General features: G+C 57.5%; 42 protein-coding genes, 1 tRNA gene and 8 pseudogenes (2 of these 51 running past the window's edge). 33 read left to right on the top strand and 18 right to left on the bottom strand.

The window, feature by feature from the left end; translation table 11 throughout:
• The 4 genes from ACYZTM_RS00600 to ACYZTM_RS00585 form a co-directional block, all read right to left on the bottom strand.
• Positions 1-324 carry the 5' portion of a hemerythrin domain-containing protein gene (locus ACYZTM_RS00600; protein WP_461986367.1) on the bottom strand. The gene continues 153 nt to the left of window position 1, outside the view, so 324 of the gene's 477 nt are visible here — the first part of the coding sequence; the start codon lies at positions 322-324; its stop codon lies off the left edge, out of view.
• Between the two features lie 510 nt (positions 325-834).
• The gene (locus ACYZTM_RS00595; RefSeq protein WP_131058548.1) at positions 835-1131 is read right to left on the bottom strand and encodes a hypothetical protein; all 297 of its coding nucleotides are present in this window, start codon (positions 1129-1131) and stop codon (positions 835-837) included.
• Between the two features lie 190 nt (positions 1132-1321).
• Positions 1322-2665, bottom strand: coding sequence for a cation:proton antiporter (locus tag ACYZTM_RS00590; protein WP_461986365.1), 1344 nt, complete (start codon positions 2663-2665; stop codon positions 1322-1324).
• A gap of 307 nt (positions 2666-2972) precedes the next feature.
• Positions 2973-4127 (bottom strand): MalY/PatB family protein, encoded by a 1155-nt coding sequence (locus ACYZTM_RS00585; RefSeq protein WP_461986363.1) that lies wholly within the window; start codon positions 4125-4127, stop codon positions 2973-2975.
• Between the two features lie 428 nt (positions 4128-4555).
• Between ACYZTM_RS00585 and fdnG the strand changes: the two genes are divergently transcribed.
• From fdnG to ACYZTM_RS00550, 7 genes are all read left to right on the top strand, one after another.
• The gene (gene fdnG, locus ACYZTM_RS00580; RefSeq protein WP_461986361.1) at positions 4556-7621 is read left to right on the top strand and encodes a formate dehydrogenase-N subunit alpha; all 3066 of its coding nucleotides are present in this window, start codon (positions 4556-4558) and stop codon (positions 7619-7621) included.
• Positions 7622-8557, top strand: a complete 936-nt coding sequence (fdxH, locus tag ACYZTM_RS00575) for a formate dehydrogenase subunit beta (protein ID WP_461986359.1) — start codon at positions 7622-7624, stop codon at positions 8555-8557.
• The gene (locus ACYZTM_RS00570) at positions 8554-9207 is read left to right on the top strand and encodes a formate dehydrogenase subunit gamma (protein ID WP_461986357.1); all 654 of its coding nucleotides are present in this window, start codon (positions 8554-8556) and stop codon (positions 9205-9207) included. The genes fdxH and ACYZTM_RS00570 overlap by 4 nt, the downstream gene beginning before the upstream one ends.
• A 4-nt stretch (positions 9208-9211) precedes the next feature.
• Complete coding sequence (fdhE, locus tag ACYZTM_RS00565; RefSeq protein WP_131058541.1) at positions 9212-10138, top strand: formate dehydrogenase accessory protein FdhE; 927 nt, start codon at positions 9212-9214, stop codon at positions 10136-10138.
• A gap of 50 nt (positions 10139-10188) precedes the next feature.
• On the top strand, positions 10189-11610 hold the full coding sequence (selA, locus tag ACYZTM_RS00560) for an L-seryl-tRNA(Sec) selenium transferase (RefSeq protein WP_461986354.1): 1422 nt from the start codon (positions 10189-10191) through the stop codon (positions 11608-11610).
• Positions 11607-13514 carry a selenocysteine-specific translation elongation factor gene (gene selB, locus ACYZTM_RS00555; RefSeq protein ID WP_461989265.1) on the top strand — a complete coding sequence of 636 codons (1908 nt, stop codon included), beginning with the start codon at positions 11607-11609 and terminating at the stop codon, positions 13512-13514. Before selA ends, selB begins: the two co-directional genes overlap by 4 nt.
• Before the next feature lie 6 nt (positions 13515-13520).
• A tRNA-Sec gene (locus ACYZTM_RS00550) sits at positions 13521-13616 on the top strand.
• Between the two features lie 8 nt (positions 13617-13624).
• On the opposite strand, the pseudogene ACYZTM_RS00545 reads toward ACYZTM_RS00550, so the two are convergent.
• The 5 genes and pseudogenes from ACYZTM_RS00545 to phbB all read right to left on the bottom strand — a co-directional run bounded on the left by ACYZTM_RS00545 (position 13625) and on the right by phbB (position 19488).
• Positions 13625-14932 (bottom strand): annotated as a pseudogene (locus ACYZTM_RS00545) (OprD family porin).
• Between the two features lie 67 nt (positions 14933-14999).
• Positions 15000-15553: pseudogene (locus tag ACYZTM_RS00540) on the bottom strand (isochorismatase family protein).
• A 155-nt stretch (positions 15554-15708) separates the two neighbouring features.
• Entirely contained in the window at positions 15709-17412 is a 1704-nt protein-coding gene (gene phaC, locus ACYZTM_RS00535; RefSeq protein ID WP_461986352.1) for a class I poly(R)-hydroxyalkanoic acid synthase, read from the bottom strand.
• Positions 17413-17505: 93 nt separating this feature from the next.
• Entirely contained in the window at positions 17506-18684 is a 1179-nt protein-coding gene (locus ACYZTM_RS00530) for an acetyl-CoA C-acetyltransferase (protein WP_461986350.1), read from the bottom strand.
• A gap of 57 nt (positions 18685-18741) precedes the next feature.
• Positions 18742-19488, bottom strand: coding sequence for an acetoacetyl-CoA reductase (gene phbB / locus ACYZTM_RS00525; protein ID WP_131058537.1), 747 nt, complete (start codon positions 19486-19488; stop codon positions 18742-18744).
• Between the two features lie 447 nt (positions 19489-19935).
• On the opposite strand from phbB, the gene ACYZTM_RS00520 reads away from it, so the two are divergent.
• Positions 19936-20973, top strand: a complete 1038-nt coding sequence (locus ACYZTM_RS00520) for an AraC family transcriptional regulator (RefSeq protein WP_131058536.1) — start codon at positions 19936-19938, stop codon at positions 20971-20973.
• Positions 20974-21161: 188 nt separating this feature from the next.
• Here ACYZTM_RS00520 and ACYZTM_RS00515 read toward each other — a convergent pair whose 3' ends face one another.
• Complete coding sequence (locus ACYZTM_RS00515) at positions 21162-23627, bottom strand: DUF3141 domain-containing protein (protein ID WP_461986348.1); 2466 nt, start codon at positions 23625-23627, stop codon at positions 21162-21164.
• Between the two features lie 242 nt (positions 23628-23869).
• Here ACYZTM_RS00515 and phaP point away from each other — a divergent pair, with 242 nt between their 5' ends.
• The gene (gene phaP / locus ACYZTM_RS00510) at positions 23870-24439 is read left to right on the top strand and encodes a TIGR01841 family phasin (RefSeq protein WP_131058534.1); all 570 of its coding nucleotides are present in this window, start codon (positions 23870-23872) and stop codon (positions 24437-24439) included.
• A gap of 38 nt (positions 24440-24477) precedes the next feature.
• Here phaP and phaR read toward each other — a convergent pair whose 3' ends face one another.
• Both phaR and ACYZTM_RS00500 read right to left on the bottom strand, forming a co-directional pair.
• On the bottom strand, positions 24478-24999 hold the full coding sequence (gene phaR / locus ACYZTM_RS00505; RefSeq protein WP_131058533.1) for a polyhydroxyalkanoate synthesis repressor PhaR: 522 nt from the start codon (positions 24997-24999) through the stop codon (positions 24478-24480).
• Between the two features lie 237 nt (positions 25000-25236).
• Positions 25237-25326: pseudogene (locus ACYZTM_RS00500) on the bottom strand (OprD family outer membrane porin); the annotation flags it as partial.
• Between ACYZTM_RS00500 and ACYZTM_RS00495 the strand changes: the two are divergent.
• The 11 genes and pseudogenes from ACYZTM_RS00495 to ACYZTM_RS00445 form a co-directional block, all read left to right on the top strand.
• A pseudogene (locus tag ACYZTM_RS00495) lies at positions 25326-25418 on the top strand (DNA-binding response regulator); the annotation flags it as partial. The pseudogenes ACYZTM_RS00500 and ACYZTM_RS00495 sit on opposite strands and share 1 nt — an antisense overlap.
• Positions 25419-25496: 78 nt before the next feature.
• The gene (locus ACYZTM_RS00490) at positions 25497-26585 is read left to right on the top strand and encodes an AI-2E family transporter (RefSeq protein WP_461986345.1); all 1089 of its coding nucleotides are present in this window, start codon (positions 25497-25499) and stop codon (positions 26583-26585) included.
• Positions 26582-27313, top strand: coding sequence for a hypothetical protein (locus ACYZTM_RS00485; RefSeq protein ID WP_131058531.1), 732 nt, complete (start codon positions 26582-26584; stop codon positions 27311-27313). Before ACYZTM_RS00490 ends, ACYZTM_RS00485 begins: the two co-directional genes overlap by 4 nt.
• A 21-nt stretch (positions 27314-27334) precedes the next feature.
• Positions 27335-27799 (top strand): MaoC family dehydratase, encoded by a 465-nt coding sequence (locus ACYZTM_RS00480; protein ID WP_461986343.1) that lies wholly within the window; start codon positions 27335-27337, stop codon positions 27797-27799.
• Positions 27800-27902: 103 nt separating this feature from the next.
• Positions 27903-29087, top strand: coding sequence for a patatin-like phospholipase family protein (locus ACYZTM_RS00475; protein WP_165557406.1), 1185 nt, complete (start codon positions 27903-27905; stop codon positions 29085-29087).
• Positions 29088-29155: 68 nt separating this feature from the next.
• The gene (locus ACYZTM_RS00470) at positions 29156-30445 is read left to right on the top strand and encodes an NAD(P)/FAD-dependent oxidoreductase (protein ID WP_461986341.1); all 1290 of its coding nucleotides are present in this window, start codon (positions 29156-29158) and stop codon (positions 30443-30445) included.
• Between the two features lie 25 nt (positions 30446-30470).
• Entirely contained in the window at positions 30471-31025 is a 555-nt protein-coding gene (locus ACYZTM_RS00465; protein ID WP_461986339.1) for a helix-turn-helix domain-containing protein, read from the top strand.
• A 20-nt stretch (positions 31026-31045) separates the two neighbouring features.
• The gene (locus ACYZTM_RS00460) at positions 31046-32386 is read left to right on the top strand and encodes a glutamine synthetase family protein (RefSeq protein WP_461986337.1); all 1341 of its coding nucleotides are present in this window, start codon (positions 31046-31048) and stop codon (positions 32384-32386) included.
• A gap of 347 nt (positions 32387-32733) precedes the next feature.
• Positions 32734-35295: a nitrite reductase large subunit NirB gene (gene nirB, locus ACYZTM_RS00455; RefSeq protein WP_461986335.1), complete on the top strand. Its 2562-nt coding sequence runs from the start codon at positions 32734-32736 to the stop codon at positions 35293-35295.
• The gene (gene nirD / locus ACYZTM_RS00450; RefSeq protein ID WP_461986333.1) at positions 35295-35672 is read left to right on the top strand and encodes a nitrite reductase small subunit NirD; all 378 of its coding nucleotides are present in this window, start codon (positions 35295-35297) and stop codon (positions 35670-35672) included. Before nirB ends, nirD begins: the two co-directional genes overlap by 1 nt.
• Before the next feature lie 40 nt (positions 35673-35712).
• On the top strand, positions 35713-36153 hold the full coding sequence (locus tag ACYZTM_RS00445; protein WP_131058524.1) for a CBS domain-containing protein: 441 nt from the start codon (positions 35713-35715) through the stop codon (positions 36151-36153).
• Positions 36154-36168: 15 nt separating this feature from the next.
• Here ACYZTM_RS00445 and ACYZTM_RS00440 read toward each other — a convergent pair whose 3' ends face one another.
• Positions 36169-36813 carry an MliC family protein gene (locus ACYZTM_RS00440; protein WP_131058523.1) on the bottom strand — a complete coding sequence of 215 codons (645 nt, stop codon included), beginning with the start codon at positions 36811-36813 and terminating at the stop codon, positions 36169-36171.
• A gap of 305 nt (positions 36814-37118) precedes the next feature.
• Between ACYZTM_RS00440 and ACYZTM_RS00435 the strand changes: the two genes are divergently transcribed.
• From ACYZTM_RS00435 to ACYZTM_RS00425, 3 genes and pseudogenes are all read left to right on the top strand, one after another.
• Positions 37119-38894 (top strand): SulP family inorganic anion transporter, encoded by a 1776-nt coding sequence (locus ACYZTM_RS00435; protein WP_131058522.1) that lies wholly within the window; start codon positions 37119-37121, stop codon positions 38892-38894.
• A 147-nt stretch (positions 38895-39041) separates the two neighbouring features.
• Positions 39042-39185: pseudogene (locus ACYZTM_RS00430) on the top strand (zinc-binding dehydrogenase); the annotation flags it as partial.
• Positions 39186-39235: 50 nt separating this feature from the next.
• Positions 39236-39310: pseudogene (locus ACYZTM_RS00425) on the top strand (hypothetical protein); the annotation flags it as partial.
• A gap of 106 nt (positions 39311-39416) precedes the next feature.
• Here ACYZTM_RS00425 and ACYZTM_RS00420 read toward each other — a convergent pair.
• Together ACYZTM_RS00420 and ACYZTM_RS00415 are read right to left on the bottom strand one after the other, a co-directional pair.
• Positions 39417-40303 (bottom strand): annotated as a pseudogene (locus ACYZTM_RS00420) (DUF2950 domain-containing protein).
• A gap of 26 nt (positions 40304-40329) precedes the next feature.
• A pseudogene (locus tag ACYZTM_RS00415) lies at positions 40330-41772 on the bottom strand (DUF3300 domain-containing protein).
• Positions 41773-42226: 454 nt separating this feature from the next.
• On the opposite strand from ACYZTM_RS00415, the gene ACYZTM_RS00410 reads away from it, so the two are divergent.
• The 5 genes from ACYZTM_RS00410 to ACYZTM_RS00390 all read left to right on the top strand — a co-directional run bounded on the left by ACYZTM_RS00410 (position 42227) and on the right by ACYZTM_RS00390 (position 50449).
• Positions 42227-42904 (top strand): dTMP kinase, encoded by a 678-nt coding sequence (locus ACYZTM_RS00410; RefSeq protein WP_461986329.1) that lies wholly within the window; start codon positions 42227-42229, stop codon positions 42902-42904.
• A gap of 2192 nt (positions 42905-45096) precedes the next feature.
• Complete coding sequence (locus ACYZTM_RS00405) at positions 45097-46893, top strand: Mu transposase C-terminal domain-containing protein (protein ID WP_461986327.1); 1797 nt, start codon at positions 45097-45099, stop codon at positions 46891-46893.
• A gap of 349 nt (positions 46894-47242) precedes the next feature.
• A complete protein-coding gene (locus tag ACYZTM_RS00400; RefSeq protein ID WP_461986325.1) occupies positions 47243-48133 on the top strand; it encodes a TniB family NTP-binding protein in 891 nt (296 codons plus the stop codon).
• Positions 48134-48163: 30 nt separating this feature from the next.
• Positions 48164-48958: a hypothetical protein gene (locus ACYZTM_RS00395; protein ID WP_461986323.1), complete on the top strand. Its 795-nt coding sequence runs from the start codon at positions 48164-48166 to the stop codon at positions 48956-48958.
• A gap of 987 nt (positions 48959-49945) precedes the next feature.
• Positions 49946-50449 carry a hypothetical protein gene (locus tag ACYZTM_RS00390; RefSeq protein WP_461986321.1) on the top strand — a complete coding sequence of 168 codons (504 nt, stop codon included), beginning with the start codon at positions 49946-49948 and terminating at the stop codon, positions 50447-50449.
• On the opposite strand, the gene ACYZTM_RS00385 is transcribed toward ACYZTM_RS00390, so the two are convergent.
• Complete coding sequence (locus tag ACYZTM_RS00385; protein WP_461986319.1) at positions 50446-50664, bottom strand: hypothetical protein; 219 nt, start codon at positions 50662-50664, stop codon at positions 50446-50448. The two genes, ACYZTM_RS00390 and ACYZTM_RS00385, sit on opposite strands and share 4 nt — an antisense overlap.
• Positions 50665-50819: 155 nt before the next feature.
• On the opposite strand from ACYZTM_RS00385, the gene istA reads away from it, so the two are divergent.
• The 3 genes from istA to ACYZTM_RS00370 all read left to right on the top strand — a co-directional run bounded on the left by istA (position 50820) and on the right by ACYZTM_RS00370 (position 53860).
• Positions 50820-52334, top strand: coding sequence for an IS21 family transposase (istA, locus tag ACYZTM_RS00380; RefSeq protein WP_461986317.1), 1515 nt, complete (start codon positions 50820-50822; stop codon positions 52332-52334).
• A gap of 20 nt (positions 52335-52354) precedes the next feature.
• Positions 52355-53110: an IS21-like element ISPsy14 family helper ATPase IstB gene (istB, locus tag ACYZTM_RS00375; protein ID WP_025163932.1), complete on the top strand. Its 756-nt coding sequence runs from the start codon at positions 52355-52357 to the stop codon at positions 53108-53110.
• An 87-nt stretch (positions 53111-53197) separates the two neighbouring features.
• On the top strand, positions 53198-53860 hold the full coding sequence (locus tag ACYZTM_RS00370) for a hypothetical protein (RefSeq protein WP_461986315.1): 663 nt from the start codon (positions 53198-53200) through the stop codon (positions 53858-53860).
• Between the two features lie 399 nt (positions 53861-54259).
• Here ACYZTM_RS00370 and ACYZTM_RS00365 read toward each other — a convergent pair whose 3' ends face one another.
• Both ACYZTM_RS00365 and ACYZTM_RS00360 read right to left on the bottom strand, forming a co-directional pair.
• Positions 54260-55531, bottom strand: a complete 1272-nt coding sequence (locus tag ACYZTM_RS00365; RefSeq protein WP_461986313.1) for an ImmA/IrrE family metallo-endopeptidase — start codon at positions 55529-55531, stop codon at positions 54260-54262.
• Positions 55532-55815: 284 nt separating this feature from the next.
• Positions 55816-56283: a resolvase gene (locus ACYZTM_RS00360; RefSeq protein ID WP_461986311.1), complete on the bottom strand. Its 468-nt coding sequence runs from the start codon at positions 56281-56283 to the stop codon at positions 55816-55818.
• A 320-nt stretch (positions 56284-56603) separates the two neighbouring features.
• Between ACYZTM_RS00360 and ACYZTM_RS00355 the strand changes: the two genes are divergently transcribed.
• Positions 56604-57095: a hypothetical protein gene (locus tag ACYZTM_RS00355; protein ID WP_461986309.1), complete on the top strand. Its 492-nt coding sequence runs from the start codon at positions 56604-56606 to the stop codon at positions 57093-57095.
• Positions 57096-57112: 17 nt separating this feature from the next.
• Positions 57113-57671, top strand: the 5' portion of a protein-coding gene (locus ACYZTM_RS00350; RefSeq protein WP_461986307.1) for a metallophosphoesterase family protein. The gene runs 170 nt beyond the window's last position; the window shows 559 of its 729 coding nt (coding positions 1-559); the start codon lies at positions 57113-57115; the stop codon falls past the right edge of the window.

Raw genomic sequence — 57671 nt, 5'->3', positions numbered from 1 at the left:
CAGTTCCTTGACCACTTTCACTCGGCCGGCGAACTCCGGGGTGGAAGGGTCGGTGACTTTCAGGTCCGGCAGCACCAGCGAATCCACGGTGCGGTGCTCTTCCTTGGCTTCGTAATACATGACGTCCTGTTCCTTGCCTCCCGCCTTTTTGTACGCCGGGTACAAGACTTCCTCTTCGAGGCGAGTATGAATGGAGATTTCCATTTCAAGCTTGGCCAGCAGCTCAGTGCGCTTTTTAACACCACGCTCGGTGGACTCGCTCAACTGATTCAGGATGCCCTTTACGCGTTCATGGTCGGCTTTCAACAGGTCGATGGCGTTCATGGTTCGAATCTCTCAAATAGTCACGGGGATGGGCGCAAACGGTCTCATGGCCGTAGGTCGCTCATTAGACCTGGAGCATTTGTCGTGCCGACTACGGGGCTTTAGTCAGCACCTAAAAAAACAATGAGTTGAGATGGCTGATGGCGAATTGAGGTCGTGCAGGCTGCATGAGTCCGGAAGTTGATTCATGCAGTTCGCGGCGTGGTGTTTTTCCTTACTGAGGCGGGACACTCTATGAACTGTGAACTGTGAACTGTGAACTGTGAACTGTGAACTGTGAACTGTGAACTGTGAACTGTGAACTGCGACCTGTGGCGATGGGGTTTAGCGAAACGTTGCACCGCCCCGTTCGGCTGCGTAGCAGTCGTAAAATCACCGCGTGCCGTGTGCCGACTCATCGCGGTCGCAGGTTTTGGGGCCGCTTCGCGACCCAACGGGGGCAAGCCCCCTCGCCACAGGTTATGTGCCGCTTCTGAACCACTGGCATCAGGAGCAGCCATGTTTTCAGGCTCAAACCCGGTCTTCGAGCGGCTGGCGCAACCGGTGAGAGTTGTTCACGGACATCGGGATCGGCGGAAAGTCTTCGTTGAGCAATCGCACGTGCTCAATCGCTTCCTGGAATTTCAGATCAGCCTTCCTGCGCATCGCCTGATAGCGATCAAACAGTTCCAGGTCCATTTCGCCGGCCTCAAGCATTTCAAAGGCGCAGCGGCTCAGTGACTGGGCTTCTTCGAACATCTGGCGATTGGACTCCAGGGCGAACGCCCGGCAGGCTTTGATTTGATCGGGGGTTGAACAGTGAATCATGACCGGCACCTTAATTTTTCCGAGGTCCCTTTTAAACGGCGTCGTTGCCACAGTGGAACCGAACCTGTCGGGTCCCGCCGTGCAAGAAAACCAGGCGGAATTAAAGTTGTGACTACTTGGTTGCGCAGAGATTTCAAATTTTTAAAGGCAAAAATTCGTTTGATACGCCGATAAATGCTTAGGAAGAAAATCAAATAACCTGTTTCTTGCGCCGTTCATAGTAGGCGAGGGTGGGTTGCGTGCTGATTCCGTGGATCAGAATGCTTAACGCGACCACGGACAAGGTCAGGTCGGTACACAGCGTCGCCACCGACTGACCCAACCCGTGATTCAAGGCATAGAACAGGTAATAAAGGCTGCCGATGCCGCGTATGCCGAACCAGCCAATCAACATTCGCTGACGCCAATCGAGCAATCGACCCCACGGCAACACAGCGACACTCAAGGGGCGAATCAGGCAAAACAAAACCCCACCAACCAGAAGGGCGCGCCAGTCCCAGTGAGCGATCAGCACGACGCCGAGCAGGGTGACCAGAAACACTTCCATGGCCCGCTCCACGAGACTGCCGAAGGCGAGCATGTCACCCATCATGATGCCCGCAGCGACCTGGGTGTCTTCAAGGTTGTCGGTATCGCCATGCACTGCGTGCTGCGGTTCGACGTTCTGGTGTCCGACGACAGGTTGGACCAAATGCTCGGCCGGTAGTGCGTCATTGCCCGTGGAGCTGACCTCTTCCTGACGCAATCCGAGGCCGGCGGCGAACACCGACAGAAACCCGTAAGCGTGGATTGACTCGGCCCCGACGTACGCCAAGGCAATCAAGGCGAGGGCGAGGTAATCGTTCGGCGACAGCGTGCTGTCATCGTTCTTGATACGCAAAACCAACGTAAGACGCCCAATGCCGCGTCCCATCCAGTAACCCGTCAGTAAACCGGCCGGAACGGCCCAGAGCAGACTGCGCAGTACCCAGTCGCCAAACCAGCCGGGGTTGCCATCGTGTTGCAGCAGGAGCAGGCCAAGAATCACGAACGGAAACGCAATCCCGTCATTGAGCCCGGCTTCACCGGAAAGGCCAAACCGCACGCTGTCGTCATCCCGCGCGTCGTTGACCTGGACCAGGGCGGCGAGCACCGGGTCGGTAGGCGCCAGGATCGAGCCGATCAGCATTGACGCGCCCCACGACAATTGCAGCCCGTAATGCAGCAACAGGCAGATGCCGCCAATGGTCAGCAGCATGACCGGTCCGGCCAGGCCGAACGCGACCCGCCAGTTTTTATGCTTGAGCGGGGAGCGCAATTTCAGGCCACAGACAAATAAAGAAAAGAGCACCGCGACTTCCGTCAGGTGCTCCATCCAGATCGAAGCGTCAGCGATGTCCAGCTTCAACAGCCCGAGCCCGGCCGGTCCGATGCCGACACCCAGCACCAGGCACACCGCAGACGTGGTCACCGGCATCCAGCGCAGGTATGACGAGGTCAGCGCCAGCGTCAGCAGTACAGCACCCAACACGGCCACCCATAAAATGAAACTCATGCTCGGTTCTCGCTGGGGGTGGGCCGCGTTTGTGGGCCAGACATGACGACCTCCTCGAGCGGCCCGCGGTGGGGCGCTAAAGGTATTGAGCGGGGAAAATTGTCAGGGGTTCATTATTTCGTGGGTTCACCAGCTGCTACAAGGGCGATCACATCATCGGTTTGACGCCGTTTACAATACCCGAAACCACCCAAAACCCTTGTAGGAGCGAAGCTTGCTCGCGAAGGCAGTGTGTCAGTCATACATGTGTCAACTGGTACGCCGTCTTCGCGAGCAAGCTTCGCTCCTACAGGAATTTGTTGTGTTATCAGGCCTTGAGGGTGCGCAAGCTTCGTTCCATACGCGCCAGACCTTCTTCGAGCAACGCACGTGGGCAGCCGAAGTTCAGGCGCACGAATTGCCGGGCGTTGTCGCCGAAATCCAGGCCGGGGCTCAGTCCGACCTTGGCCTGTTCCAGGAAGAACTGCTGCGGATTGTCCAGCCCCAGGGCGGTGCAATCGAGCCACGCCAGATACGTGCCTTGCGGGATGTTGATCGTCACACCCGGCAAACGGCGGCGAACCGCTTCCACCAGGTAATCCCGATTACCTTGCAGATACGCCTTCAACCCGGCCAGCCACGGGCCGCCTTCGCTGTAGGCAACGCGAGTCGCTTCCATGCCCAGCGGATTGACGCTGTCGACCATGCCGCAACGGGCGTGGTTGACCTTCGCTCGCAAAGCCGAGTCCTGAATGATCATGAAGGAGGTTTTCAGGCCGGCAATGTTGTAAGCCTTGCTCGCCGACATCAGGGTGATGGTGCGCTTGGCGATCTGCGGGCTGAGGGATGCCGTGGGGATGTGCACGCGCCCGTCGAAGCACAGCTCGGCATGAATCTCGTCAGAGATGATCCAGGCGTTTTGTTCCAGGCAGATATCGGCCACTGCTTGCAGTTCTTCCCGTGGAAAGACTTTGCCCAACGGGTTATGCGGATTGCTCAGCAGCAGCGCACCGCCGCCGGTCAGTGCCTGGCTCAAGGTCGCGAGCGGCGTGTCGTACGTGCCGTCAGCCGACGCGTCAAATTCGAGTTCAACCTTGTTCAAACCCCAATGACCCGGCGCATGACGCAGCGGCGGGTAGTTCGGCACCTGAACCACAACGTTTTGTTGCGGCTCGACCAGCGCCTTCAGGGCCATGTTGAAACCTGACTCCACGCCCGGCAGGAAGATCAGTTCTTCAGGTAATACGCGCCAGGCGTATTTGTTCCAGAGGTCGGCCACGATGGCGGCGCGCAGATTTTCCTGAGGCACGCTGTAGCCGACCATCGGGTGTTCCAGGCGTTTGCGCAGGGCTTCAAGGATGACCGGCGGCGCGGCGAAGTCCATGTCGGCGACCCACATCGGCAACACGTCGGCCGGGTAGCGGCTCCACTTGGTACTGCCGGTGTCGTGGCGGTCGAACACCTGATCAAAATCGAAGGTCATGCTCAGTCTCATAAAGGCCGGTTGGATATGGCGCTCATGATAATCGCCCAGCCTTGTGGGAGCGAGACGGTAATGGTCCGAACAGCACAAATCCCTGTGGGAGTGAGCCTTTGTGGCGAGGGGATTTATCCCCGTTGGGCTGCAAAGCGGCCCCAAAATCGAAAACCGCGGTGTATCAGGTCTACCGCAAACAATGGTTTTGCGACTGCTTCGCAGCCGAACGGGGATAAATCCCCTCGCCACAAAGGCTCGCTCCCACAGGTTTTGTGTGGTGGCTGATATCCGGGTGTTGCCCGATGGTCGGTTTTCACGCAGTCACTTCTCCCATTGGCTAAAGTTTCAAAGGTCGGCAGCCACGCTGCCGCCACCGTGATCGTCCAGAAAAACCCGGCAAAAGTACCGGGTCTCCACCTGATCAGGAGTGCACGATGGACCTCAACCGTCGTCAGTTCTTCAAGGTCGCTGGTATCGGCCTTGCTGGCTCGAGCCTCGGCGCGCTGGGCATGCTCCCGGCGCCAGCCTTCGCCGAGCAGGTACGCCATTTCAAACTCGCCCACACCCATGAAACCCGCAACACCTGCCCGTACTGCTCGGTCGGCTGCGGATTGATCATGTACAGCCAGGGCGATACCGCCAAGAACGTCGCGCAAAGCATCATTCACATCGAAGGCGATGCCGACCACCCGGTCAACCGCGGCACCCTGTGCCCCAAAGGCGCCGGCCTGCTGGACTTCATTCACAGCCCCGGCCGCCTGCAATACCCGCAAGTGCGCAAGCCGGGCAGTACGGAGTGGACGCGTATCTCCTGGGATGAAGCGCTGGATCGCGTCGCCGACCTGATGAAGGCCGACCGCGACGCCAACTTCATCGAGAAGAATGACAAGGGCCAAACGGTGAACCGCTGGTTGACCACCGGTTTCCTCGCGGCTTCAGCGGCGTCCAACGAAGCGGGTTACATCACCCACAAGGTCATTCGCAGTCTCGGCATGCTGGGGTTTGATAACCAGGCGCGTGTCTGACACGGCCCGACGGTGGCAAGTCTTGCCCCGACGTACGGCCGTGGTGCCATGACCAATCACTGGACCGATATCGCCAACGCGAATCTGATCCTGGTGATGGGCGGCAACGCAGCAGAAGCGCACCCGTGCGGTTTCAAATGGGTGACCGAAGCCAAGGCGCACAACAAGGCGCGGCTGATCGTGGTCGATCCGCGTTTTACCCGGACCGCCTCGGTGGCCGATTATTACGCGCCGATTCGCACCGGCACCGATATCGCCTTCATGGGCGGGCTGATCAATTACCTGCTGACCGAAGACAAGATCCAGCACGAGTACGTACGCAACTACACCGACGTGTCGTTTATCGTCAAAGCCGGGTATGGCTTCGAGGATGGCATCTTCAGCGGTTACGACGCCGCCAAACGCACCTATACCGACAAATCCGGCTGGGGTTATGAGCTCGGCGAGGACGGCTTTGTCAAAACCGACTCGACCCTGCAGGACCCGCACTGCGTTTACCAACTGATGAAGCAGCATTACAGCCGCTACAACATCCAGTTGGCCAGCCAGATTTGCGGCATGCCGGTCGATGCCATGCAGAAGATCTGGGAAGAAATCGCCACGTGCTCGCAACCGGGCAAGACCATGACGATTCTTTATGCTCTGGGCTGGACACAGCACTCGATCGGCTCGCAGATCATCCGCAGCGCCGCGATGGTGCAATTGTTGTTGGGCAACGTCGGCATGCCGGGCGGGGGCGTCAATGCCTTGCGTGGGCACTCCAACATTCAGGGCCTGACCGATCTCGGCCTGCTGTCCAACTCGCTGCCGGGCTACCTGACCCTGCCGGGCGACGCCGAGCAGGATTACACCGCGTACATCACCAAGCGCACGCAAATGCCGTTGCGTCCGGGGCAGTTGTCTTATTGGCAGAACTACAGCAAATTCCACGTCAGCCTGATGAAAGCCTGGTACCGCGACAACGCCACGGTTGAGAACAATTGGGCTTACGACTATTTGCCGAAACTGGACATTCCCAACTACGACATCCTCAAAGTGTTCGACCTGATGGGTCAGGGCAAGGTCAACGGCTACCTGTGCCAGGGCTTCAACCCCATCGCGGCGCTGCCCGACAAAAACCGGGTGATGGCGGCGTTGGCCAAGTTGAAATGGCTGGTGGTGATGGACCCGCTGTCCACCGAAACCTCGGAGTTCTGGCGCAATGTCGGGCCGTACAACGATGTGGAAACCGCGGGTATCCAGACTGAAGTGATCCGCCTGCCTACCACCTGTTTCGCCGAGGAGGACGGCTCGCTGGTCAACAGCAGCCGCTGGCTGCAATGGCATTGGAAAGGCGCCGACGGACCGGGCGAAGCACGCACCGACGTGCAGATCATGAGCGAGCTGTTCCTGCGCCTGCGCCAGCGTTATCAAGCCAAGGGCGGCGCTTATCCCGACCCAATCCTCAAACTGTCGTGGCCGTACAAGATCGCCGACGAACCCACGCCGGAAGAACTGGCGCGGGAAATCAACGGTTATGCCACCGCTGACTTCACCGATGCCACCGGCGCGACGATCAAGAGCAACGCGCAACTGGCCGGTTTCGGTCAGCTCAAGGACGACGGCAGCACGGCTTCCGGTTGCTGGATTTTCTGCGGCAGCTGGACCGAGACCGGCAACCAGATGGCCCGGCGCGACAACAACGACCCTTATGGAATGCATCAACATCAAGGGTGGGCCTGGGCCTGGCCGGCCAACCGACGGATTCTCTACAACCGCGCTTCGGCCGACCCGCAAGGCAAACCGTGGGACGAGAAAAAGCGCCTGGTGTGGTGGAACGGCAAAGCCTGGGGCGGCACCGACGTGCCGGACTTCAAGGCCGACACGCCACCGGAAGCCGGGATGAATCCGTTCATCATGAACCCTGAAGGCGTGGCGCGGTTTTTCGCCGTCGACAAGATGAACGAGGGACCATTCCCCGAGCACTACGAGCCGTTCGAGACGCCGATCGGCATCAACCCGCTGCACCCGGAAAACAAGAAAGCTACCAGCAACCCGGCGGCGCGGATCTTCGATTCGGTGTGGGATTCCCTCGGCGTGGCCAAGGATTACCCTTACGCCGCTACGAGTTATCGGCTGACCGAGCATTTCCACTTCTGGAGCAAGCATTGCAAGCTCAACGCGATTACCCAACCCGAGCAATTCGTCGAGATCGGTGAAGTGCTGGCCAAGGAGAAAGGGATTGTGGCCGGCGACCGGGTCCGCGTCAGTTCCAAGCGCGGGCATATCGAAGCGGTGGCGGTGGTGACCAAGCGGATCCGTCCTTTGCAGGTCAACAATCAGGTGGTGCACCAGATCGGCATCCCGCTGCACTGGGGCTTTACCGGCCTCACGCGCCACGGTTACCTGACCAACACCCTGGTGCCGTTCCTCGGCGATGGCAACACACAGACCCCGGAATCCAAGTCATTCCTGGTCAACGTGGAGAAAGTCTAAATGGCCAGCCAAGACATCATCGCCCGTTCGGCCACCACGACAGTGCCGTCCTCGGTGCGCAATCAAGAGGAAGTGGCCAAGCTGATCGACACCACCAAGTGCATCGGCTGCAAGGCCTGCCAGGTCGCCTGCTCGGAATGGAACGAGTTGCGCGACGATGTCGGCCACAACCTCGGCACCTACGACAACCCTCAAGACCTCAGCGCAGAAACCTGGACCTTGATGCGCTTCACCGAGCATGAAACCGACGCCGGAAACCTTGAGTGGCTGATCCGCAAGGACGGCTGCATGCACTGCGCCGAGCCCGGTTGCCTGGCGGCGTGCCCGAGCCCAGGGGCGATCATCAAGCACGCCAACGGTATCGTCGATTTCGATCAGGACCATTGCATCGGCTGCGGTTATTGCATCACCGGGTGCCCGTTCAATATTCCGCGGATCTCGCAAAAGGATCACAAGGCCTACAAATGCACCTTGTGTTCGGACCGGGTGGCAGTGGGGCTGGAACCGGCCTGCGTGAAAACCTGCCCGACCGGCGCCATCGTGTTCGGCACCAAGGAAGACATGAAAGAACACGCCGCCGAACGCATCGTCGACCTGAAAAGCCGCGGCTTCGATCACGCCGGCCTGTACGACCCCGAAGGCGTGGGCGGCACCCACGTCATGTACGTGCTGCATCACGCGGACACGCCGACGCTCTACGCCGGTTTGCCGAGCAGCCCGACGATCAGCCCCTTGGTGGAATTGTGGAAGGGCGTGAGCAAACCCTTGGGATTGTGGGCCATGGGCCTGGCGGTGCTGGCCGGGTTCTTCCACTACGTGCGCGTCGGGCCGCAGTTGGTTGAAGAGGATGAACTGCCGCCGCTCAAGGACCCGGCGGTGCATGAAGTCGACCCGTCGGTGCACACCTTTGATCCGCGTGGGGAGGACAGACCATGATCCGCAGACAGATCCTGCGCTACACCTCGAACCAGCGCACCAACCATTGGCTGGTGGCGATCCTGTTTTTCATGGCGGCCCTGTCGGGCCTGGCCTTGTTCCATCCGGCGCTGTTCTGGCTCAGCAACCTGTTCGGCGGCGGACCGTGGACACGCATCCTGCACCCCTTTATGGGCGTGGTGATGTTTGTGCTGTTCCTCGGCCTGGTGATTCAGTTCTTTCGGGCAAACTTCTTTATCAGCAATGACCGGTTGTGGCTCCGGCGCATCGGGCGGGTCATGCGCAACAAGGAGGAGGGCGTGCCGCCGATTGGCAAGTACAACCCAGGACAGAAGTTACTGTTCTGGATCTTGCTGCTTTGCATGCTGGTGTTGCTGTTCAGTGGTTTGGTGATCTGGCGTGCGTACTTCAGCGAATACTTCGGCATTACCTCGATTCGCTGGGCGATGCTGCTGCATGCCTTGGCCGGTTTTGTGCTGGTGTTGAGCATCATCATCCACATCTACGCTGGCATCTGGATCAAAGGTTCGGTCAGCGCGATGGTGCATGGCGGGGTCAGCCGCGCCTGGGCGAGGAAGCACCATGAGCTCTGGTATCGGGAAGTGACCCGGGACGAAAACCCTGATCACCCAATCCGCAAAAAAGGATGACCCCTTGGCAACCATTCTTGAGCCTGGAGAGATCGAAGCGGCGGCCGGTTCACCGCCGTTCCTGCACCTGCCACCGAACAACCTGTTCGCGTTGCGGGCGCTGCGTCTGGAAAAACTGGCGGACGGGCACCCACTGGCCGATTACCTGCGACTGGTGGTCGACCTGTGCCGCGTGCAACAGAATCTGTTGGACGATCCGCCGGAGGCTAAGCCGCTCGATCCCGAACGCCTGCGAGTGTGCCAGCAACACGGCTTGCCACCGTTCGCCGCCGATAGTCTGGTGCGCGAGGACACCTGGTTGGTGTACCTCGACGCCTTTTTGCAGCGATATTCGCCCCCGACAAACGCTGCCGTAGAGAAAGCCGTCGCATCCTTGCGCAACGCCAATTACGGCCAACGCAAAGCCTGGGCGATCGCCTTGGTCAGCGGCCAGTATTCATTGCTGCCGGCGGCGCTGGTGCCGTTTCTCGGCGCGGCGTTGCAGGCCGCCTTCAGTCATTGGTTGCTGAGCACGCCAGGCCTTTCACTGAAACCCGGTGACAGTCTCAGCCAATGCCCGGCCTGTGGTTCACCTGCGATGGCCGGGGTGATCCGCCATCGCGGCAAACACAACGGTTTGCGTTATCTGGTGTGCTCGTTGTGCGCCTGCGAATGGCACGTGGTGCGGGTCAAATGCGTGTATTGCGAACAAAGCAAAGGCCTGGAATACGTCAGCCTCGATGACGACCGCCACGCCGCCAATCAGGCGCCGTTGCGCGCCGAAATCTGCCCCGGCTGCCACAGCTACCTGAAACTGCTGTACCTGGAAAACGACGCCGAGGCCGAAGCGCTCTCGACCGACCTGACCAGCCTGATGCTGGACATGCGGCTGGAGCAGGAAGGTTACGTGCGCCCGGCGCCGAATCTTCTGCTGGCACCCGGAGGCGAGTAAGGACATCGGCTACACTCAGGCGCGACGGTCAACGTTTGCGGGAGTGCCTGATGTCTGCCAGATCCGCCAGCCCAGCCTTGCGGCTGCCTTCCATCGACAGTTTGCTGCGCCATCCGGCGTGTCAGCCGTTGGCCGAGCGCTATGGGCGTGACGCGCTGCTGGCCAGTCTGCGACAACTGCTGGATGACCTGCGCGAACCGGTGCTTTTGAGCCAACTCGACGCCGTTGAAATTACCCATGACGTATTGGCCGGCAGGGCGGGCGAGCGCTTGGCCCTGCAGCATCGCAGCCACGTGCGCCGGGTGTTCAACCTGACCGGCACGGTGCTGCACACCAACCTCGGTCGCGCGTTGTTGCCGCAGGAGGCCATCGAAGCAGTGCAAATGGCCGCCCGCTACCCGCTCAATCTGGAATTCGACCTGCAAAGCGGCAAGCGAGGCGACCGCGACGACTTGATCGAAGGCCTGATCCGTGAGCTGACCGGCGCCGAAGCGGTGACCGTGGTCAATAACAACGCCGCTGCCGTGCTGCTGACGCTCAACAGTTTGGGCGCGCGCAAGGAAGGGATCATTTCCCGCGGCGAGCTGATCGAGATAGGTGGCGCGTTCCGCATTCCCGACATCATGGCCCGGGCCGGCGTCCGGCTGCACGAAGTCGGCACCACCAACCGCACCCATGCCCGGGATTACGAGGCGGCCATCGGCCCGCGCAGTGGGTTGGTGATGCGCGTCCACGCCAGTAATTACGCCATTGAAGGCTTCACCGCTCGCGTGCCGACGGCCGAGTTGGCGGAGCTGGCACATAAACACGGGTTGCCGCTGCTTGAGGACCTCGGCAGCGGCAGTCTGCTGGACCTGACGCGCTGGGGCTTGCCCGCCGAACCCACGGTGCGTCAGGCACTGGTCGATGGCGCAGACATCGTCACCTTCAGCGGCGACAAGTTACTCGGCGGTCCTCAGGCCGGGTTGATCGTCGGCCGCAAAGACCTGATCGCGAAGATCAAAAAGAATCCGCTTAAGCGTGCGTTGCGGGTCGACAAGCTGACCCTGGCGGCGCTCGAAGCGGTGTTGGGTTTGTACCGCGATCCGGATCGGCTGGCCGAACGGCTGCCGAGTCTGCGCCTGCTGACCCGACCGCAAGCCGACATCCTCGCCCAGGCGGAGCGCCTGCAACCGTCATTGGCGCAGGCCTTGGGCGAAGGCTGGAACGTCAGCGCGTTGCCTGCGTTGGGCATGATCGGCAGCGGCAGCCAACCGGTGGCTCGGCTGCCGAGCGCGGCGTTATGCCTGCGGCCAGACGTGTCTAAACGTCTGCGGGGACGGCAATTGCTGGGGCTGGAGGCCGCGTTTCGTCAGTTGGCCATTCCAGTACTGGGCCGAATTGACGACGACGCGCTGTGGCTGGACTTGCGTCAACTGGATGACGAAACCGCGTGGCTGGCGCAACTCGGTCAATTGCAGGTGCCAGGGTGATTGTCGGCACCGCCGGGCACATCGACCACGGCAAGACTGCGTTGCTCCAGGCATTGACCGGCCAGGCCGGCGACCGTCGGCGCGAAGAACGCGAGCGCGGCATGACCATCGACCTCGGTTATCTCTACGCGTCGCTGGAACCGGGCGCGGCACTGACCGGTTTTATCGACGTGCCCGGTCATGAACGCTTTACCCACAATATGCTGGCCGGGGCCCAGGGCATCGATCTGGTGTTGCTGGTGGTCGCCGCGGATGACGGCGTCATGCCTCAGACCCGCGAGCACCTGGCAATCGTCGAACTGCTGGGCATCCCTCGGGCATTGGTGGCGATCAGCAAATGCGACCGGGTCGATCCCGCCCGAGTACAAGCCGTTCGCGAGCAGATCGAAACTTTGCTGACGCCCGGACCGTTTGCCGGCGCGCCGCAGATCGCGCTGTCGAGCGTGACCGGGGAGGGCGTCGAGACATTGCGACAGGCGTTGCTGGACGCGCAGCGTAATGTCCTTTCGCGCAGCACGAGCGGCGGTTTCCGTCTGGCGATTGATCGTGCGTTCAGCGTGGCTGGCGCCGGCATTGTGGTGACCGGCACGGCGCTGTCCGGGCAGGTTGCCGTGGGCGACACACTGATGCTCGGTCCGCTGGGCAAAACCGTGCGGGTGCGAGGCTTGCATGCGCAGAATCAAGCCGCAGACACCGGGTTTGCAGGTCAGCGAGTCGCGTTGAATCTGAGCGCCGAGCGCTTGGCACTGGAGCAGATTCACCGTGGCCACTGGCTGGTGGCCGAGTGGCTGTATGCACCGACCCAGCGCCTGGATATCGAGATGCAGTTGCTGGCCAGCGAACCCAGGCCCTTCGAGCATTTTCAGCCAGTGCATGTTCACCTCGGCACCCAGGATGTCACGGGGCGAGTGGCGCTGCTGGAGGGTTCCAGCCTGGCGCCGGGTGAGCGGATGCTGGCGCAGATCCTGTTGAATGCGCCGGTGCAGGCGGTGAAGGGCGATCCTTTGATTGTGCGTGACCAGAGCGCCCAACGAACCCTCGGCGGTGGTCGGGTACTCGACCCGTTCGCGCCGACCCGACACCGCCGCAGTCCCGAGCGATTGGCGCAACTCCAGGCACTCGCCACATGCAGTGATCTGGAAGCCGTGTTGCCCGCGTTATTGGTGAACAGCGAAACCGGGCTTGATCCGCAGCACCTGGAGCGACAGTTCAACCGGCCGCGTGACACCTGGGGCCTGCCCGCCGATGTGCGCTTGATCAGCACACGCCAAGGCCCATTGCTATTTAGCGCCGAGCGTTGGGAATCCCTGAAAGCGCCGTTGCTGGAGCATCTGGCACGTTTCCACCAACTCGAACCGGATCAGATGGGACCCGACCGGGATCGCCTGCGCCGCTTCGCCGGGACCGCGCTGGACCGGCCGACGTTCATCAGCCTGCTCGACGAACTGCTCGCCAGCGGCACTCTAATTGCCAGCGGCCCGTGGCTGCACTTGCCCGAGCACCAAGTGCGCTTGAGTGAAGACGATGAAGCCTTGTGGCAACAGCTGCAGCCGTTGTTCGAACAAGCCGGTTTCAATGCGCCGTGGGTCCGCGACCTTGGGCATGAAGAAGCGGCGGTGCGCCTGCTGCTGCGCAAAATGGCGAGGCTGGGGCTGGTGCATCAAGTCGTCCGAGACCTGTTCTACACCGACGCAATCATCCGCCGATTGGCGGCTATGCTTGTGCAACTGGCCGCGCAGGACCCGGTGATTCAGGTTGCGGCGTTTCGCGATGCGGTGGGTCTGGGGCGCAAGCGCAGCATCCAAACTCTCGAATACTTCGACCGGCTGGGCCTGACCCGACGCTTTGGCGACAAACGACATATCCGCCTCGACAATGCCTTGGCCCAAGGATCAGAACACTGACTTCAAGGAAGGCAATCGCGCCCGGTGGCGCGGCCGGGCTTCAAACCCGGTTGGGGACGGCATCCGTTCCCGGGCAGGTTCGACTCCGGCTGCCTTCCGCCATTTTTTCGTTAGAGATGCCCGAAGTTCAGCGGGTACTGGACGACCACATACACCCGATCGATATCATCGCCCGCCTGCGCCGTGTTGGCCCGATGCGACACATGGGACAGTTGCAAGGACAAACCCTTGGCCGCTCCGGACTACACGATGTAGTGCAGGTCGATGTCGCGCTCCCAATGCCGGCCGCCATCGCCTTGTTCAGGCACGTATTCACCGGCTGACTCATCGAAAGGGTTGTAGGCGCCGCCCTTGGGCGCATGGGTGCCGTCGATCTGGCTGCCCATGACGTAGCGCGTCATGAATGTCAGGCCGGGGATCCCGAAGGTGCTCAAATCGAGGTCGTAGCGTGCCTGCCATGAGCGTTCGTGGGCGCCGTTGAAGTCGGCGTACTTGATTGAGTTGGCGAGGTAGATCGAGTCTCCGCCGACAAAATCGAACGGCGTGTCGCCATTGATTTTTTGATAAGCCAGGGTGAAGGCATGCGCATCGACGGTGTACTTGTCCGACAGGCTGAACGCGGTGGTGTCGATGGCGCCGGCCAGCGCTTTGCCGGTGTCCTGCATGGTAGAGATTGGCGTCGAGTAATACCCCGGACTGCTTCAGGTGCAGGTTGGCGTAGTACTGATGCCAGCTGTCGCCGAGTTCTGAAGCATAGAGCGCACCGCCGACAGGGCTTTGGGTGAACAGGTCGGTGCCGAGAAACGTAATGCCGCCGGCCTCCGTGTTGGCGCCGTAGCCGTAGAAGTTGCCCTTGCCCGAAGAACTGTCCTGGTTCTTGAACGCTGTGAAATGACCGGCAACCAGATTCATGCCATCGATTTCATGGCTATTCAGCAAAAAGCCTGTGGCGTACTCCGGTTGCAGGCGTTTGTCCGCGGTGTCGACACCGGGGTTTCCACCATCATTTCCCCGAAGGCCAAAGTGGTTTGCGAGGCTCTGATTTTCAGCGCGCCACCGCCACTGGAATAGTTGTCTTCGCTACGACCGTCATCGTCCACGGGCAGCAATCCCGTTCCGGAATGTCCCTTGCCGCCGTCCAGTTTCAATCCCAGAAAGGCGTGGGCATCCAGGCCAAAGCCAAGTGTGCCGGGCGTGAAACCGGATTCAAAAGTGCTGATAAAGCCTTGAGCCCATTCGGCTTTATAGCTTTTTCCTGTGGGCGAAGGAGACCGGTAGTCGCTATTCAGGTAGAAGTTTCTGCTGAGCACTTCAAGGTCCGCGCCGTCCACAAACCCTTGGGCGGGTTCATTAGCCGAGGCTGTCCCGGCCAAGAGCATCGACAACCAAAAGGGAAGGGCTTGCTTGCGAAACTTCATCGGTCAATCACCACGCAACAGCGACTGCGGAATGACCGCAGTCGCCGGCTATTTACAGGAAAACCGCTTAGTGGCCTTCCGAGGCACCGAACATGGTTATGGCGTAGATCAGGCCAAGACCGTAGGAACCACCGTTGGCAATCGAGTTTTTCACGGTTTCTTCGTAGGTTTCGGTACGCGCCCAGTCGCGCTGCAGTTCGAGCAGGTATTGCAACGAGGTCATCGGGCGAGCACCGATCTGGATCATGCGCTGCATGGCCATTTCATGGGCTTCGGTGCTGACGTCGCCACAGGCATCGGCAATCACGTAGACCTCAAAACCCTGGTCGATGGCCGACAGCGCCGGGCCAACAATGCACACCGAGGTCCAGAGGCCGGCGAGGACGATTTTCTGTTTGCCGAAGGCGTTGACTTCGACGGCAATGCGCTCGTCTTCCCAAGTGTTCATGCTGGCTTCTCGGCGACGGTGGTCAGGATGGTCGACACCTTGAAGCCCCGTGCAGCCTTGGCCACGAGCGCAGCGTTGTTGCGCAGGGTGACGGCGTCGATCGACTTAGTTGCAAAGGACATCTGCGACTGGTGATCGATCATGATCAGGGTGTGGTCGGTCGGGGTCAGCAGGGTTTGATGGCCATGGCGGGGTCCTTACGGGTGAGTGAGGAGGCCATGGTTGCGTAGATTCGCTCGGGGATATTGAGTCGGTGTGCTGTGTTTAAGGATTTTTGCGAGGACGCTTGAAGGGCGAAGCCCCGCGCAACATTGCGCGGGGCAGACGGTCATTGCATCACATAACGTCCGGGTGCCGATTCCAGCGCCGGGTAGTGCGTGTTACCGGTGTGCAGCACCGAAGGTTGGCGCTCGCCGGCCTGGTCTGCCAGCCAGACGAACCAGTCATTCCACCAGCTACCGGCATGCTCCTGGGCATTCATGAACCAGGTTTCAGGATTCTTCGAAACCCGATTGTTGGTCCAGTAATGGCGTTTTTCCCTGGCCGGCGGGTTGATCACCCCGGCGATATGCCCTGAGGCACCCAGCACAAAGCGCTTGGTCCCCGAGAGCAATTGGGTGCTGGCATAAGCGCTGCGCCACGGCACGATGTGATCGTCATGGGTGGCCAGGATGTACGCCGGTGCATCGATGGCGCGCAGGTCCAGCTTGACCCCGCAGCAGTCCAGCTCGCCGGATTTCAGGTCGTTTTGCAGATAGGTGTGGCGCAGGTACCAGCAATACATCGGCCCCGGAAGGTTGGTGCTGTCGTTGTTCCAGAACAGCAGGTCGAGGGGGATCGGCTTCTGACCCTTGAGGTATTTGTCGACGTTGTAGTTCCACCACAAATCGTTGGGGCGCAGCAGCGAGAAGGTATTGCCCATGTCCTCGCCCTTGAACAGGCCGATGGGGCCGTCCAGGCCGCCGATAGTGCGCTCGCGGTAGGCCACCAGTTGCTCGTCGACGAAGATGTCGATGGGACCGGTGTCGAGGTAGTCAAGGAAGGTGGTCAACAGGCTCACGCTGCCGATGTCCTTGTCGCCGCGCGCCGCCAGTACGGCCAGCGCCGAACTCAACAGCGTGCCGCCGATGCAGAAACCCACGCAGTTGGGGCGTTGCTCGTCGCTGATCTTGCGGGTCACTTGCAGGCCTTTGATGATGCCGGTTTCGATCAGGTCATCCCAGGTGGTGCCGGCGTGGGCCTGATCGAAGTTGCGCCACGACATCAGGAACACCGGGTGGCCCTGTTGCAACAGATGGCGAACCATCGAGTTGTCCGGGCGAAGGTCGAGGATGTAGTACTTGTTGATCGACGGCGGGACGATGAACACCGGGCGTCGGTACTGGGTTTCGCTTTGCGGGTAGTACTGAATCAGCTGGAACAGTTCGTTCTCGAATACCACTTCGCCGGGGGTGTTGGCCAGATCGACGCCGACCTTAAAGGCGCCGCTGTCGCACTGACGCATCTTGCCTTCCTGCAGGTCGCTGGCCAGGTGCAACAGACCCGTGAACAGGCTGCCACCCTGAGTGTCGACGACGCGCTGCAGGGCATCGGGATTACTGGCCAAAAAGTTACTGGGGGCACCGGCGGCAATCGCTTGTTCCACCAGGTACAGCAGGCGCTGGCGGGTTTTCTTGTCTTTGATCGGCAGTTTATCGAGCAGCTTCAGCAGGAAACCGGCGTTGAGCAGGTAGAACGCCGCGAGGGAACCGAACAGCGGCGTGCTCCAGTTGCCGCTGGAAAAACGCCGATCTTCAAAGGAGAACGGCTGACCGGTCAGCAGGCGCTGGCCCAGGTCACCCCATTGGGTTTGATACTCGGCTTGCAGGCTTTCCAGGGTGGTGCGCGGCAGGTCGAACCACTCGTCGTATGCCTGGCCGGTGAACCACGGATTGGTGCTGACCCACAGGCGTAATTGTTGCACTGCAAAGGAGGCAATGAACGGTACCTGGCCTGACCAGAAGGTGTTGAAGGTGTGCGCGTTATTGTCCATGGAACTCCTTGCCCACATCGGAAAACCGGGCAGAAAAAATCGCGGTGCCGGAATTCGGCACCGCGTCAGCAGCCAAGCAAGCAGTTCTTTTTTCTAGCGTTCGATGACCAGACTGACGCCTTGGCCACCCCCGATGCACAACGTGGCCAGACCCTTTTTGCCGTCACGACGAATCAGCTCGTGCACCAGCGACACCAGAATCCGCGCGCCCGAGGCGCCGATCGGGTGCCCCAGGGCAATGGCGCCACCGTTGACGTTGACCTTGCGGGTGTCCCAGCCCAGTTCTTTGCCGACCGCCAGTGATTGCGCGGCGAACGCTTCGTTGGCTTCGATCAGGTCGAGGTCGTCCAGGCTCCAGCCGGCTTTCTCCAGCACCAGGCGGGTGGCCGGGACCGGACCGATGCCCATGATCGACGGGTCCACGCCCGCGCTGGCGTAAGCCTTGATGCGCGCCAGCACTGGCAAACCGAGGGCCTGGGCCTTGGCGGCACTGGCCAGCAGCAATACGGCGGCGCCATCGTTGAGGGTTGACGAGTTGCCGGCGGTCACGCTGCCGTTTTTCTGGAACGCCGGTTTGAGGTTGCCCAAGGCTTGCAGCATGCTGTCCGGGCGCGGTTGTTCATCCGTGTCGAACACCAGCGGGTCGCCCTTGCGCTGGGGAATCAGGATCGGAGTGATTTCACGCTTGAAGTAACCCGCTTCGATGGCGGCGGCCGCTTTCTGTTGCGAGGCGGCAGCGAAGGCGTCCTGAGCTTCGCGGCTGATGCTGTACTGATGAGCCAGATTCTCCGCGGTGATGCCCATGTGGTAATCGTTGAAGGCGTCCCACAAACCGTCCTGAATCACGCTGTCTTGCAATTGCGCATGACCCAGACGCAGCCCGGTGCGTGCCTTGGGCAACACATAGGGCGCCAGGCTCATGTTTTCCTGACCGCCAGCAATCACCAGTTCGGCGTCGCCGCAACGGATCGCCTGAACGGCCAGCTGCACAGCCTTGAGGCCTGAACCACAGACCTTGTTCAGGGTCAGGGCAGGGGTGGTAAACGGCAGGCCGGCCTTGATTGCCGTCTGGCGAGCCGGGTTTTGCCCGGAGCCTGCGGTGAGCACCTGGCCAAGAATCACTTCATCGATCTGCGCGCCGTCCAGACCGGTCTCTTCCAGCAGACGGCGAATCACCGCGACGCCCAGTTCAGTGGCCGGGATTGCGGACAGGGCACCTTGAAAACTGCCGATGGCGGTACGAGTAGCGGCAACGATTACGACTTCGTTCATGCGTGACCTCATTAAAATGTTGTCGAGCGGGAGCAGGGCGTCCTTGCCCTGATCGATCTACTGCATGTTCATGCCGCCGTTCACCGAGAAGTCGGCGCCGGTGCTGTAACCCGATTCATCGGACGCCAGCCAGGCGACGATCGAGGCGATTTCCTCGGGTTGGCCGAGGCGTCCGACGGGGGTGGCCGCGATCATGGTGTCGAGGATGTCCGGGCGGATGGCCGCGGTCATGCTGGTCTGGATGTAACCGGGGGAGACGGTGTTGACGGTCACGCCCTTGCCGGATACTTCCCGCGCCAGTGCCATGGTGAAGCCATGGATGCCGGCCTTGGCCGCGCTGTAGTTGGTCTGGCCGAACTGGCCGCGTTGACCGTTGATCGAGGAGATGTTGATCACCCGGCCCCAACCCTTGGCCAACATCCCCTCAATCACCTGTTTGGTGGTGTTGAACAGGCCCGTCAGGTTGGTGCCGATGACCGCGTTCCAGTCTTCGGGCGTCAGCTTGCGAAAGGAGGCATCGCGAGTGATGCCGGCGTTGTTGACCAGCACATCGATGGGGCCGAATTGTTCACGCGCCATCTCGAATGCCTTGCGCGTCGACTCCCAATCGGTGATGTCGCCGTAGATGCACTCGAACTGATAACCCGCCGCCAGTTGAGTGGCAATCCAGTCGTTCTTGCGGGCGGAATCAGAGCTGCAACCGACGATGACCTTGAATCCTTCCTTGTACAGGCGCTGGCTTATCGCCGTGCCAATTCCACCCATACCACCCGTGACCAACGCAATACGACCAAGCGACTTCATAAGCTCCGTTCCTTTTATATTTTTGCGTTGCAAGATGGAAGGATTGTTCGGTATTGGCGGGGGATGCGGAAGTGTTGGGAGGTGACGGCGTGGTGTCCATCGGTGCCATGTGCAAATCGCCCCTTCACCGCTGGCCTGTAGCAGCTGCCCTGTGGCGAGGGGATTTATCCCCGTCCGGCTGCGAAGCAGTCGTAAACCCTGAATGCACGGTCCTACTGACACACCGCAGCGCATGACTTCACAACTGCTGCGCAGCCGGACGGGGATAAATCCCCTCGCCACAGGGCAGCTACAGGGCGACGAATGACCGGAAACAGTGGCTAAAAATGAGAGTTACCTATACTGGGATCAATCTTGGCAACTGAACCCCCCGTTAGTATTTGATTCACCGCAGATCAGTCATGGCTCCGGACAGGATGTTCGGTTCCACAGGTCATTGAGGACGCCATGTATAGAATGAGTTCAGGCTATGCCAGCGTGCTGGTAAATACGCTCTCGGCCCAAGGACTGGATGTTGCCAGTCTGTGTCGGGAGGCTGGACTAGACATTAAACTCGCGGACAAACCAGGAGCGTTTTGCGAGCGAAAGGCCATCTATCGATTATGGGAACTGGCCGCACAGGCCTCGGGCGATCCAGACATTGGCTTGAGGGCCTACGGCAGCTTCCACCCCGGCAGCTTTCAAATCGTCGGATACACCATGATGTCCAGCCTGAATCTGAAAAAAGCCCTTGAACGACTGGTCCGTTTCAGTCCGTTGATTGGCACCGGGTTCAGCCTTTTCTTTACCTCGGAACAGCAGCATTACCGCCTGTCCGGGCTCGACCATCAGCAACAGGGTTCGGTCAAACCGCGCCAGTACACCGATGCCGGTTTGGCGTCATTGCTGGGTTTCTGCCGCAAGCTGTTGGGCGGCGACGCACCGCATCCCTTGAGTGTTGAGTTCACTTATCCCGAGCCCGAAGACATCTCCGAGCATCGTCGGCTGTTTGGCTGCAATCTGCAGTTCGACGCGCCATACGACAGCATTCTGTTTGACGGGCAGGAGTTGATGCGGCCGTTGAGCATGGCCAATGAAGCGTTGGCGGTGCTGCATGACAGTTTTGCCGAGGCGCAACTTGACCTGCTGTTTGGTTTTTGCATTGTCGGCAGGATTCGCGCGCTGATTACCGAGCGCTTGAGTCAAGGCCAGGGACAGTGCGACATGGAGTCGATCGCCGCGGCGTTGAACATCAGCAAGCGCACGCTGCAACGCGCCCTGGAAAAAGAAGGGACGCAATTCAAGGACGTGCTGAACGCGGTGCGCCGGCAATTGGCCGATTTCTACCTGCGCCATTCTCACTTCAACATGAAGCATGTCGCGTATCTCCTTGGTTTTCATGACCACAGCAGCTTCAACAAAGCCTGTAGCCGCTGGTTTGGCATGACACCGGGTCAGTATCGCTCCGATGAATCGTTTGAAATCGAGGAAGCCGCGCCGGTTTGACGCGGTTCTTGTCAGAGTTTGAGCCTGCTCCACTATTTTGTGAGCAGCGAATCCCCTGTAGGAGCGGGCTATGTGGCGAGGGGATTTATCCCCGTTGGACTGCGTAGCAGTCCCATTATTGGGGCCGCTTCGCAGCCCAGCGGGGATAAATCCCCTCGCCACAAAGGCTCACTCCTACAGGTTGTTCATCATGGTGCAGGAGGTTTCTTCGCACCTTTTTTGCCCTTGGCGGTTTTGCGCGGTTTTGTCGGCGTTACCGGGGCAATCGGCTCAGCGACGAGCACCGGAGTCTTTTGTTGCACAGGCGCTGGTACGACGACCGCAGTTTTCGGCTTCGGCTCCGGGGTTATCGCCGGGGCTTTCTCCTCGATAACATCGGCTTCACCAGGGAATTGAGTCAGGTTAAAACCCGGCAGCGGAACATCGAGCAGCGTGTGCAGCTCACACCAGAACGGATTGTCTGCGCCGCTGGTCAGCAATTCCGGCAGCAAATTGGCGACGGCCGCCAGCACTTGTTGGCGTTCTTCGACCTCGGCCAGCATCAGGGGCAGGCTGTGCAGGCTTTCCTGCGGGTGGGTGGCGACCAGCAGTTTTTGCAGGCGCAGGGTTTCGCGCAGGTCCAGCGGCTCGGCGCTGTAGTCCTGGAGCAGCACCTGCAATTGCAGGATCAGTTTCTCGACGCTTTGCTTGCCCGGTTCATCGCTGTCACGGCCCAGCAGGAACAGGATCCGGATCAAGGCTTCCATCAGACCGCCAAGGGGCAGGGCGTCCTGAAGACGTTCGATCAGGACTTTGTCGTGCTGTTCGGCATGCGCCTGAAGATTTCGCCCAGGAGCATCGCCGGCAAGGCTATTGAGCACGCCATACACGCCGTAAAAACACATTTCCTGCGCGGCATCACGCAGATCCCGATAGCCGTTCAATGCGTCCTGTATCTGGTTGGCAAACAATGCCTGCCAGGCCAGCAAGGGATTGGCCGGGCTTGCGGGATGTCTATCTTTGCTCACGTGGGCGGCACTGCCTGCCAGCCACCACAGCGCCGGGTTCAAACTGTTCCACATCACCTGCTGCTGGTGAAACGGATGGGCCTTGCGCATCAGTTCGGCGGCCGGTTCGTTGATCAACTGACGCAACCACGGCCGTACAAATCCGTCGTAGAGACTGTTGTTGATGTCAGAGGCACGCTCGACCAGCGCGAATTCGCGATCGTCATCACGGGGCGACTGCACTTCACCATGGATGTCGGCGATACGCCGACGCTCGAAGCGCACGGCGTACGGCGTTTGCGAGTTTTCCGGCAGGTCTTCGATGAGCATTTCATACAGCCCGCCCGGCAGTTCATTGATCGCTTCGACCGCGCCCAACAGCTCTCGGTGTTCACGCCGAGCGACTTCGCCGGACACGAAGATGCCCAGATGACCGATACTCGCGTGCCGCAAGTAAACGATGGTGCGACCGGCATTTTGCAGGGCCAGATCGCTGGGGTAGACGTCGGTGATCCAGTCCAGCGCTTGCTGCGGCGAGGTGATGTTGTCGCCATAGGAGCAGAACACCACCACCGGCACTTCGATGCGCTTGAGGTCAAGCCCGCTGCTCTTGCGCCCGAGGCCGCCGGACAGCTGATTACCGATGAACAGGTCATCGACAATCATCTCGATTTCTTCGCCATTGAGCAGGGTCGGGCTGCCCCACCAGCGTTCGAAGTCCAGAAAGCGCGGGGCCTCGCTGTCGACTTCGCTGAACAGGTGGTAGTACTTGCCCCACCAAGTGTTGGCCGGGTCGAGGCTTTCGAAATTGCAAACCAGCCAGGTGCCGTCGAAACGGTCATTACCCAAGTCGCTGCCCAGCCGCGCCATCCAGCCGCCACCCAGCAAACCGCCGGTGTAGCGCATCGGATTGCGGCCATTGACGCCGGCCCAGTACGACAACGGCGCGCCATTGACGATGATCAGCCCCGGCAATTCCGGGCGGGTGGCGGCCAGGCCCATCAATGCCCAGCCGGCCTGGCAGTTGCCGATCACCACGGGTTTGGCGCTGGCGGGATGTCGCTCGCTGACCACTTCGATGAACCGCGCCTGGGCTTCAACGATGTCTGCCAGGGTTTGACCCGGGCGCGGCGAATGGCTGAACGAGATGAAGTAGGTGGGATGGCCGGCTCGCAGGCTTTCGCCGATGACCGAATCCTGTTTGAAACCGCCGATCCCCGAGCCGTGGCCGCCCCGTGGATCAATGATGATCACCGGCTGTTTTTTGCTGTCGAGCCGTTGCCCGGGACTCGCGAGGATCTGCAGCAGCGAGTAGTTGACCGGGCGCGGCAGGTCTTCGCCGGCAATCAGGGTTTCATGATTGAACTTGAGCAGCAGCGGATAGCCGGCGCGTTCGTGGGCCAGGGTATTGTCGCCGCGCTGACGCAAGGTGTCCCAGAACAGCACGCTGCGTTGACCCACATCCGTGAGGTATTCCTGCCAGTCAGCGGGCGTCGGCTGCCTGAGTTGCCCAAGGCTTGAAGGTGCGTAGGTTTTGGCCTGGCGCTGCTGCACGGCGTCGAGCACATTGCGGGTATTGAGGCGCTGCAGATGGGTCAAGTGTTCGAACAAACCGGACGGAGACGAAAGCCCTTCATCTTGCAGCGCAATATTTTCTTCCTGACCCATCGTGAACTCCTGACGCCATGCGTGGGAACGTCGCCCTGACTAATAGAAGCTAGGCCGGCCATCCGATTGTCACGAGTGTATAGGGATTATCAGCCGAGGAAGGAGTTTTGTTGTGCGCTGCACAAAATAGACGTTGCCAAATGATTTTGTGCACTGCAATATCAAGGCTAACGCGATGTCTGGCAGGATCGCTATCGCGTCCTCAGGTCCATCCGGGCCTTTCAGTACCAGGAGATTCAAGCATGTCTTTTTTCAACTCGGAAAAACTGCAAACCGCGCAGAAAGCCAACCTCGATCTTTTGCAGCAAATCAGCGGCAAAGTCTTCGCCAGCGTTGAACAGCTGAGCCAGTTGCAGTTCAAGGCACTGCGCGACTCCACCGAAGAGCATTTCGAAGGCGTGCGCAAGCTGCTGGCCGTGCGTGACCCACAAGGCTTTGCTGATTTGCAGGCGTCGTTCACCCAGCCGAGCGCGCAGACCGAACGTCTGGCCGAGTTCAATCGTCAGGTTCAAGCGCTGATCGTGGGCACGCAGTCGGACATCGCCCAACTGACGTCGAGTCAGGTCGAGGCGGGCACCCAGCAGGTGAATGAGTTTGTTGAAGCGATCAGCAAGAATGCACCGGCCGGCTCCGAGCCTGTAGTGGCTGCGTTCAAGTCGGGCCTGGCGAATGCCGGCACGGTGTTTGAAAGCGCACAGAAAGCGGTGAAACAGGCGTCTGATGTGGCTCAGAGCAACTTTGACACCGCCACTGCCGCAGCCGCCAAAGCAGCGCCGGAAGCGGGCGCCAAGGCAACCAGCGGTAACAAGTAAGTCATATCAGGCCGGCGGCACAAGAAATGGCGATGGGCTTATTCCCCGTCGCCATTTTTTTTCGGCCCGTTATCGGTGCCGGGTTTGGCGCCAAACATGCCAAACAGGTTCTGGGTATTGAGGTACAACGCCTTGGACTGGTCGACATACTGGCGCATCAGGTCCTGCATGACCGGGGCCTGTTGATGCATGAAGTCGCTCCAGGCTTCGGAGGACTGCGCGCCGGTCTGCGACTGAATGTCGATGACGGTCTGGATGCTTTTGTCCAGGTAGCTGCCGAGCACGCCCTGGTACGGACCATAGAACTGGATAATCCCCATCAGCATCTCGCTGGTGAAGATCGGCTCACCGCCGCTTTCGGCGTCCAGAATCACTTGCAGCAAAATGCTGCGCGTCAGGTCTTCACCGCTCTTGGCATCGACCACCTGAAACGCAACTTTATCGACGACCAATTGGCGGACGTCCGCCAGCGTCAAATGACTGCTGGTGTGCGTGTCATACAGTCGGCGATTGGGGTATTTCTTGATCAGGCGGGGCGTGTTCCGACTGTTATCTGGCATGCGGGGCGTCTCGTGGCGAGCCTGGTTTGCAGGCATCTTAACCTACTCTCATCTTTGGCGCCTTTGAGGCCTACAGGGGACTTGTGAGCACTGAAGATCCAGTGTAGGAGCGAGCCTGCTCGCGATGAGGCCCACCAACACACCGCAAAACCTGAAGAAAAAAAGGGGACTGCGCCGTCAAACGAGTCCCCTTGTGAAGCCTGAATCGGCTTACTAGATCGGCAACGTATAACTGACGATCGCCGCGAAGTTGTAGTCGTAACGCGCCTGCCAGGATTTTTCATCCTTGCTGGCGAAGTCGCCGATCTGCACGAAGTTCACCAGGGCGCGTGATGAAGCGCATGCAGGCCAATACCCTGCCGGACCTGGTCGGCATGGCCATTGCCGCCGAACTGGTCGACCCGCTGAAACTGCGATGACGCCTCGCGCCGGGTATTGAGCGTCTATGCTGGGCTAACCGATCCGCTACCGTTGCAGTGATCTGCAAGGAGGCATCCGTGGAGCCCACGTCCTCTTCCGAGAAAACGCTCACTCGCACACTGCTCGATGTGCTGATTCGTGCCGGGTTGATCGCCGTTCTGGTGCTGTTCTGTTTCGAGATATTCAGCCCGTTCCGCGACTTGATGCTGTGGTCGCTGATCCTGGCGATCACCCTCTATCCGCTGCAAGAGCGGCTTCGGGGGACGCACAAACCGGGGCACGTCGCGACGCTGATCATCCTGGTCGCCATCGTCATCCTGATGGTGCCGATCTACCTGCTGGGCACCTCGATTGCCGACTCCGTCGAGCATGCGATGGAAATCGTCAAGGGCGGCGGTTTTCACATTCCGCCGCCGGCCGACTCAGTCGCCAGTTGGCCACTGGTGGGCCAGCCACTCTCTGATTTATGGCTGCAGGCCTCAACCAATCTTCCCGACCTGACCGCGAAGTACGTACCGCAGATCAAACACGCCAGCCTGGGCCTGTTGGGTAAACTGGCCGGCGTCGGCATGGGTTTCCTCACGTTCATCTTCGCCTTGATCATTGCCGGGATTTTCATGGCCCATGGTAAAGGTGGCAGCCGCGCCGCGGTCCAAATTGCCTCGCGCGTCAGCGGTCCGGCCCGTGGACCTAAAATCGCCGAACTCTGCACCGCCACGATTCGTGCGGTTGCGCTGGGTGTGGTTGGCATCGCCTTCATCCAGATGCTGCTGGTGGGCCTCGGTTTTGTCTTCAAGGGCATCCCCGGTGCCGGTTTGCTGGCCTTGGCGGTGCTGCTGCTTGGCATCATGCAGTTACCGGTGACGTTGATTACGCTCCCGGTGATTGCCTTTGTCTTCGCCACGGAAGGCGCCAGCACCACGACCATCATCTTCGCTATCTATGTGTTCATTGCCGGCCTGGTGGATAACGTCCTCAAACCTTTGCTGTTAGGACGCGGTGTCGACGTGCCGATGCCGGTGGTGCTGATCGGCGCCTTGGGTGGCATGGTCACCAGCGGCATCATCGGGCTGTTCATCGGCCCGGTAGTGCTTGCCGTCGGCTATCAATTATTCTGGCAATGGGTGCAGGATCGACCGCCGGAGGGAGGAGGACCGCCACTATGAGTGCGCAGTATCATCAACTGCTGGATCAGGTGCTGACCGCCCATGGTGGTCTGGACCGCTGGAACAGCTTCGACACCGTCCGCGCCACGCTGGTGACCGGTGGTTCTCTCTGGGGCGCGAAAGGGCTGACGCAGGACAGCGCCCCCCGACAGATGACTGTGTGGCTGCACGAACAGAAAGCCTCGGTAACCCCCTTCGGTGGTCCGGACAAACGTACGGCCTACACACCCGACAGAATCGCCATCGAAACCACCGACGGAAAGGTGATTGCCGAGCGCCAGACGCCGCGGGAATCCTTCCGCGACCACGACCAAAACACCCCTTGGGATCCACTGCATCGCGCGTACTTCAACGGCTATGCGCTCTGGTCCTACCTGACCATGCCGTTCCTGTTCACGTTGCCGGGTGTGGTGACCGAGGAAATCGAACCCTGGCGAGAGTCCGCGCAGCGCTGGCGCCGCTTGCGGGTGCACTTTCCCGAAAGCATCGCCACCCACTGCGCCGTGCAGGATTTCTACTTCGGCGAAGACTTCCTGTTGCGTCGACACGACTACAACGTCGACGTCAGTGGTGGCATGCCTGCCGCCCAATATGTGTCTGACTACATCGAAGCTGACGGGTTGCGCATGCCTGGCAAGCGGCGTGCCTACCGACGCGCAGAGGATGGCCAGGCTAACAAGGATGCGTTGCTGGTGGCTATCGATCTCAGCGAACTCGGCTATTCGTAATACTCTTCGGAAGGATGAATCATGACCGTACATTCCTGGGAAAAACTCTACCTCGATGACCTGAGCCTGGGTCAGCAGTTCGAAAGCGACAGCCTGCGTGTTCATCGAGCATCGATGCTGGCCTTCGCTCAGGAGTACGACCCGCAACCGTTTCACCTCGATCCCGAACTCGCCGAGCTGAGCCTGTTCCGCGGCCTGGCCGCCAGCGGCTGGAACACCGCCGCCCTGACCATGAAGCTGCTGGTGGAAAGCGTGCCGTTGGCGGACGGCATCATCGGGCTGGGCATCGAGCTGAGCTGGCCGACGCCGACTTACCCGGACGACCTGTTGCGCCTGCAATGCACCGTGCAGGCCATCGACCCGTCCAGCACCAAGCCAGATCGGGGCGTGGTGACGATGTTCATGGAAACCCTCAATCAGAATGACAAGGTGGTACAACGAGCCACTGGCAAACTGCTGGTGTTCAGAAGACCACCGCCTGACTGAAAAGTAGTCAGGGGTGCGTGGGGCGCGCGCATGATGGCTGAGGCCCAATTCATGAGTCAGTCGAGCGCGTGCTCTCTCGATGGCAGGGACCGGAGGAGGCGTTTTGAAACCATTTCTGCCCAGGCCCAGCGCCTCAACCATGAACATGCTGCGTGAGGGCTGCCTGCAACGCCGTGACGCGGTGCCGCAAGCGCTGACGGAACAAGCGGTCATCCCGGGTATCCCGAATGCGCGCTACTGGCTGGATCAGGACCTGACGCTGTTCATTCGGGACGCGACTTTAGCCAACGATCGAGAGGTCGAGGCGCTCGCCGACTCAGCGTTGCCGCCCGATATGCTGCCACGGGGCTATTACCTGGCCATTTCGGGGGGCGGCGACGCCGGCACCTTCGCGGCGGGCATCATTGCGGGCTGGACCTTGCATGGGAGCCGGCCTGCGTTCAAGGTCGTCACCGGCATCAGCGCGGGCGCTCTGGTCGCCCCGTTCGCTTACCTGGGACCTGAGTACGACAGCGTCATACTGGGGATCTGCAGCGCAATCGGTCCAAAAGACGTGTTCCATTCGCGAAGTGTGCTGACCCGCCTGGCCAGCGACGGCATCGCGGACAGCAAGCCACTGGCGCGGCTCATTGCCAAATACATTACCGCCGACGTGCTCGCGGCCATCGCCGCGCAATACGCCAAGGGACGACTGCTGATGATCGGCACCACCGATCTGGATGCCGGGCGTCCCGTCACCTGGAACATGGGCGCGATTGCGTCCAGCGGAGCACCGGGAGCGCTGCACCTGTTTCGCAATATCATGATTGCGTCGATGAGCATTCCCGGCGCCGTCTCACCGGTGATGATCGATGTAGAGGTCGACGGCAAACAGTTTCAGGAAATGCACGTGGACGGAGGCGTCCTCACTCAGGTTTTCCTTTACCCCCCGGGCACCGTGGTGGCGCTGAACAGCGTGACCGGCGCGCGTATACGCCGGGAACGGCATTTCTATGTCATTCGTAACGGCAAACTGGTGCCGCAGTGGTCCGGCACCAAGCGCCGTACCTTGAGCATCGGCGGGCGCGCCATCAGCACATTGATCCAGACCCAGGGGATCAGCGACCTCGATCGCATTTACCGCATCGCCCAGCAGGACGGGGCGGACTTCAATCTGGCGTACATCGGCGCCGACTTTCATTTTCCGCGCAATCAGAAATTCGATGGCGAGTACATGAAACGTCTGTTCGATTACGCCTTTCAACTCAGCGCGAAAGGCTATCCCTGGCATAAATCGCCCAACGCATGAGTTGTCCGAATGAAATTTATGCTGTAGTTTTTCATGAAATTATAAAAAGATAATTTCATGAGGCTTGTATGTTTCAGCAGTCCACGCAGCATGTCGCCAGCTATTACGCCCACAGTTGCGCTGATCGCCTGACCACCCGGCCGGCGCTTGCCGGTGAACAAACTACCGAGGTTGTGATCATCGGTGCCGGCTTCAGCGGCCTGCATACCGCGTTGCGCCTGGCGTTGGCCGGTAAACGCGTGACGCTGCTGGAAGCCAGCCGAGTGGCATGGGCCGCCTCGGGGCGCAATGGCGGTCAGGCCATCCTTGGCTGGTCATGCGACATGCCACCGCTGGAAGCAGCGCTGGGCTACGAACGTGCGCGACGGTTGTGGGACGGCATGCGCTGGGCCGCGCAAGAGCTGCGTGAGTTGCCGGCTCGCCATGGTTTCGACTGTGACTATCGCGCCGGTCATTTGTGGACCTCGGTCATGCCCCGTCGGGTCAGTCTGCTGACCGAGTGGCAGCGCGAAGCCAGTCACAAGTGGGGCCACGATGGCTTGCAGTTCATCAGCCGTGAGCAGTTGCCGGAATGGGTAGCCAGCGACCGCTACCAGGCAGGCCTTTATGACCCCGAGGGCGCTCACCTCAACCCGCTGAAACTGGCCCTCGGCCTGGCCGCCGCCATCGAACGGGCGGGCGGCCGTATCCATGAGCAAAGCAAAGCCTTGAGTTATCGAGAGGAGGGCGATCAGTTCCTGGTGAACACCGAACGCGGATCGATTCGGGCGGATGTGCTGGTGCTGGCCTGCAATGCCTATCTCGACCGGCTCGACCCGCAACTGGCCAGTTGCGTGTTGCCGGTGGGGACTTATCAGGTTGCCACCGCACCGCTGACGGCCGAACAGGCCACTGCGCTGTTGCCGAGCAACGTCTGCGTCACTGACAACCAGTTCGTCCTTGACTATTTCCGTCGCTCGCCGGACAACCGCCTGCTGTTCGGCGGCGGCTGCACGTATCTGGGCGGTATGCCCAAAGACATTGCCGGCGCGACCCGGCCGTTTCTGGAGCGGGTTTTTCCGCAGCTCAAAGGCGTAGAGCTGGAATTCGCTTGGGGCGGGCATATTGACCTGACGCTCAAACGCACGCCGGACATTGGCAGATGGGGTGATCGCTACTGGCTCCAGGGCTACTCCGGGCATGGCGTGCTGCCAACGCTGGCCGCCGCCCGCGCCGTGTCCGACGCGATTCTCGGTCAAGCGGATGAATTGGCGTTGTATCAGGGCTTGAGTAACGGCAGCTTCCCCGGCGGTAAATACCTGGCGGCGCCGCTGGAAGCCATCGGCAAGGCGTGGTATCGACTGCGCGACAGCATCTGATGAATCACTTGGCGGAATTCCAGGCATGAACAAGCAAGAAGAAATCGCTGCGCTGGCGATCCTTATTCACGATCTGCGCAAGCACAAGAAATACACCTTGAAGGACCTGGCCGACCAGATCGGTCGTTCCGTCGGCTTTCTCTCGCAGGTCGAACGCGGCCTGTCACGGCCCACCGTGGCCGACCTGACGGCGATCAGCGAAACCCTGGGCGTGCCGACGACCTACTTCTACAGCCTGCCAAAACCCAAGGAACTGCCGTGGGTCACCCGGCCGGATGAACGCCGCACGTTGTACTACGCCAATGGCATCACCGACATTCTGGTGTCGCCGAAAATGCGCGCTTCGTTTTCCATGCTCGAAAGTCACCTCGAAGCCGGCGCCAGCAGTGGCGAACGGCATCTGACTGATAGCTCGGAGCAGGGCGGCTACGTGCTCGAAGGCGAATTGACGCTGTGGTTGGGCGATGACGAAGCCGTCACTTTGCAGTCCGGCGACAGCTTTCAGTTCGACAGCCATACCCGTTGCCGTTACGGCAACCTTTCCGAGCACCTCACGCGAGTGCTCTGGGTCTACACCTGATAATCACAATAGGACCAACGATGATGGACGCTGATCTGCTGGCCGAAGTGCAAGCCTTCCGCCAACGCTACCCCGATGTACGTTATGTCGACCTGATTTCCCTGGACATTCCGGGGCACTTCTACGGCAAGCGCTATCCCGTGGACATGCTGGAAAAGGTCGCGGCCGGCAGCGCGCTGAAACTGCCGCAAAACTGTGTGCTGCTGGGTGTGCAGGGCGGGTTGTTCAAGATTGGCGATTACTGCTTTAACGACGGTGATCCGGATGCGTTGCGCCGGCTGGTGCCGGGCACACTCAAACCGGTGAGCTGGGAAGCACAACCCTTGGGGCAAATGCTGATCACCTCGGACGGCACCGAAAACCCTATCGTATTCGAACCGCGCCAGGTCTTGGCGCAGGTGTTGGACAGGCTCGCGGGCAAAGGCATCCATCCGGTGGTGGCGTTCGAGCTGGAGTTCTATCTGTTCGATAAAAAGCTGCGCGACGGGTTGCCTCAATTTCCCCGGGATGGCCTGACCGACGATGCCGATGATCAACCGAACATGCACATCGAGCGCCTGTCACGCTTTGCCCCGGTGCTCGATGACATGGTCGAGGCGTCACGGGCTCAAGGCATCGATTCCACGGTGATCACCGCCGAGCTCGGTCCGGGCCAGTTCGAGATCAATTTCGGTCATCTCGATGATGGTTTGCGTGCGGCGGACTGGGCGGCCCTGTTTTGTCGCAGCAGCCGTGGCGTCGCGCTGAAACACGGTTACCGCGCCAGTTTCATGGCCAAACCTTACTTGCAGCACCCGGGCAGCGGCATGCATGTGCATGTCAGCCTTTACGACGCTGCCGGCAACAACATCCTGGCGGCGAACCAGCAGCAATCGTTGCGTCATGCCGTTGCAGGTTGTCTGGAATTGCTGCCGCATTGCATGCCGATTTTCGCGCCCAACCAGAATGCATTTCGCCGTTTGGGCGGCACGACGAACATCGCCACGCGGGCGAGCTGGGGGTTTGAGGATCGCGATGCGTGCCTGCGCATTCCGGAATCGGATGCGAAAAACCTGCGCATTGAACATCGCCTGTCCGGCGCCGATGCCAACCCATACCTGGTGTTGGCGGCGATTCTGGTTGGACTGGAACATGGTCTGGAAGCAGGCAACGAGCCGATCCAGCCGCTTAACGACGACCGCAACAGCGGGGTCGACTTCCCGCTGGAAATGCTCGAAGCGGTGCGCGCCATGCAGTATCAGCCACAGCTGCGCGAAGGGCTGGGCGCGGAGTTCGTGGACGTGTATTGCGAGAACAAGCGCCAGGATCATCTGGCGTTCATGCAGGAGATCAGTGCGCGGGAGTATCGCTGGTATCTGTAATCCAGGCATGCCGATGCACTTTAATAAAGCTTTCGTGCGGCGGCATGCACTAAGCCAAGGCAGAAACTGCAGAGTTCATACCCTTTAAGCCCCGGCGGGAGCCGTAAAACCGCGACAATCAGCGCTTGGCACAATCGCTGCATTACATCGACCAGGCCCACCGTGAACGCATTCGAGTGGGCAGCCCCCTCGGTCAACGACGATCGATTCGTGGGCAACATCGGTGGATCAGGCAGAGACGTCTGGTTTCAACACCGCAAAAGAACAGGCAAAGACGCCTGGAACCGCAAGGTTTCAGGCGTTTTTTTTGCATTTTGAACCGTGATGGGCTTAGCCGGGTGCTTCTTATGAATTCCAATGTGGCCGCGTTGAACAAGCTGCAAACGCTGATCGTGATCGGTAATGGCATGGTCGGGCATCATTGTGTCGAACAGCTGATCGAGCGCGGCGCCCTTGATTACTATCAGCTGCACGTGTTCAGCGAGGAGCCGATGCGTGCCTACGACCGCGTGCACCTTTCCGAATACTTCACCGGCCGTGATGCCGAGTCGCTCGCCTTGGGTGAAGCCTCGCTGTACCAGACCCCGGGTGTCACCTTGCACCTGGGGGTGCCGGTGCTGGAAATCGACCGCGTCCGGCGCGAGGTGATCACCGCGCAAGGGTGTGTCGCCTACGACAAATTGGTCTTGGCCACCGGGTCCTATCCATTTGTGCCGCCAATCGAAGGTGCTGAGGGCGATTCGCGTCTGGTGTACCGCACCCTTGAAGACCTCGATGCGATCCGTGCCGCGGCGGCCAACGCCCGACGTGGCGTGGTGGTCGGCGGTGGCCTGCTCGGGCTGGAAGCCGCCAACGCCCTGAAAAGCCTGGGCCTGGAAGCCCATGTGGTGGAATTCGCCCCGCGCCTGATGCCCGTGCAGCTGGACGAACAGGGCGGTCGTGCGCTCAAGGCACAAATCGAACGCCTCGGCGTCGGTGTGCACCTGTCACGCGGCACTCAATCGATCAGTGCCGGCGAGGAATATCGCTACCGGATGAATTTCGCCAATGACGAATTTCTTGAAGCCGACCTGATTGTGTTTTCCGCCGGTATCCGCGCGCAAGACACATTGGCCCGCCAGTGCTCGCTGGAAGTCGGCCCGCGTGGCGGCGTGGTGATTGACGACCAATGCCTGACCAGCGATCCGCACATCTATGCCATCGGCGAGTGTGCCGCGTGGAATGGCAGCATTTTTGGCCTGGTCGCCCCGGGATACCAGATGGCGCGCGGTGTTGCTGCCCTGCTGTGCAACGAGGCTGCCGAGCCGTTCATGGGCGCGGACATGTCGACCAAGCTCAAGCTGTTGGGCGTTGATGTCGGCTCCATCGGTGATGCCCATGGCAGCACGCCGGGCTCGCGCAGTTATCAATTCATCGACGAAACCACCGCCAGCTACCGTCGATTGGTGGTGGATGCGACCGGCAAGCACGTACTCGGCGCGGTGCTGGTCGGTGACAACAGCTATTACGACACGCTACTGCAATACATGCAGAACGCGATTGCGCTGCCAGCGGAACCCGCCAGCCTGATTCTGCCGTCGTCCGAAGGCGCACCGACCCTGGGCCCGGGCGCGTTGCCCGAGTCGGCCACGGTGTGCTCGTGCCACAACGTCACCAAGGGCTCCATTTGCTCGGCCATCGACGGAGGCTGCACCGACCTCGGCCTGCTCAAGTCGCAGACCAAGGCCTGCACTGGCTGCGGTGGTTGTGCAGGGCTGCTCAAGCAGGTGTTCGAGCATGAACTGATTGCCCGTGGCGTCAGCGTCGACAAAAGCCTGTGCGAACACTTCGCGTACACCCGTCAGGAACTCTATGCGCTGGTGCGGGTAGAAGGGGTGATCACCTTCGAAGAATTGCTGACCAAGCATGGCCGTGGCCACACCGGTTGCGACGTGTGCAAACCGGCGGTGGGCTCGATCCTCGCGTCGTGCTGGAACCAGCCGATCATGGACGCCTCGCTGGTGCCGCTGCAGGACACCAACGACACCTTCATGGCCAACATGCAGAAAAACGGCACCTATTCGGTAGTACCGCGCATTCCCGGTGGCGAGATCACCGCCGACAAACTGATCGCCATCGGCGTGGTAGCGAAGAAATACGATCTCTATACCAAAATCACTGGCGGCCAGCGGATCGACCTGTTCGGCGCGCAGTTGCATGAGTTGCCTGACATCTGGGCCGAGCTGATTGAAGCGGGCTTCGAAACCGGGCATGCCTACGGTAAATCCACCCGCACGGTGAAGTCCTGTGTCGGCAGCACCTGGTGCCGTTACGGCGTGCAGGACAGCGTGAAAATGGCGCTGGCCATCGAGGATCGCTACAAAGGCCTGCGTTCGCCGCACAAGCTCAAATTCGCCGTGTCCGGTTGCACCCGCGAGTGCGCCGAAGCCCAGAGCAAAGACGTCGGCGTGATCGCCACCGAGAAAGGCTGGAACCTTTACATCGCCGGCAACGGTGGCATGCGCCCGCGTCATGCCGAGCTGTTCGCCACCGACCTGGACGATGAAACCCTGATCCGCTACATCGACCGTTTCCTGATGTTCTACATCCGCACCGCCGACAAATTGCAGCGCACTTCGGTCTGGCGCGAAAGCCTGGAGGGTGGCCTCGATTTCCTCAAGGACGTGATCATCCACGACAGCCTCGGCCTCGGTGAAGAACTCGAATCACAGATGCAGTTGGTGGTCGATCGCTACGAATGCGAGTGGGCCAACGCCCTCAAAGACCCGGAAAAACTCAAGCGCTTCCGCACCTTCGTCAACGACAAACGCCCGGACCCGGACATCCACTTTGTCCAGGAACGCGGTCAACGACGCCCGATCATGGCCGCCGAACTCAACCTTATCCCTGTTACCGAGGAGATTGTCTGATGAGCCAGTCCACTACCCACCGCATCGCTTCCCTGGAAAACACCGATGCCTGGCAAACCGTGTGCGAGCAACAGGACCTGGTCAGCAACTCCGGCGTCGTCGTGTGGCTCGACGGCGCACAAGTGGCGCTGTTCTACCTGCCCGGAGCCGAGGGCAAGACCCTGTACGCCATCGACAACCACGATCCGAAATCCGGGGCGAATGTCATCGGTCGTGGCTTGATCGGCAGCATCAAGGGCGACCTGGTGGTTGCCTCGCCGATCTACAAACAGCATTTCCGGCTTGCGGACGGCAGTTGCCTGGAGTACCCGCAACAGCGTTTGCGGGTCTGGCCGGTGCGGTTGAACGGTGGGGTGGTGGAAGTCGGGGTTGTTTGAAGGTCATTAACAGCATCGCGCAACAGCATCGGAGCCACATATGAAAACAGCCGCACAGCTGCTCAAACTAAAGGTCGTGCAAAACCGTCAGGTGCATAGCATCGCGCCGGATGAAATGGTTCTGGAGGCCCTGAAGATCATGGCCGAAAAGAACGTCGGCGCACTTCCCGTCATCGAAAAAGGGCAGGTGGTCGGGGTGATCAGCGAGCGCGACTATGCCCGCAAGGTCGTGTTGCAGGGGCGTTCTTCGGTGGGTACGCCGGTGCGCGACATCATGAGCGCGCCGGTGGTGACTGCGCCGAGTCAGCAGAGCATCGAACGCTGCATGGCGGTCATGACCGACAGTCATTTGCGTCATCTGCCGGTGGTGGACGATGGCGAGCTGATCGGCCTGTTGTCGATTGGTGATCTGGTCAAGGAAGCCATCGTCGAGCAGGCCGATCTGATTCGGCAACTGGAACACTACATTCGCGGGCACTGAGTTGCGCCAAAGCCATCAACCAACCGGCTCGACCGTACAACTCATTTCCCTTGAGCCAGGCTTCTGGAAAAGCACTGCGCCACCGTCTTGCCAGAAGCTGTAGTTGCCCTGGTTATCCTTGCCGGTGTATCGGGCACCATAGTCACTCTGTACTTGGCTCAAGGTGATCGCGGTGTTCGCCCATTTCATGTACACGACACCCGGCTGCGTGCGGAAGAAGGTGGCAGAAATCAGCGCGTTAAACCCTTCGCAACGGAACGCCAGGGGGCCTTCGGTGAGTCGGTCCGGATCCTTGGTTCTGACAATGGCCGAGCCTTGGCGTAGCTGGTGTGCGCGCTCGACGTAACCTCGGATGATGCACGTCTTCAGCTCCGGCCCGGCGGCGCAATCATTGCGGGCATTGATCCAGAACTGCTGGTCGATGATAACTTTGTCCGGGGGCGGAACTGAATGCGCATCCGTGAGCGCCAGGCGATAAAGACGCGTCAGTTCAATATCCATCTGCGTCAGTTGCGGATCGCGACAGATCAGCTTCTCGACGGATGCCTTGGCCTGAGCGCAGTCGATGCTGGGAGGGGACGTTGCATTCGCACAGAGACTCGCCGCCGCGCAAAGGCTGGCAGCGAGCAGACGGGTGAAAGGGGTCGTGACCGTTTTCATGCTGGCTTCACCCAGATCATTACGTGATGCCCGGATTGCCGTGGACCTGGCGATCCGTTGAACAGTCATTCGTGTGCATTGGGTGTACGCAGTGTAAGTCAGTGCTCAGAACTTGCCATGTCCGCTTGGCGGCGGATGTCGCTCAAAGTCCTATGTCACGCCGCTGACCACTCCGCCCGGAGATGGCTGGATGGCTGGAGGAGGGCACGCAACGTTCTCCCAGCAGCTATGCTTTTTTTACCGATTTCAAGCGTCATTACCTTTCTTCAACCGTCTCAGGCTTATCCGACACGGAGGCCAACCCTATGAACGGTTCCAATAGTTCACCTCCGGAGCCGGGTCGGATTGCTGTGCGAGTGAAGGCGGGTGACCAGACGAGGTGGGGGCGCTGGATGCCGGGTCTCCATGCGCTGCGCGAATACCCATTAGCCTGGTTGCGGCACGACATCGTGGCCGGCCTGGTGCTGACCACCATGTTGGTGCCCGTCGGCATCGCTTACGCGCAAGCTTCGGGCATTCCCGGTATCTATGGGCTCTACGCAACCATCGTCCCGCTAATCGCTTACGCATTGTTCGGGCCGAGCCGGATTCTGGTGCTGGGGCCGGACTCTTCATTGGTTGCAGTTATTCTCGCCGTCGTCCTGCCTCTGTCCGGTGGCGATCCACAGCGTGCCGTAGCGCTGGCGGGCATGATGGCGATTGTCTCAGGGACGGTATGCATCCTGGCCGGAGTGGCACGTCTCGGCTTCATCACCGAGCTGCTTTCCAAACCGATCCGCTACGGTTACATGAACGGGATAGCGCTGACCGTGTTGATCAGCCAACTGCCCAAGCTCTTCGGTTTTTCGATCGAAACCGACGGACCACTGAGAAACCTGTGGGCGATTGCCACCGCGATCATGGAGGGAAAGACCAACGGGGTAACGTTCATGGTCGGTGCTGCCACTCTGGCGGTCATCCTGCTGCTCAAGGGCTACAAGCGCCTGCCGACCATCCTGATCGCCGTGGCAGGGGCGACCATCGCGGTGGGTGTGCTGGACCTCGCTGCGCGCGCAAACGTTTCGGTCCTCGGCACGCTCCCGCAAGGCTTGCCGGCGTTTGCCATCCCCTGGATCACCACCGCCGATGTTGTCCCTGTGCTGGTCGGCGGTTGCGCCGTCGCCCTTATTTCGTTCGCGGACACCAGCGTGCTTTCCCGTGTCTATGCGGCACGGACTCGTACTTATGTCGACCCGAATCAGGAAATGGTAGGGCTTGGCATTGCCAACCTGGCCGCTGGATTTTTCCAGGGCTTCGCCGTTTCCAGCAGCTCTTCACGTACCCCGGTGGCAGAGGCCGCCGGTGCCAGAACCCAGGTAACTGGAGTCGTCGGCGCGCTTTGTGTCGCCTTGCTGTTGTTAGTGGCGCCGAACCTGCTGCAGCATCTACCGACAAGCGCATTGGCTGCGGTGGTGATTGCATCGGCGATTGGCTTGATCGAGATCAGCGACCTGCGACGAATCTATCGCATGCAACGCTGGGAGTTCTGGCTATCGATCGCCTGCACCATTGGCGTGGCCGTTTTCGGTGCGATTCAGGGCATCGGGCTCGCGATCGTGATTGCCGTCATCGAATTTCTATGGGATGGCTGGCGACCGTATTCGGCGGTGCTGGGTCGCGTCGAGGGCATCAAGGGTTACCACGACATCCAGCGTTATCCCAACGTGCACCTCATTCCCGGGCTGGTGCTGTTTCGCTGGGATGCACCCTTGTTTTTCGCCAATGCCGAATTGTTCCAGGACCGCGTGCTGAATGCCCTGGCAGCATCTCCAACGCCTGTGAACTGGCTGGTCGTCACGGCGGAACCAGTGACCAGCGTGGACGTGACGTCTGCGGACATGCTGGCCGACTTGGCGGATACCCTGCAGGCAGCGCAGATCAAATTGTGCATCGCCGAAATGAAGGACCCGGTCAAGGACAAGCTCAAGCGATTCGGCTTGTACGCGCGACTTGGCGAAGAGGCATTTTTCCCCACTATAAATGCCGCGGTCAGCAGCTATCTGATGACGTATTCGATGGGTGGGGAGGAGGAAGATCGCTGAGCGGTTTAGCCAATCTCGATCGCGTTGAACCAGCGTGACAAGCGTGAAAGCACCACCGAGTGCGTCATCCGCCGCCGGCGCGTAGAGGACACGCCGCCTGTCATGAAACGAAAAGCCATTGTCGTCTGATGAGAAGCGGCTGGTCAGATCGGTCTGAACGTCATCGGCACCGTATCCATCGAGATCAAGGGCGAAATTGCCAAGGCCCATGGCTGCGACCATGTCATCAACTACAGCCACGAAGATGTCGCCCAGCGCGTGCGCGAGTTGACGGACGGTGTGGGCGTCAACAACGGCTCGGTCACCGCCCCCGACGGTTTTGCCGAGGCCTATCAAGCCTTGCCCGTCTGCTGCCGCGCATTCACTCGTTGAGCGCCTCGGCCAAGGCAGGCAGCGAGTGCCTTTATGCGTTGTAAGCCGAGCAGTTCTGACAGGACGAGGACCCCCACCATGACGGCGACAACAATAATTCCGCCCGCCGACGGCGCCTATGCCTATCCGTTGCTGATCAAACGCCTGCTGCTATTCGGGATCTATTTTCACCGCCTTCCAACTGTCGTCTGGATCGAAGCGTTTCATCGACTGGGCCAGTTTGCCGCCATTGGGTCCCAGGGCTTTCTCAAATACTTGTCCTTCATGGCTGATCATGAAGATCATCACCCCGGTGTCGTCGTACTTTGCCGGCCAGGCGATCAGCGCAAAACCACGGCTCATCTTGTCACCGATGAGGTAGCTGAAGGCACCGCCAGGTGCTGAAGGTCCTTGGCCCTCAAGGATACGGAAGCGGTAACCATGCCAATCTTCACCGGCAATGGTTTTGCCGAACGAAGGCCCCAACGGGCTGATCTGGCCGCTATCGTCCTCTGCCCAATAGAGCCCGTCATGCTTGCCGGGCGTGCTAAAAATTTTCTGCGCATATTCGAGTGCGCCGTCACCGTCGCGATCCACTGATGCGTAGTCCATCTGGGCATCGTGATAAGTCAGCACCGCTTGCACCGCGTCGAGTTCGTTGCGACCGATTCGCCGAGCCCGGATTTCTGCGTTACCGGCCTTGATGTCGAAGCGCCAACCGTTGTCGACTTTTATCAGGGGAATGGGCAATGTCCAGTGGCTATTGCCAACCGACAGTAGCGCTTTTTTGTCGCTGGTTTTCTCAATCCGATGCTGTTCGCGATATTCCTTCAAAAACGCGTCGACATCGCTGCGCTGCACACCTTCGCGCGGGATGTAACTGTGCCATTCATCTCCCAGCAACTCGGTGAGGCGAGCCTGATCAGCGTGCTCCGTGCCCAGTGCCTCGACGAACGCTTCAGCGGCCTTTCCGGCGTTGGAAAGGATTGCTGCGCCGTAGCCATGCACGACCATGCCACACCGGCCGCTATCGCCAATAGGGGATAAAGCTTGCCCATGAGTGACTTGACTCGATACTGGTTTTTCAACGACGGCCCCCCCTTGAACGTGGTGCACTGGACGGCCTGCGGATCTGATGACCGGCAGATCGTGCTGCACTGGGGCGCTGGGCGGAAACCTGGCTGGCCCGGCCACGGCTGGCTTGTGCGTTGGACTGGGACGGCGAGCGCGCGTCGGCGAATGCATTGTTGCGGGCGCTGCCGGCGGAAGAGCGATTTTGCGCAGCCTGGCGCGGCTGTGCGGAGTCCTGTCTGAGTTGATTGACCTGCGCGTTTTGTCTGCCTGACGGCTGATTATCCCGAGTGTTTCTCGCAGTGCCTTGGCCCCTGTCAGGCGATCTCGATCTGTCCGTATCCGCCTGCATTCGATTGCTTGCCGAGGTTCCAGACTGGGCTGCGCGAGCTCGATCACGGGCTTCGCGATTAGTGGTGGCAGGTCTTTCGATACCGGCCCTGTCCATGGAACTACGGGCTTTTTCACGAGCCTGGGCTCGCTGTGCATTGTCACCCCGAAAGGCTTCGCGTTGATTGGCACCGTCCAGTTGCCGGCCGAATTGTTCGCGGCTGCGAGTGTCCCGATAGGGGACACCATCACGATGAGCGGCGTTGTGCTGCCACTTGTTATTGGTGATTTGATTGTTTCGATTGATGTTGTTGTAGCGGTTGACGTCGATGTCTATGTCGTTATTGCCCCAGTCACAATTACCCCACAACGAGCCGACGATCGCCACACCGGTACCAAACGCCAGCCCGGCCATCAAAGCCTGACCGGGGTAATACGCGGGTGGCGGTGGGTAGTACGCGGGACGGCGAAGCAGGGTAGGGCCAGGTGCCGTAGGTTGTTGTCGGGTTATAGGTGGGAACGTACACCACCTGCGGATCAGAGGGCTGAATGATGATGGTGGAGGTGCTATTGGCCGGGGCAGGGGCCGAAGTAGTGGGCGCGGGTGCCGCCAGAACGGTCACGTTCTGGTACTGGTTGCTCTGAAGGTTGCCTGCTGTTTGGGCCTGACGACGCAAGCGTTGCACGCCGTTCATGAGATCGCCGGTTGCGCCAGAAAAGCATCACCCAGGCGCTGCACCCAAACGGGATCCTGCCCCAGCGTTGCCAGGACCTGAGGGAAAGCGTCCAGCGCCTGAACGCTTGGATACCAAGGCTGGCTCGCCACTTGTTTGACCGCATCATCGCCCTTGGCGTCCGGGTGAGCTTTAGACCAGGTTACCGCTTCGGCGATTTCCCCAGGATACGTGGTCGCCATGAGGACCTGTGCAAGCAATGGATCGGGGTAGAGCGCAATGGGAGCCAGCATTTGATCAAGCTGTTCCTGGGTAAACACGGCGTCTTTGCCCGCTGTCGTGACGGGCGCTGTTTCAGCAACGTTTGCGGACGCCTCCAGTGCCTGCGCCAGACACAAAGGCCCAGTTAAAACCAGTACGACTGACACCGCGTAAAATAACGAAATACGCATTGCCTTACCTCTTTGTGGCCGGGCAGGTTTGGAATGACTGGGTCAATGTCGGGAAGGTGAAAGCAGGTTGCTTCAATGCCTCTCACTAAGGGTAGCAAACATATTTTTTCATGAGTTCAGCGCAGCCGCTTTATCGAGCGAAGTTTAGTTTTGGATCTGTTAGCCCATAGGCAAAGACCCGAGGAAGGAAACTGATGCGACCAGCGGTCCGTCTCTGGCGGCGGGTCGGGTTGTGGCAGAAGTTCCGCCCTGACACAGCATTATTCTGATGGCCGATGACCGATGTCCATAAGTGGCTGTAACCCTGGATTTTGAGACCCGTTCGCCAGAAACCGGGTTAGAGTGTCATCAATGTCTGTTCATCAGGTCCCTCCACTCGATTCGCATAGTCGCGCCAAGCGGTTCCAGCGAACGAACCGGGCAAAAAAACCATATATCAATCGTTGTTTGAAGAATGAATCGTCCGCTGTTTGTTTCTCTAGATGGGCCCAAGGGAACCGGCAAAACCACACTGTTGGAAGCCGTTACGAAAGTACTGAGGGCAGACAACAAAAAGGTGATCCGACTGTGCGAGAAAAAAAGCGATCCCTATAGGGGGGAAACAATGGCCCTCGTTAACAAGCTCGTCAGAAATCCCACCCGGGATTTGGAGTTGGGGGTTTGTGAGCGCTTTGCTGATAGCCGCACCTGGATTTCCCAGCACGTGCTGGCTAAACAGCCACCAGGCAGCATCATCCTGATCGATCGCTGGTACCCGTCTGATGCCGCGTTTCGCAGGATAGTCCCGTTTGCAGAGATTCTACAGTTGAACATCGATCGAAACGTGCGAGTGCCAGACCTGCATGTCGGGGTTGTCACTGCCCCTGAAATTTCATGGGCGAGGGCAGCGGGACGACGGCGTGGGCTGAGCAGTACTGTGATCCATAAGCTGGAAGAACATGTCGCTTGTACCAATGCGTTCGAGCGTGCGATTGCAGATCACGGCTGGGTTTTATGCCGTAATGAAGGAACGATCGAAGACGCAACGATGCAGGTGATTTCTGAAATCTATAGAGTCCTTCGATGCCCCGTAGGCGAAGTTCGCTGCGCCGGCCTTGATGCAGTTGAGATAGCCGTAGATATAGATTGTTAGCAGGATCGAAGGGGGTGATTTTTCGCCGCATTGGAGCCGGGGTATTGAGTTGGCTCGAACAGGGATTGGGGATTGGTAGCTTGAAAGAACCTTCGATGTCAGATGTTCATAGTTCCAATAAACCCTTTGAAAATAAGGATTTTAATCAGAAAAACCAAGCGCAGGCTCTCCAAAACTTGTTCATGACTGCGTGATCAACTAATCCCGGACACGACGTTAAGTTTTTCTTCGGCCCGAGCTGGCGCCAGCCCACCTGAGGCAGTCGCGAAATCATGAGACATTGCAAAAGCCCCGAATTCCGGTGGGGGGCAGCCCCCATTACGCTAATTGTGCGACTTTTTCTGGTTTTGTCTCACGAAGAAAGCCATTTCTTCGGATAATTCTCGCCATTATTTTACCGTACTACAAAAAAGTCTCACGATTGTTTGACATGATTTTTAACGCCCCTGAGTCGCCTTAGTTTCTTACACGCTTCCAAGCTCTAAAGTAAGGCTCATTCGGAGGTACCATGAGCAACCGTTGTTATCCCGAAGAATTCAAAATCCAAGTGGTCAATCAATTGATCGCAAAGTAACTTCCTGTTTCGAAGGTGGCGGATCAATTGGGTGCGTCCGTGCACAATCTCTATACTTGAGTTAAAAACTACACCGCGCCCTAGGAACAGCACCTTCGGAAGGACGATCAGAGCGCTGAACTTCGCTGCCTACGTGTTGTGCTAAAACGGGTGATGGAGGAACGAGACATCATAAAAATGCCGTTCCGTACTTTGCAAATGAGTGCAGTAGTAATACGCCTTTAACAAGGCTTTCGGGTGCCTACTCCGTCTTACGGCTTCTTCTGACGTCGCCGGTTCATCCCAGCGGCTACTATGCGTGGCTATCCGAATCAAGTGCTCTAACCAGGGACGATCATCCACTGCTGAGTTTGAGCAAGCGTTCTTGGATGGAAAGGAGTTTATGGCTATCACAAGCTCATGATGACGTGCGCTAGGTTGGCGAGAGCGTTGGCCTCCATCGTTCTAGGTTAATGCGCTTTGAAGTCAGCAATCGTTTTAATATCGGCGGCTAGGTGGAAAATCCGGCCTCAGTGATGCTTGACCTGTTCCCATCAAGGAATAGTCAGTGAAATCACAAGCGACTAGCGATTTTGGACATTCATGCGCTTTTCAGGGCAGCATGGAGGCGTAAGCCCAACCGATAGGGAAGGTTTACTTTGATCAGGATAGCCAGTCCAGCAGCTCCTATTCGCGCCGCTTTCCGTGTACCAACAATCTGGTCGCGTGCCTGAGCCGTCGAGGTAACCGCGTCATTTTATCAGAATTGTTCTCTCTCCTTCGATGTCATTTTATCAAATTTGTTCTCCCTCCTTCGATGTCATTAAACAATAAATGATTGACGCGCTTCAGGCGAGTTACAGTCTTAAAGTTGTCAATTTGTATGTAAATATTCCTGTCGATTCCGAAAGATATCGCGAAAATAAAATCACATAGAACTTTTCGATTTGTTTGCCAGGTTACGATCCCTCATTCCGCAATTTTTTAAAACGGAAGTCATAATCGGATCGTCGTCATAGATAAGTTTATTCGAGTTAAAAACAGAACAAAAAATCCTAGAAGCCCCGGGTTACGGGGCTTGGCGCCTTAAAACAATTTGAATAAATTGCCTTTTAAGTCAATACATACATAAATAAAAAAATCTATAACGGTTGAATTTTGATCGGCAAGTCAAGGTTGACAAGTCTGGCTGTCGAAAGTTTTACTAGATTGGCTTTCACGACATGAGAACAGATCGATGTACAAGACCCAAAATTTCAGAGGAACTCTGTATGAATTAATTTTTTAAATACGGAAATGCATTCGCCTTCGAATCGCTGGCAGGGAAATTGATACCCTTTGCCAGAAAAGAGAGATTATTCAAATGAGGAGGAAACAACCTTGAGTAGAAACTTCAAAGTCCACAAATCACAAGCCGGACGACGCTCAAGTTTGAGACGGGTACCGCTCAGGTCGAATATATAGGTCTTCGGTTAGATACCATAGGCTCTTAGATACCAGGATTAGTAGGCGGTGACGTGCTGCTTTTGTCTACAATCCTTGCTCTTTAAAAACTAAGTACAGACTCATATGTGCGCTTGCTTACTGCTCTTCGAAGCAGTAAGACGTGCCATGTAGAGCAAGTAGTGGAAAAAAGTTAATGGACGAATTTCAAAGCGTAAAGCTACGTGAAACACCCCCCTTGGACTCACAAAGCCTCGACTCAGATATAGCACGGCATGAGCTAGCGAACAATCGTTACACAGTCATTCGAGATTTCAAAGCGGGCTCGCTTGAACTACAGCAGGCTCTAGAGATCCTTTCGCTTAGCCGGTCACAGTTTTACAAACTGCTCCAACGGACGAGGGGGGCGCTCAGTTACCGCGCGATTGTATCTGACCGAAGCGGGAGAAAATTCGGCGCAAATACGATCCGTAGTGACGTGGAGAAGCTCATCGAGGACATGTTCCTTGAGCACTACCCGAAGGCGAGAACCTATTCCGCGGTCTGGAAAGCTTGTCAGACCGAGGGTGACAACCGACAAATTTTGCGACCGAGTTACCATACGGTTAAACGATGGATTCAAAAGCAACCGTATAAGCTTCTATACAAGATGAAGCACGGGAAGGAAGCGGCTGTTCAGCGTTTTGAGCTTCGTCCCGGCTACAAGGTAACGAAACGCCCTTTAGAATGGGTTCAGATTGACCATACAGTCATGGATATGCTGTTGGTCGATGAAGAAGATCGGACAAAAATCATTGGCCGGCCCTACATCAGCTTGGCAATCTGTATCCATACCCGCGTAATTCTCGGTTTCTATGTGTCCTTCCTGCCTCCCAGTGCTGTGACAGTCGCCATGTTAGTGGAGAATTGCGTCCTGCCGAAAAATGAAGTGCTAGAAAGGTGGGGATTACAGGCGTATTTGTGGCCCATGCATGGGTTGCCGGAGACAATCCATACCGACAATGCGAAGGAGTTCACCTCGGACGTTTTTGTTCTTAATGCGAAAGGCTTCGGCATCACGGTTGAGCACAGGATGATTGGAAAGAAGCATCAGGGTGGGCACATTGAAAGTCTGATTGGCAAGCAGATGATCCACTTGATCCACCAACTACCTGGTGGTACTGGTTCGAACACGGTTCAACGCAAGTCACTTTGCAGTGAGAAAACTGCCAGTATAACGCTAACAAGGCTTCGTCAGATGATGGTATATGCCATACATGCTTATCATGAGACGAAGCACTCAGCATTAGATCAGAGTCCTAGCCAAGCTTGGAACAAACATTACGAAAAGCATCCAGCCTATAGACTCCTGTCAGAAGCTCAGCATGAGCATTTTAAGTATACTTTTTATCCTGAAGTCTCAGATAAGGAAATCACCCCCGACGGGATCGGTATGTTTCGTAGGCAATATTCCTCATCAGCCTTGAAGGGTAAAGTTCGCCAGAAGGTTTTAGTCAAATATGACCCTTACGATATGAGCTATGTAATGGTTAAGCTTGACGATAAATGGGAAAAAATTCCATGCGTAAGGAACAAATTTAACAGGAGCGCCGATTTAGAAATTTATCGTTGGCAGCGTCAACAGAGAGGAGAGCGAGATGGAACCATGAGCACAGCAGGAGCACAATCGGCTGGGAAATTTCACCAAGCTGCCAAAGATGAATCCAAGCTTACGCGCCAAGAGAAATCGAGGAAAAAGCGTGAGAAAGGACTGGAGGACTACAGAAAGCAAAACGCTAAATCTGGGTCTGTTGCAACCAATGCCAACAAAGCAACTGAATCGGAGAAATCTCAAACTTCCAGCAACCCCAGTCCACAGCCGAAGTCTGGGAAAGTTAGTGCGACGAAAAAATCGAATATTTATGACGTCACATCGTTCTTGCAGCGTAAGCAGCAATCCGCTTGCGATGATGAGTCCCCAGTTATCTACGACAGCACCCCGATTCGGTGGTGAGACCAAAAAGTCTAGCTTGAGTATCCCAGGCCGGACAATTGCTTTGAATTTTAATATAAGCTAATTAATATTAGCGTCATCAATGGAATAAATAATTACGTCAACAACTTGCATGATTCAGTTGTGCGAGCACGGCTAATATTGTATATGCCTTGAAATAGGAGCGTTCAAATAACAGAAAAATATTGGGTTGGCCTTGTTCGCTGTCCGAGCGATCCGCATCGAAAGAAGAGGATCTTGCTTGTTTGAGCTCTCTTTTTTTGTGCGCTGCCATGTCAGATACTATGTAAGAAAGATCGGCTTGTTATTCAATTAAAATTAAAACCTATATTTAAATGGAAGATCTATTGTGAGCGAAGTTATTTATCCGCACGTACATGCGGCTGGTCAGCAGTATTTTGAACTTTCCGACGAGGATCGAATGATCGCATGCTCTAACGATTTTTGGGTGCAGTACCCTGCAGCGGAGCGAGTTATCAGCCAGATCCAATTCTCTATGAAAATGAAAAACAGGATTGTAGCACCCTGCATGATTATCGCAGCAGCAGGCGGTACTGGCAAGTCCGCTATTGTGAATCAACTTAAAGAGCGCAACCTATATGCTAATGACAAGTTGATATTTGTGACCATGCATCAAAACCCAAATAATTATAGTTTGCGCGATCTGATTCTTGTTGCGATGGGACTTGGGGTCGGCAAGAATGCACGCCAAGGTGGTAATCTAACGCCACAACTACAAAACAGGATCCAATCGCAGAACATCAGAGGTATTGTTATCGATGAGGTGCATGACGCCTTGACTTTGACGCCCGCACAGCAGAGCGCGAACTTATCGCTTTTGAAGAATCTCTCTAGTGATATTTATGGGTTGTCGGTTTTCGCATTTGGTGTAGAAGATGCTGCGGAAGTTCTTCGTCGCGACCCGCAATTGGAACGTCGCTATGCGGTCAAACAATTTGCCAGATGGGAAAACGGCGCCGAGTTCCGAAATTTCGTTGCAAGCTACATTCACCGACTGCCTTTGAAGAAGTCAACAAATCTGAAAGACCAGATCCTGTATTTGAAAATTATGGATAAAGGATTGGGTTTGACTGACAACATTGTGAAGATTCTCCAGAGCGCAGCGATGGCAGCGATCATCGACGGGAGCGAGCACATTACTCATTCCCATATCGATAATATCGAATCGATCATGGACGACTTCAGCTTCGCCCTGCGAGCCCAAGATTCTGAAGCATAGAGAGAGCAAATTTTGAAACTAGAGCACTCCATGGAAGTTGCTCGCACTATACTGGAAGGCCGTCATGGCTTCCAGTATGTTAGCGAGACTTGGCGCATTGCGTATTCTCAAATGCTAAAGTTTGTTGAGTATGAAGAGGGTGGCCAAGTGATACTAATTGATGGACTTGCAGGAAGCGGAATTTCGACTTTTTTAAGAGTTATGGTGTCCGATCCAGTTTTTTCTGGGGTTACTGTAACGCACAATTTATATGAATATGATGTGACTTTGATAGATAGAGTCTGTGCTGCCCTTTTATATTTAGAGCCTTTCGTTTCCCAGAAAGACGTTCCAGCATATTTGGCGGAGTTTTCATTTCTTACTGCCAGGAGAATGATTGTCATCGACGATCTGGATGTATTTGTGAGAAATGATAGGGACTCATTGCATGTCGTAAATCATATTAAAAAAATGACTGAGTGTCGTGGACGGTTCTGCTTTATCCTCTCAACACGCTCAATAGAGTTGCAATCTCAGATAATGATAAGTAGTTCAAGATTTCTCCAAGTAAGATTAAATCGTCAACTTAATTTTTCAAGCTGCTCCAAAATCATAGAGTCTTTTTGGCGTTGGAATAACAGTAAATTTCGGTTAAAAGCCCCCATGAGCAAATCAATTTTAGCCCTCTGCAGAGAGGTGGAATTTGAGATTGATCACGTAATCGATATTCTTCAGGATCTTTATGTGCTCGGCGTTTTATTTGGGAAGAACACGCAGCAGATCATTGATAGATGTGTATCAAGGGAAGAAATCAAGTTTGAGATTCAATCAAATGTCTATTCCTGAAATTTCGGAGGGGGAAAGTCTGTCGTCGTGGATGCATAGAATTGATTTGCTGGGAGAGCGTAATGGGCTTGACAAAGTGAATTGCATTAGTGAGTTTGAGTGCGGCCAGGCGGGGGCTGACATAATGCTTTCAATGGCGGACGATCCAGATTTTTTGGAAACTAACATAGAGTTGCCATTTTTCATCAATCGCCACGGTATATCGAAAGATCGCTTGGCCGAAAAATTTGGGCCTTGCGAGCGACCGTTAGTCCCAATTCAGTATCGGCGCTCATATTGTTATACATGCATGGAGGAAGGGTTGAGGGCTACGCGCAGCTTTGTCTGCAAGTTGGAATGGCGGTATCTCCTTCAACCTTTTTGTTCTGCGCATCGAGCTCTATTACGAGACGCACCTGAGGAATATTGTAATAACAAAGATTTCGGAGTCCGGCTTTTCGTGTCGCACCATAATAGAAAAACTTTCGACCAATATGATTTGGCATGTGAAGCTGATTCAGAGTTGCTGACACTATCTTGGAAGGTGCAGCTGCGGTACATGGGTCTCCGGCAACGGGCATCCCATCGCGAAGTGGCCCAACAACTGGACAACTTTATGCTAACTCTCGTAAGGGTGATGCTTTTACCTTGCTTCCACGCTTCGTACCGCAATGTTGATTTGTCAGGATGGGGTGGCCCTGATTGTTTTCCAAAGCATGGCCAAAGCTTGTATGTGAACTTTTATTTCGAGATTTACAGGGTGTCGTGCAGTGCGAGAGCAAGGGCACTGTATCTGAGTGGGTTATTGCTCGGTTGGATCGATCCCGGAGATGCTAAAACTGCGAGGGGGAGGGACTATTATATGGTCACTGATCGCGTGCAGATATGGCACACCATCGAAAAAAATTTGCGGCTGGGTAGGTGGTTCCATCAGCAGTTGAGGTTGTATGAGACTAGTCTCCTCGGAACATCCGATATGGGCGTTCAAGCGCGATGCGGAAGCGAATAATGCTGACGTATCTGTTTCCTGTTTATTTGACGACATCGATCCGCGTCAGATTACCAAGGAGTTTTGATACACGCCAAGTGACCCTGTGTTTTGTAGGGAACGCGAGAACCGGACACATCCTTACTTACTCGGCATCATTCGGCTATCCGGGTGTGGATCTCTACCAACGAGCGTTGCTCAACCTTCGAGGAAAGGAGTTAGGAAGATCTTCATGGCCTTCAACAATAACCTGGATTGGCAGGATTTTTTCCGGCGTTATGCCGGTAGATCCAAATTTCTCGAATCGGTATCCAGATGCAGATCGGGTATGTGCCTCCCTCAACTGGAGGTACATACGAAGGTTGAATTTGATCGATGAACAGGTGTTTCAGAACCGCCTGCTGCGTTGTTTGTTTGATTGGGGGCGTGATGAGATAGCTTTGATCAACGATCCCTATAGCATCAGTTTGGAAGCGCTTTTAAGAATCCTGTCGGCCACGGCTACGCGAATGAACCAGCTTTAACGCTCAATGAAAAGAAGCATGGTCGCTTGCTGGAGGGGGGCGCTGAAGAAGTAGCCGATGCTCGAGTTGAGCTCGATAAACACCGAGCGTGAGTCAATGAACTGCTTGCGCAGACTCAAGCCACCTTGGCGGATTTGCAGCGTCAGCACGACGGCCTTCAGGCCGCGCTCGACGTCCAGGTATCTGAACTGCGGATTCCACGGCCATCCGGCCACCTATTCCATGAACATACGGCCACTGATTCCACGGTGATCCGGCCACCCGTTCCACGCTCATCCGGCCACCCTTAAAGCAGGCAGCAACGCAGGATTAATTCACTACCATCGACCTCTTTTATCGAAGCGGAGAGGTCGTCGTGGAGCGGTTATCCATGCGTAAGATTCGAGAAGTACTACGTCTCAAATTCGAGGTCGGCCTATCTGCCCGCCAGGTCGCTGTCAGCTTGCAAGTGGGTCGAGCCAGCGTCGGTGAGTACCTCAATCGCTTTGCTGCCAGCGGCCTGACTTGGCCGTCTGCGCTAACGGACGCCGAGTTGCAACGGCGGCTTTTTCCACCGCCGCCCGCCGTTCCCAGCGATCAGCGTCCGATGCCCGACTGGGCATGGGCTCATGCCGAGTTACGTCGCCCCGGCGTCACCCTGGCCCTGCTTTGGCAAGAGTATCGGCTCAGCCACCCGCAAGGTTTCCAGTACAGCTGGTTCTGCGAGCACTACCGCCTCTGGGCCGCCAAGGTCGACGTGGTCATGCGCCAGGAACACCGTGCCGGCGAGAAGCTGTTCGTTGATTACGCCGGCCAGACCGTGCCAGTCATTGATCAGCGAACCGGCGAGATCCGCCAAACGCAGATCTTCGTCGCCGTCCTCGGCGCATCCAGCTACACCTTCGCCGAGGCCACCTGGTCGCAGAAACTGCCCGACTGGCTGGGCTCGCACGCCCGCTGCTTCGCTTTTCTTGGCGGCACATCGCAGATCTTGGTGCCCGACAATCTGCGCAGCGGCGTCACCAAGGCGCATCGCTACGAGCCGGACATCAACCCCAGTTACCGCGATCTCGCCGAGCATTACGGCGTAGCCGTACTGCCCGCGCGTTCGCGTAAACCCAAGGACAAAGCCAAGGTTGAAGTCGGCGTACAGGTCGTCGAGCGGTGGATCCTGGCGGTGCTGCGCAACCGCCAGTTCTTCTCCTTGGGCGAACTCAACACAGCCATCGCGCTGCTGCTGGATCGCCTCAATCAGAAGCCCTTCAAGAAGCTGCCCGGCTCACGCCGGTCAGCCTTCGAGACCATCGACCAACCTGCGTTGCAACCGCTGCCGGAACACCCTTACGTCTACGCCGAATGGAAAAAGGTACGCGTACACATCGACTACCACGTCGAGGTCGACGGCCATTACTACTCGGTGCCGTACCAGCTGGTGAAGCACCAACTCGAAGTGCGGCTAACCGCTAAGACCGTCGAGTGCTTCCACGCCAACCAGCGGGTGGCCAGCCATCTGCGCTCGCCGCACAAAGGCCGCCACACCACCCAAACCGAGCACATGCCCAAAAATCACCGCGAACATGCCGAATGGACGCCGCAGCGACTGATCCACTGGGCAGAGCAGACAGGCCCGAATACGGCCGGCGTCATCGCCTACATCCTCGAACGCCGGATCCATCCGCAGCACGGCTTCCGCGCCTGCCTGGGGATCCTGCGCCTGAGCAAACAGCACGGCGAAGAGCGGCTGGAAGCCGCTTGCCAGCGAGCGCTGGCACTGGGCGCGTGCAGCTACAAAAGCCTTGAATCGATCCTGCGCCAAAGGCTGGAACGGCTGCCGCTTGCCCAGCAAAACCTGCCGTTACTGCCCGAAGAACACATCAACCTGCGCGGCCCTGGTTACTACCACTGACCTGAAAAAGGAGCACCAAAATGCTGCCCAACCCGACACTCGACAAGCTACAAACCCTGCGCCTGCACGGCATGATCAAGGCGCTTGGCGAACAACACGCAACGCCTGATATCAACGATCTCAGCTTCGACGAACGCCTCGGTCTGATGGTCGACCGCGAGCTGACCGAGCGCGAAGACGCCCGCCTGACTACTCGCCTCAAGGCCGCACGACTGCGCCATAACGCCTGCCTGGAAGACATCGACTACCGCAGCCCGCGCGGCCTGGACAAATCTCTGATCCTGCAACTGGGTAGCGGCCAGTGGCTGCGCGACGGCCTGAACCTGATCATCGGCGGCCCAACTGGCGTAGGCAAAACCTGGCTCGCCTGCGCGCTGGCTCATAAGGCCTGCCGCGACGGTTACAGCGTGCGTTATCTGCGCTTGCCGCGCCTGATGGAAGAACTGGGCCTGGCCCACGGCGACGGCCGCTTCGCGAAACTGATGGCGGGCTATGCCAAGACCGACTTGCTGATCCTGGACGACTGGGGCCTGGCGCCGTTTACCGCTGCGCAACGGCGCGACATGCTTGAACTGCTGGACGACCGTTACGGCAACCGCTCGACGCTGGTGACCAGCCAAATGCCGGTGGACAAATGGCATGCGCTGATCGGCGATCCAACCTTGGGCGATGCGATCCTCGACCGGCTGGTGCACAACGCTTATCGGATCGAACTGAAGGGCGAATCGATGCGCAGACGCGCAACGAAATTGACGGCGACAGAGACTTCAGACTAACAATGCAAACCTGCGTCGCTGCGCTCCGACTGCCCGGCCGGATGACCGTGGAATAGGTGGCCGGATGTTGGTGGACTGAGTGGCCGGATGGCGTGGAATGCGCAATCTGAACTGAGTACGCGCCAGAGCAGCTTGCAATCCGAGCTCACTCGCAACGCTCGCCTGAGTCAAAGCTGCGCTGACCTAGAAGTACGGGTTCATGAGAAGGACGAGCAGATTCGCTCCCTGGAAGAAAAGCACCTGCACTCCCGGGACGCGCTTGAGCACTACCGTAATGCGGTGAAGGAGCAGCGCGATCAAGATCAGCGCCGGCACGAAGGGCAGCTTCAACAAATCCAGGTTGAGCATCGTCAGCTACAGCAGACACTTTCGGTGAAACAGGACGAGCTCAGCCGATTGAATCGAGATAACGAGCGGCTACTCAGCGACTCCCGCCAGCAGGCCAAGAATGTGACCACCCAAGGCGACACCATCACGAGACTCACTGGCGAGCTCAATGCATTGGCGATCGCGTCAGCTAGAGAGGAGGGGGCCAAAGAGCAGCTTATCGATCAGCTTACCAATTCCCGCGAGGAATCCGCCTCTCTCCGTAAATCCGTTGCTCAGGTCGAAATACAAGCCAAAAATGCGCAGACACTGTTGGAGAAGACTCAGAACGAGGTCGAAATGTTGCGGCATGAGCTAAAGCAGCTACAGCCAGAAAACAATCCATCACAGAGCGAGCGAGCAGATGATCAGCGTGAAAAGTGATACACATCGGAACCAATCACGCCCATTTGAATTTCGGGATGCACACCAAAGGCTCGGGGAAATTGTGATTGCTGGATAACTACAAGTACGGGGATATCGACGCGTTTCTTACGACAGTTCGAGTGGTGGGGCGGTGAGCTCGCCAGAAAGGTAAGCATGCCTCTTTCTGATCCATCATTAGGACTACACCTCTGAGGATACCCAGGTGGTTAAAGATTCTCGTGGATATGCTGGACTACCCTGGCAACGGGTTTGCTAGGTCTTCAGCGTTTCATGAGAGACCAGTCTTAATTGGCTGGGCGTAAGTGGTGCCGGCTGCTCTGGTTCGAGCCCGTAAATGACGTAGAGGCATGCAGGCTGCATTGAAGTCTTCATAGCTGAAGGGCGCCCATATGTTGCTCATGGCGCTTCGACCAAAACCTTGAGCGCACGCATACGCAACCGAACCGCGGTTTTCGAGACCTCGAAGTACTCACTTAGCGAGTTCGAAACAAGATTATATTGGTTTAGATTATCAGGCTGGTGATCAAGATACAGTGCGCCATGCCCCCGATTACGAATGCCAAGATGCCGGAGCAAAAGACCAAAAGCCGTGAGAAATTCGTCACGTGGCATGAGCAGGCACGAAGCAAAGGTATTTGCCTGCCACTCTAGCCGCTCGACTTCTCCTTTAGGGATGGTGATGTGCTGACTCTGATCGATATCTTGCGACCGAATACACTCACGAGTCATGTAGCGCCCATGACCTAAAGAATAGTGTCCGAGCTCATGAGCAAGGGTGAATCTTGCCAGATGCGAGTCCTTGTCACCGGTGAAGATTCTGATCTCCAGTGGCTTGAATGTGATGCTACCCAGAGCAGAGCCTGGCTCTTCAAGGAAACTCACTATCAAGCCACTTGAATCGCGTTCCTGGCCGATTAACTTGGCAAGGCTGACCGCGCCGCGAATGTAGGAAATGGACTTCAACGCATGTCCAGCCAGCACTTCGATGCTTTCCCTTGAAATGTACGCGACACGTGGCTTCGTAGCAGGAGAGGGCTGGCGAATCGACCTCAGTTCATCCTCGCTGAAACCATTTTCAAGCCCGAGTCCACTCCAAATACCTTCCCAGCCGTCCGTGTAACCAAAAGGGGTGACAGCATAGGCGCTGTAGACTGTTGGTCGGAACTCCGGGCTGGTCAGGGCATACTCTATCTCAGCCCGCTTACGTGCTCTTGCACCGCGCGCACCTGTGAGCAGTGCTCGAGGAAGCTCCCATCGAAACTCCGATGGGTCGAAGTAACGTAAAACGCCGAAACCTCTGTTTCGGGCAATGCTGAGGGTGCCGGACTGGAACGCACTCGTGGATGCGAAAATCCCTTTGACGTTGAAACCCGAGACCTGGCTGATTTTGGAGCCGAACTCTTCAATGTCGCCAACAGGGATCGTGCTGCTGTAATTCTTGCACTCAATGAGCACGAGCATTGATGGTTTTTCGAAGCCAGGCAGGAACACTTCAATCGCGATGTCGAAAATGATGTGGTCTTCACGGTCGCGAGAGAAGTAGCTCTTCTTCCGGTAGATCTTGCAGTATTCCGATCGGTACGGAAAACGGCCCTCCTGGATCTCACAGTTCAGGAAATCGAACACCTGCTCCTCAAATACATCTCCCTTGGCGTATGTGCTCAACATTTCAATTTCCATATAGAGCTAGAAGCCCCCCCGGCGGACTGTGGTGAAGCATCAGATCCTAATGTTTGAGTTTTCGACGATCACTGACAGCTGCTTACGAGAGATGTCTACAGAACGGAGCTTCTACCGCGAAAGGCCTGCAGATTGTCGAGGATGCCTCCCACAACTCTTCCTTTCCAGTAATCGGTCATCGTCTCAGCAATGAGCATGCTGATTATGGTTCTGTAGAGGCAAATCGCCATCACCAATTGAAACAGCAAGAAGGCCGGTCGATGCCGTTTGCTCTATATCTTCCAATGCCCATACACCGTAGACCTGGATAGCCCGAGCTTTTCCATAACATCTTTTCGGCTAAATCCTGCCGCCTTGAGTTCCTTAATAGCTTGAGCATTTTTGGAGCCTTCCGGCTTCCCTCGAGAGCGCTGCACAAGCGTTTCGTCAACGATCTGTGTTGCCAGAAGATCCAGCCCCCCCTCTGATCGGAAACTCTCCAACTGAACGCGTGCTCGTTCCAAAGCCGCTTCTGGGGGCTCGCCAGTGCTCATGGAAATGCTAATGGCCAAAAGGGCCACAGGGTCAAAATTCATCGGCGTGGAAAGCTCGATCAATTTATCAACGGTGATATTGATCTTTCCACGTTCGAGCGCACTGATGTTCGTGCGCGCGGTGACAGGCGCCAAGTCTTCGTATGCCAGCCCACGCACCGACCGGATTACTCGGATCGTTGCGGCGATCTCTTTCTTGAGCGACATGATTGCCCCTAAAAAGCGAGGATAGGGCCACACTCGAAGTGTTTAAATAAACGTCGATCAGTGTTATTATTATGGACGATGCCGGTTGAAAGCCTTGTGAGCTGCCGTTGTAGCTGCCTCTAGGCGTCCGATGGCGCCTCGCATTGACCTAATCGAGTTCGAAGGATCGTAAACGTATTAGATGTATTGACGCGATTCAAACCAGCAAACGTTGGTATTTCTTTCGGTCATGGAAGCAACGAGCTGTTTGTTAAATGGGCATGGAAGCGAAAATTCAAGTGTGGTGCCGCACTTGCGTACCACAGACGAGTATCTAAAAAATGTTTATCTCAGATGAGTCTTACTCAGTTCGTTTGCCTGGATTTTTTGGAAACGGGCAATCGGCTTGGAGAATGCTTGAGCGGCAATCGATGGATCCTTGGTATCAAGTCGTACGCCGGATCTGCGAAGGGTCAGGGCACCGCATTGAGAAATTGATAGCAACTAGCGCCTCTGTGTTGGTCGATATACTCGCGGATAGCAATGAGTCCAATTTGGTTGAGGTGGTACAGGTCATTACACCGCCCTGGATGAACGCCACTTCTTTAGATCGTATGGAGACTTTGATCGAGTTGACCGCTGGATACGGCCATGGCGGCGAATATGTGTTGCTCCACAAAGTCGAGTGTGGAGTGGTTTACAGCACGTCTTTTGATGGCACGAGCGGCACGAGTCCGCTCACGAAAGCGAAAACCATCTACGAAGACCCCAACCGTAACGTGTCGACAGTTCAGGAGTGTTCCACAGCATTGATGCCAAAAAATCTGGAATAACTCGAGACTGATACGGTATGAAACTCAGAATTTTTTCAGATATGCACAACGAGTTCGCTCCGTTCGAGCCCGCCTCTAGCGACGCGGACGTAGTAATTCTCGCTGGCGACATTGATATCAAGTCACGTGGCGTTAAATGGGCGAACGAGGTATTCCAGTGTCCGGTGATCTACGTGTGCGGCAATCATGAGTACTACGGTGGCCACATTGATCACACCCTACGCAAGATGAAGGAAGCGGCAATGCCGCATGTCCATGTACTCGAAAACGAAGTGCTGATCCTCGATCAAACCCGGTTTTTGGTTACAACGGCTTGGACGGATTACTCTTCAACTGGGGATGTCGTTGCGGCGAAGCGCATCGCTTGGGAATGCATGAACGATTTCACCGTGATCAGAACCGATGCAAATTTCCGACGCTTGCGTCCAGATGACTTGATCGCTAAATCAAGGGCGGCTTACGCCTGGCTTTCTGAGGAGTTGGACAAGCCCTTCGCCGGTAAAACTGTTGTCGTCACTCATCACTCTCCGGGTTTGGATCACGTGGCTGATGATCTTCCCGCACACCTAGACGCAG

The organism is Pseudomonas sp. MDT2-39-1 (genome assembly GCF_054898085.1).
This window is presented reverse-complemented; position numbering and strand designations above follow the sequence as displayed.

Bases quoted from the DNA above. Each gene is read 5' to 3' on its own strand.
- ACYZTM_RS00440 (WP_131058523.1), bottom strand. From the start codon at position 36,813: ATGAAAACGGTCACGACCCCTTTCACCCGTCTGCTCGCTGCCAGCCTT.
- ACYZTM_RS00395 (WP_461986323.1), top strand. From the start codon at position 48,164: ATGGAAGTTGCTCGCACTATACTGGAAGGCCGTCATGGCTTCCAGTAT.
- ACYZTM_RS00570 (WP_461986357.1), top strand. From the start codon at position 8,554: ATGATCCGCAGACAGATCCTGCGCTACACCTCGAACCAGCGCACCAAC.
- ACYZTM_RS00390 (WP_461986321.1), top strand. From the start codon at position 49,946: ATGCTGACGTATCTGTTTCCTGTTTATTTGACGACATCGATCCGCGTC.
- phaR (WP_131058533.1), bottom strand. From the start codon at position 24,999: ATGCCAGATAACAGTCGGAACACGCCCCGCCTGATCAAGAAATACCCC.
- phbB (WP_131058537.1), bottom strand. From the start codon at position 19,488: ATGAAGTCGCTTGGTCGTATTGCGTTGGTCACGGGTGGTATGGGTGGA.
- ACYZTM_RS00435 (WP_131058522.1), top strand. From the start codon at position 37,119: ATGAACGGTTCCAATAGTTCACCTCCGGAGCCGGGTCGGATTGCTGTG.
- ACYZTM_RS00485 (WP_131058531.1), top strand. From the start codon at position 26,582: ATGAGTGCGCAGTATCATCAACTGCTGGATCAGGTGCTGACCGCCCAT.
- ACYZTM_RS00585 (WP_461986363.1), bottom strand. From the start codon at position 4,127: ATGACCTTCGATTTTGATCAGGTGTTCGACCGCCACGACACCGGCAGT.
- ACYZTM_RS00370 (WP_461986315.1), top strand. From the start codon at position 53,198: ATGGCGTGGAATGCGCAATCTGAACTGAGTACGCGCCAGAGCAGCTTG.
- ACYZTM_RS00470 (WP_461986341.1), top strand. From the start codon at position 29,156: ATGTTTCAGCAGTCCACGCAGCATGTCGCCAGCTATTACGCCCACAGT.
- ACYZTM_RS00365 (WP_461986313.1), bottom strand. From the start codon at position 55,531: ATGTTGAGCACATACGCCAAGGGAGATGTATTTGAGGAGCAGGTGTTC.
- ACYZTM_RS00355 (WP_461986309.1), top strand. From the start codon at position 56,604: ATGTTTATCTCAGATGAGTCTTACTCAGTTCGTTTGCCTGGATTTTTT.
- ACYZTM_RS00410 (WP_461986329.1), top strand. From the start codon at position 42,227: ATGAATCGTCCGCTGTTTGTTTCTCTAGATGGGCCCAAGGGAACCGGC.
- ACYZTM_RS00480 (WP_461986343.1), top strand. From the start codon at position 27,335: ATGACCGTACATTCCTGGGAAAAACTCTACCTCGATGACCTGAGCCTG.
- istA (WP_461986317.1), top strand. From the start codon at position 50,820: ATGCGTAAGATTCGAGAAGTACTACGTCTCAAATTCGAGGTCGGCCTA.
- selA (WP_461986354.1), top strand. From the start codon at position 10,189: ATGTCTGCCAGATCCGCCAGCCCAGCCTTGCGGCTGCCTTCCATCGAC.
- ACYZTM_RS00520 (WP_131058536.1), top strand. From the start codon at position 19,936: ATGTATAGAATGAGTTCAGGCTATGCCAGCGTGCTGGTAAATACGCTC.
- nirD (WP_461986333.1), top strand. From the start codon at position 35,295: ATGAGCCAGTCCACTACCCACCGCATCGCTTCCCTGGAAAACACCGAT.
- ACYZTM_RS00595 (WP_131058548.1), bottom strand. From the start codon at position 1,131: ATGATTCACTGTTCAACCCCCGATCAAATCAAAGCCTGCCGGGCGTTC.
- ACYZTM_RS00515 (WP_461986348.1), bottom strand. From the start codon at position 23,627: ATGGGTCAGGAAGAAAATATTGCGCTGCAAGATGAAGGGCTTTCGTCT.
- phaP (WP_131058534.1), top strand. From the start codon at position 23,870: ATGTCTTTTTTCAACTCGGAAAAACTGCAAACCGCGCAGAAAGCCAAC.
- ACYZTM_RS00405 (WP_461986327.1), top strand. From the start codon at position 45,097: ATGGACGAATTTCAAAGCGTAAAGCTACGTGAAACACCCCCCTTGGAC.
- ACYZTM_RS00530 (WP_461986350.1), bottom strand. From the start codon at position 18,684: ATGAACGAAGTCGTAATCGTTGCCGCTACTCGTACCGCCATCGGCAGT.
- ACYZTM_RS00465 (WP_461986339.1), top strand. From the start codon at position 30,471: ATGAACAAGCAAGAAGAAATCGCTGCGCTGGCGATCCTTATTCACGAT.
- ACYZTM_RS00590 (WP_461986365.1), bottom strand. From the start codon at position 2,665: ATGAGTTTCATTTTATGGGTGGCCGTGTTGGGTGCTGTACTGCTGACG.
- fdxH (WP_461986359.1), top strand. From the start codon at position 7,622: ATGGCCAGCCAAGACATCATCGCCCGTTCGGCCACCACGACAGTGCCG.
- ACYZTM_RS00460 (WP_461986337.1), top strand. From the start codon at position 31,046: ATGATGGACGCTGATCTGCTGGCCGAAGTGCAAGCCTTCCGCCAACGC.
- phaC (WP_461986352.1), bottom strand. From the start codon at position 17,412: ATGGACAATAACGCGCACACCTTCAACACCTTCTGGTCAGGCCAGGTA.
- nirB (WP_461986335.1), top strand. From the start codon at position 32,734: ATGAATTCCAATGTGGCCGCGTTGAACAAGCTGCAAACGCTGATCGTG.
- istB (WP_025163932.1), top strand. From the start codon at position 52,355: ATGCTGCCCAACCCGACACTCGACAAGCTACAAACCCTGCGCCTGCAC.
- ACYZTM_RS00360 (WP_461986311.1), bottom strand. From the start codon at position 56,283: ATGTCGCTCAAGAAAGAGATCGCCGCAACGATCCGAGTAATCCGGTCG.
- ACYZTM_RS00445 (WP_131058524.1), top strand. From the start codon at position 35,713: ATGAAAACAGCCGCACAGCTGCTCAAACTAAAGGTCGTGCAAAACCGT.